Here is a 57,428-nt window from a genome sequence, read left to right on the forward strand (position 1 = left end):
TATGGATCGGCCTCAAGGCGCGTCGCCTCGAAGGCCTGCACTTTCGCAAGCGGCATCCCGTCGGACCCTACGTGCTCGATTTCTACTGCGACACGCTAAAGCTGGCGGTCGAGGTCGACGGCTGCGCCCACGACACCGAGGATCGGCCCTACCGCGACGCCAAACGAGACGCCTGGTTCTCGGCGCGCGGCATACGCACGCTTCGTATTCCCGCCATAGAGGTCCTGGCCTCGGTCGATGACGCCCTCGCCACGATCCTCGCCTGCGCAGACCCCCTCCGGCCCTCCGGGCCACCTCCCCCAAAGGGGGAGGATCTTGCGCGCCAAGAAGATGCTCCCCCTCTGGGGGAGCTGTCGCGGAGCGACTGAGGGGGTCGCCCGAAGGGCGCTCACACCACCCTAAGCCGCGGCGCCTTCCCCCCGCCCAGCATCAGCTCGCTCAGCGCCCAGACCAGCGCGTCCGCCCGGTCGGGACTGTGCCCAAGGTCCCCCTCGCCGAGGCCCATCAGCTCCTCCTCCAGCGCCGGAAACGCCCCGCAGTGCACAACCCGGCCCTGCTCGTACAAAGCCGCCACCGGCTCGGCCCGGGCCCGCTTGCCCACCGAGGCCCGCACCAGCTTGATCGGGCACGGCGGCGCGGCCTGGGCCAGGACGGTGCGCACCATGTCGCCGCCTTGGTTGGCCTCGGCCACCAGCGCGTCGGCGTCGAAATCCACGGCCGCGGCGACCGCCAGCCTGGCCCAGCCGTTGGGCGACAGGCCCCGCATGGTGCGGTCGGCCAGCACATAGGCGCGGCCGTCGCGGCGGCCGGCGACCACCACGCCGCAGGCGTCGCCGCGCGCCGTGGCCGGCGGATCGACCGCCACCACCACCCGGTCGAATTTCGCCGGCGGCGCGCCTCGACAGCGCGCCAGGTCTTCCGCCCGGAACAGGCCGCCGTCGGTCTCGACGACGATCCCCTCCAGCTCCTGCGCCGCCAGCCGGGTGCCGCCGTAAAGGGCCTCCAGCGTGGCCAGGAACCGTGGCGCGAGGTTCCCAGCGTTGGCCGCCGTCCCCGCCCGCGTAGTGGCCACGCCCGGCTCGGACATCAGCACCTTCAGCGCCCGGGTCGGCCGCGGCGTGGTCGTGACGACCAGCCTGGGATCCTCGCCCAGCCGCAAGCCGAACCGCAGCATGGCCAGGGTCTCGGCGGCCTTGGGCCAGGCGCAGAACTCGTCGGCCCAGGCGGCATGGAACTGAGGCCCGCGCAGGCTGTCGGGATCTTCCGCCGAGAAGGCGTAGGCCGCGGCCCCATTGGGCCAGACCAGCCGCCGGCGAGAGCTTTCCCACCGCGGCCGGAAGGCCGGTCCGCTGGTCGCCCGCAGCCCCGAGGCCCCCTCGACCATCACCTCGCGCACGTCGTGCAGGGTGGGCCCCACCAGCGCCATGCGCGGTACGGTCAGCGCCATCTGCGCCAGCCACCGCGCCCCGGCGAAGGTCTTGCCCGATCCCCGCCCGCCCAGCAGCAGGAAGGTCGACCAGTCCTCGCCGGCCTCCAGCTCCTGATGCAGCAGCGGCTCAGCCAGAGCGACGCTGAGAAACCTCCGCTGCTGCTCCAATGTCATCGCGTCGATCGCCGCCGCCGTCCCCGTCGCGCCGCTTGCGCTCAAGGAGCTCCGCAAGCTTGGCGACCTTGGACTCAACTGCGGCTCGAAGCTCTTCGGGATCGGTAGGGATCTCGCCATGCATGTCGGCCTCGTCCTCTTCGCCGTCGTCCGCGGCGGGCTGTCTCGAAGCCGAGATCTTTTGCGAACGCAGCCTGGCGGCGTGCAGCATCTCCACCGGCCGCCCGACCAGGGCCGCCAGCTTGCTCGCCTCCATCCGCGCCTTGGGCGCCTCACCCTGCGCCTGGGTCAGCAGCTCCTTGGCCGCACCGTGATAAGTCTCCACGACCAGGTCGCGGATCTCGGTCAGCAGCGCGTCGATCTGTTCGCTTTTCTCGGCCATGACAGAAGTGTACGGCGCCAGCGAGCGCGTCTGATCCAGCCCCATGAGAAAGTTGCAAGGGATTGATATAGCCGGATCTTTCTCCGCCTACGCCGAGGATAGACGCTGCTCTATCCCCGTCCGGGGCGTCCTTCTCCCCCTGCGGGAGAAGGTGGCGGCCGAAGGCCGCCGGATGAGGGGTCGAAAGGCCTCTCCGCAAAGTTCTGGGAGACCCCTCACCCGACCCGCTACGCGGGCCACCCCCTCCCGCAAGGGGAGAGGGAAATCTAGTAAGGCAGCTCGTCGGGCGGCGGGACCGGTCCGCGGCCGTCGTCGACCGGCGCGTCCGGGGCCGCCTCGCTCTCCAGCTCCGAGGCCGTGCGGGCGAACTCCGAGGCCAGGGTCTCGTAGAAGCCGTTGCGCGGGTCGGGCGAGGTGCGCGGGCCGGGGTCCGCCAGCAGCCACGGGAAGTCGCGGATCGCCAGGTTCTGGTGCGCGGCCAGCATGTAGCGCCGCCAGATGCTGGCCGGCATGTCGCCGCCGACCACCTTGTTCATCGGCTTGTCGTTGTCGTTGCCCACCCAGACGCCGGTGGCGAAGTCGGGGGTGAAGCCCACGAACCAGGCGTCGCGCCAGTTCTGGCTGGTGCCGGTCTTGCCCGCCGCCGGCCAGCCGAACGCCGCCCGCTTGGCCGTGCCCTGGTCGACCACCTTCTTCATCATCTTGACCATCATGCTGGCCTTGGCGATGTCGTATACCTGGGCCGGGGCCATCGGACCGCGGGCATAGATGGGCCGGCCGTCCTGGGCGGTGATGCTCTCGATGACGTAGGGCTCCACCCGCTGGCCGCCCAACTGGAAGACCTGGAAGCCCGAGGTCATCTGCAACAGGTTCACCTCATAGGCCCCCAGCGCCACCGACAGGTCGGGCCGCTCGGGCAGGCTGGTGATCCCGAACCGGCGAGCCAGGTTCCCCACCTGCGCGCCGCCGGCCTCCTGGGCCAGCTTGACGGCGATGGTGTTGGTGGAATTGACCAGGGCCTGCTCGACGGTCATCGGGCCGCGATAGTCGCCGCCGTAGTTCTCGGGCTTCCAGTCGCCGAACTGCACCGGCCCGTCGACGCGAATGTCGCTGGGCAGCACGCCCTTCTCCAGGGCCGCCGCATAGACGAACGGCTTGAAGGTCGAGCCCGGCTGGCGCCTAGCCTGCACCGCGCGGTTGAAGGGGCTGGCGATGTAGTCCGTACCGCCCACCATCGCCCGGATCGCCCCGTCGGCCGACAGCGACAGCAGCGCGGCCTGGCTGGCGCCGGCGTGCTGGCCGCCCAGCGCGATGGCCTGGCGCACGATGTCGGCCCCGGCCTTTTGCAGCCGGGTGTCGATGGTCAGGCGGACGACGAGATCCGGCGCGTTCTGGCCGGCGATGCGGATGGCCTCGGTGGTGGCGTAGTCCAGCACCCAGCCGTAGTCGCCCTCGTCGCTGACCGCGTCGGGCGACAGTTTCGGCGTGTCGTCCAGGGCCGCGGCGTGCTCGGCCGCGGTGATCCAGCCCTCTTTTTCCATATTGGCCAGCACCAGGCGCGAGCGGGCCAGCGCCCCCTCCATGTCGCGGGTCAGGGCCAGGCGCGACGGCGCCTTGGGCAGCGAGGCCAGGAGGGCGGCTTCCGACAGGGTCAGCCGGCTGGCGGGCTTGCCGAAATAGGTCTGGGCCGCGCCGTCGACGCCATAGGTGTTGGCCCCGAAGAACACCCGGTTGAGATAGAGCTCCAGCACCTCGTCCTTGGTCAGCACCTGCTCCAGGCGCCAGGCCATCAGCATTTCCTGGAGCTTGCGCTCGACCGTGCGGTCGGGGGTCAGGAACAGGCCCTTGGCCAGCTGCTGGGAGAGGGTCGAGGCGCCCTGCACCGTGCGGCCGGCGCGCCAGTTCACCCAGGCCGCCCGGGCGATGCCGTAGAGGTCGATCGGGCCGTGCTTGTAGAAGCGCTTGTCCTCGGCGGCCAGGAAGGCCAGCGGTACGTAGCCGGGCACGGTCTTGACCGTCACCCGCTGGCCGTAGCGCGGCCCGCGCGTGGCGATCACCTGGCCGCTGCGGTCCTCGAACCGCACGCCCGGCGCGCGGTTGACCGCGAACAGGGCCTCGCGCGACGGCAGGTCCGGCGTGTCCTTCAGGTACTTGAACCAGACATAGGCCCCCGCGCCGCCCACGGCGAGGAAGCCCAGGATCACGCCGACCAGCAGGGTCAGCCACACCCAGCCCCAGCCGCCCTTCTTGCGCGGCGTCTTCAGGTCGGCGCGGAACGGCTCTTCGGGCGGACGCTGCGGCGGCCCCTTCGGCGGCTCCGGAGGCGGCGGCGGAACAGGCGCGAAACCGCCGCCCGCCGGCGGCGTCGGGCGCGCGGGCGGGTCGTCGAACCTGTAGGGCGGCAGCGTCCAGTCGTTCACGTGCGGTGTTGCGTCCAGTTGGTCTTCGGGCCGATTGGGTTTAGGACGCCCCGATGATGGCGCGCAAACCTTTCTGGGAGACGAAATCCCTTCACCAGATGACCGTCCCCGAGTGGGAGAGTCTATGCGACGGCTGCGGCCTTTGCTGCCTGGTTCGCTTCGAAGACGAAGACACCGGCGAGGTGATCCCCACCCGCGTGCACTGCCAGCTGCTCGACGCCCATCTTTGCCGCTGCAGCGACTATGCCAACCGCCGCAAGACCGTGCCCGACTGCATCAAGCTGACGCCGCACAACATCGAGGACCTGGAGTGGATGCCCCCCTCCTGCGCCTATCGCCGCCTGCACGAGGGCAAGACCCTGCCCCAGTGGCACCCGCTGATCACCGGCGACCCCGACAGCCCCCACAAGGCCGGCGTCTCGGTCCGCGACCAGACCATCAGCGAAGCCAGCCTCGACGATCCCGAAGACGCCATGGACTTCGTCGCCACCGACCTGATGGTCGACAAGGGCGACTGGCCCTACGAGCCGGAAGAGGACTGAGGACAGACCCCCTCAGTCGGCTTCGCCGATAGCTCCCCCACAGGGGGAGCATCTTGGCGCCAATAGATCCTCCCCCTCTGGGGGAGGTGGCCCGAAGGGCCGGAGGGGGGCGTTCTCAGCCATCGAGACGCCCGAAGGTCTCCCCCCGCCGATCGCTGCGCGATCGCCTCCCCCACAGGGGGAGGTTCCCTAGAGGCGGCCGTCGCGCTACCCCTGCCCCATGCTCACCCGCCGGTCCCTCGCCCTGTCCGCCCTCGCCCTGCCGCTGGCCAACGCCGCCCGGGCGCAAGCTCCCGAGCCCTGGCGCAAGGCTGATCGTCTCTACACGGATGATTTTACCCGGGACCTCGCCGACTGGACCATCGAGGCCGAGCAGCCGGCCAAGGTCAGCGCCCGGAACGGGATCCTCGAGCTCGACGCCCCGGCCGGGATCACCGCCTGGTTCAAGCCGCGCCTGCAAGGGCCCGTGCTGATCGAGTACCAGGCCCTGGCCGTCTACGAGGGCGGCCGCAACGACCGGATCAGCGACCTCAACGCCTTCTGGATGGCGACCGACGTCCGCAGCCCGGGCGACCTCTTCGCCAGCCCCCGCAGCGGCGCCTTCGCCGGCTACGACCTCCTGAAGACCTACTATGTGGGCCAGGGCGGCAACTACAATTCCAGCACCCGCCTGCGCCGCTATGTCGGCCGTCCCGGCGACCGGCCGATGCTGCCCCAGCACGACCTCAAGGACGCCCGGGCCCTGCTCCAGCCCAACCGTTGGGTCCACGTCCAGCTCGTGGCCTATGGCGACTTGATCCAATACTGGGCCGACGGCCGCAAGCTGTTCGAACTGCGCGATCCTGACGCCTACACCGCCGGGTGGTTTGGCCTGCGCACCACGTGGAGCCGGCTGCGGTTCAAGGATTTCGCGGTGTGGAAACTGGCCGCCGCCTGAAGATCCTCCCCCTGAAGGGGGGGATTTATCGCCCTTGCCCCTCCCCCGCTTGCGGGGGAGGGGGACCACGAAGTGGTGAAGGGGGGCGAGACTGGGCTCGGCGCTCTGTCACTCGCCCCCTCCGTCACGCTGCGTATCCGCAGCTCCCTACACCTCCCCCGTTTCACGGGGGAGGTGTAGGGAGCTGTCGCGGAGCGACTGAGGGGGCCGGCGCGGCGGTCGAAATCTCCCGAAATCTCGCCCCATCCCCGTGACGACTCAAGGTTGATCGGCCACCATCCTCCCCGGCCGCCGCCATCGCCTTCCCGGCGGCCTTCAGGACAGTCATGAACGCCGTCTCCGGGGCCATCGCCGCCCTCTTCGGACCCTCGCGCGACGCCCCCGCCCGCGCCCATGCCCGCGCCTACGGCCCCGACCTGCTGCGCGCCGCCGCCATCCTGCTGGTCATGGCCTGGCACATGCCCGGTCCCGCCCGGCCCGAGCCGCTGGCGACGATCCGGCCGTTCGGCTGGCTGGGGGTCGACATCTTCTTCGTGCTCAGCGGCTACCTGATCGGCGCCCAGCTTCTGAAGGGGATCGCCGCGGGGAACGGCGTCGACTTCAGGCGCTTCTGGGCCAGCCGCGCCTTTCGCATCCTGCCGGCCTTCCTGGTGGTGCTGGCGCTCTATTTCGCCCTGCCCGGCTTCTCGGACGGCAAGGCGATCCAGCCGCTGTGGCGGTTCCTGACCTTCACCATGAACTTCGGCCTCGACTACCGCGTCACCGGCGCCTTCACCTCGGCCTGGTCATTGTGCGTGGAGGAGCATTTCTACTGGCTTCTCCCCCCGCTGGTCCTCGTCGTGGCGCGGGCGCGCGGGGCGGGACCGGCGATGGCCCTGGGCGCGGCCGTGATCCTGGGCGGCATGGCCCTGCGCTGGGGGATCTGGCACGGCCCCGCCGCCGATCCGGCCACGCGGCCCGCCGACTTCCTGCGGCTGGTCTACTACCCCACCTGGACGCGCCTGGACGGCCTGGCCATGGGCTTGCTGCTGGCCGCCGCCCGCGTCCTCCGCCCCGCCATGGTCGCCCGCCTCGCCCCGCCCTGGCTGACCGGCCCGCTGGGCCTCGTCGCCGCCGCCGCCACGGTCATCCTCTGCATCCGCCACGCCGACGGGGTGAGCCTGGACCTGACGGGCGCGGTCGTCGTCTATCCCCTGGCCTGCCTGGCCGGCACGCTTCTGCTGTGCGCGCTGCTCGACATCGAGCCGGCCCTCAAGCGCCTGCCGCTGGCCCCGGCGGCCTTCGTGGCGACGCTGGCCTACAGCCTCTACCTCGTCCACAAGCCGGTGCAGCACATGCTGCGCGAGCGGCTGGGCGACGGCGTGCTGCACGGCTGGACCGGCCTTGGCCTCTACCTCGCCGCCGACTTCGCCGCCGCCATCCTGCTGTGGCTGCTGGTCGAGCGCCCGTTCCTGCGCCTGCGGGAAAGGGTGCTGCGGCGGCCGGTTCCCGCGGTCGTGGAAGAGGAGATCAGGCGGGCGGCGTGATGAGACCCTCCCCCTGAAGGGGGATGATCTATTGGCGCGGCGCCTTGCGCAGGTAGCCGAAGACCACGCCCCAGGCGATCAGGATCGGCCCGAAAGCCAGGGCCGCGCTGGTCAGCCACGCGCCGTGCGCCCCGGCGACCCACAGCACCCAGGCGGTGAAGCCCAGCCAGGCCGCCGAGAACACGGTCAGATAGGCCGCGAGAGCAGCCTGGCCCTTCAGGTGACGCTCGATCAGCCCCAGCAGCGCCATCACCAGAAGGCCCGCGATCCCCCATCCGAGCACGCCGGCCAGGAAGCCCGCCTCCTCGCGACCGCCGCTGGCCACGAACCGCATGATCCGTTCGCCGAGCGCCGCCCACAGGGCGACCAGGCCCAGCAGGCCTTGCGCCAGCCGCCAGAGGCGCGTTCGCAGGGAAGGTTTGGCCGGCTCGCTCATGCGCGCCATGGTAGAGGTTGTGGGTACGGGCAGCAACCTCAGAGCCCCCTCCGGCCAGGAACCTCCCCTCTGGGGAGGCGGCCGAAGGCCGGTGGGGGGCTGTTCTCAGCTTGCGAGACGTCGGCCGACCTCAAACCGCCTCCCCCCGCCGATCGCTGCGCGATCGCCTCCCCCACGGGGGGAGGTTCCTAAACTTTCCGCCTTCCCCCTCCCCGCGCCCTGCTATAGGCCCCATCTCCTCGCCCTCACCGCCGTACCAGACGTAAAGACCGCTTCATGGCCGCCCCCGCCCGCGCCCCCGTGCTCGCCCTCAAGGACGTCCGTCTCGCCGACGGCGCCAAGCCGCTGTTCGACGGCGTTGACCTGGCCCTGGAGCCGCGCATCCGCGCCTGCCTGGTGGGCCGCAACGGCGCCGGCAAGTCGACCCTCTTGAAGGTGCTGGCCGCCCAGGGCGCCGAGCCCGACAGCGGCGAGCGCGCCGTCCAGCCGGGCGCCAAGGTGGTGTTCGTCAGCCAGGAGCCGGAGATCACCGGTGAGACCCTGCTCGACTACTGCACGGCCGGCGGCGCCCAGGACTACGAGGCCCACGCCACCCTGGCCGACTTCGGCCTGGACTACGCCCAGGGCACTCAAGGGCTGTCGGGCGGCGAGCGTCGCCGCGCGGCGCTGGCCCGGGCGTTCGCCGAGCAGCCCGACGTGCTGCTGCTGGACGAGCCGACCAACCACCTCGACATCTTCGCCATCCAGACGCTGGAAGAAGAGCTGGCCAATTCCAAGTGCGCGGCGCTGATCGTCAGCCACGACCGCGCCTTCCTCAACCGCGTCACCCAGCGCACCTTCTGGCTGGAGCACCGCAAGGTGCGCCGCCTCGACAAGGGCTTCGCCGAGTTCGAGCCGTGGAGCGAGCAGGTGCTGGCCGCCGAGGCGGAAGAGGAGCGCCGCCTCAACAAGAAGCTGGAAGTCGAGAACGCCTGGCTGGCGCGCGGCGTCCAGGGCCGCCGGGCCCGCAACGAGGGCCGCCGCCGCGCCCTGATGGACCTGCGCGCCGAGAAGAAGGACATCCAGTCCGAGAAGCGCGGCGCGATGTCGATGGCCGTCGAGAGCTCGGGAACCTCGGGCAAGCGCGTGGTCGAGGCCAAGGGCCTGACCAAGAAGTTCGGCGAGCGGACCATCGTCGAGGACTTCTCGACCCGCATCCTGCGCGGCGACCGCGTGGCCCTGGTCGGCCCCAACGGCGCGGGCAAGACCACCCTGGTGCGCATGCTGCTGGGCGAGATCGAGGCCGACGCCGGCACGGTGCAGCTGGGGACCAATCTCGAGATCGCCTATGTCGACCAGAACCGCCTGGCGCTGTCGGAAAAGATCACCGTCTGGGACTTCCTGACCCCGTCGGGCGGCGACTCCATCCTGGTGCGCGGCGTCTCCAAGCACGTGGCCGGCTACGCCAAGGAGTTCCTGTTCACCGAGGCCCAGCTGCGCCAGCCGGTCACCAGCCTGTCGGGCGGCGAGCGCAACCGCCTGCTCCTCGCCAGGGCCTTGGCCTCGCCGATGAACCTGATGGTGCTCGACGAACCGACCAACGACCTCGACATGGACACGCTGGACCTGCTGGAAGAGCTGCTGGCTGATTTCGAGGGAACCCTCATTCTGGTCAGCCACGACCGCGACTTCATCGACCGCCTGGCCACCTCGACCATCGCCATGAACGGCCATGGCGACGTGCTGGAGACCCCCGGCGGCTGGACCGACCTGATCGACCAGTCCCCGGACTTCTTCAAGGGCGCGCGCGGCGCGGCCGGCGACTTCGCCACCGGCGCGGGCTCGCACAAGGCCGTCGTCACCCCCGCGGCCGCCCCGCCCAAGAAGGCCACCAAGCTGTCCTACAAGGACCAGCGGCGCCTGGAGGAATGCGAGGCCCTGATCGCGGGTTCGCCGAAGATCCTCGGCGACCTGGAGAAGAAGCTGGACGATCCCAACCTCTACGCCCGCGACCCGGCCGGCTTCGACAAGATCATGAAGGCCCTCGACAAGGCCCGCGCCGATCTGGCCCAGGCCGAGGAGGACTGGCTGATGCTGGAGGAAAAGCGCGAGGCGATGGCGGGCTGAGGCGCCGCCGCCCTCTAGAGCACCAGCCGCCGCACGCGGAAGGCCTCGGCCGCCGCCAGCGACACCTCCGACCCCCGCAGCCGCGCCAGCCGCTCGACATTGGCGAGGCTGGCGTGATGCGGCTCCTGGCGGATCTGCGAGCGGTAGCAGCCATAGGCCGCCAGCTTGCGCTCCAGGGTCGCGCCGATGTCGACATGGAGGTTGGGGTGGAACGGCTCGGCGCCCCAGCCCAGCTGCGGCTGGTCGTATTCCATGACCAGCGAGGCGAAAGCCTTGTCGGCCGGCAGGTGCGGGCGGCAGGCCGCGATCACGGCCCGGAACACCGCGACATGGTCCTGGTTGTAGGACGGCGCCGGCATGCAGACGATGTCGGGCCGGAAGGCCTCGAAGGCGTAGCCGGCGCGCCGCTCGATCAGGCCGACCAGCTCGGCCTGGGGCATGGCGTCCAGGCGCATGTGGACCTCGTCGGAGGTGAACAGCACCTCGTGGTCGCGGACCCCCAGCACCTCCATCGCCGCCTCGAACTCGCTGCGCCGGCGATCGCCCCCGACCACCGCCTCGTCGGCCCCGAACTGCGGCAGCGCCTCGGGGGCCGAGATCACCATGACCGCCACCTCGCAGCCGGCGTCGACGGCGCGGGCCATCAGCCCGCCGCAGCCGAAGGTCTCGTCGTCGGGATGGGGGCTGATCACCAGCAGGCGACGCCCCTTGCTCAGCAGGCTTTCGCCCAGGCCGATCGCGCCCATGTCAGGCCTCTCCCCGTTCCAGCTCGCGTCTGGGCGAGGCCTCGTCCGCGCCGGCGATCGCGTCGTCGATGATCCGGTCCAGCCCCCGCCGGGGCGACCAGCCGACCGCCTGGCCGATCCGGCCGATGTCGGGCTGGCGATGGCGGGCCTCGGCGAAGTCGTCGCCGAAGGCCTGGACGAACGGCACGTGGCGGATCGGCGAGTCCGAGCCCAGGCGCTCGCGCACCTTGCGGGCCAGGTCGAGGATCGACACGCTCTCGACCCCGCCGACATTGTAGAGCCGCCCCCAGCTCGACGGCGTGCGGGCCAGGGCGACCAGGGCGTCGACCACGTCGGCGACATGGCAGAACACCCGGGTCTGCTCGCCGTCGCCATAGACGGTGATCGGCTCGCCGCGCCGGGCCTGGGCGACGAAGCGCGGCAGCACCATGCCGAAGGCGGCCGACTGGCCCGGCCCGACGGTGTTGAACAGCCGCACCACCACGAAGGGCAGGCCCCGTTCGCGGCCCAGGGCGAAGGCCAGCTGCTCGCCCGCCGCCTTGGTCAGGGCGTAGGTCCAGCGCCCCTGTTCGGGCGGGCCGAAGCTGCCCGCGTCGTCCTCGCGGAACGGAGCCGTCGCCAGCGGGCCATAGACCTCGCTCGACGAGGCCAGCAGGACGGGAACCCCGGCGCCGGCGGCGGCCTCCAGCACCGAAAGGGTGGTGGCCTGGTTGACCAGCGCCGTCCGCAGCGGCGACTCGACCACGCGCCGCACCCCGACCACGGCCGCCAGGTGGAAGACGAAGTCGCAGCCCTCGACCAGCCGCGCGACCAGCGCCGCGTCGGCGCAGTCGCCGCGCACGAAGGTCAGCCCCTCGGGCTCGCCGAGCGTGGGGTTGGGCCAGGTTCCGGTCGACAGGTCGTCCAGCGCCACGACCTCGACGCCCTGGTCGAGCAAGGCGCGGCCCAGCCAGGCGCCGATGAAGCCGGCGCCGCCGGTGATCAGAACTTTCTTCAAGGGCGAAATCCACTCCCGAAAGGCCTTGCCCCAGCGAGACCGCGCCGCGATACAACCTTCGTGCGTAGCTATATCGATCCGCCGACCCGCGCCAGACGATCGACGCCCTTGCGGCCCCGCGCCGTGGCGGGCGCCCGATGAGCACCTGGTCCTACGACCTCATCGCCGAGGTCTACGACACCGACATGGGCTCGAACCTGGCGGTCGACGACGTCGGCTACTACGCCGACCTGTGCCGCGCGGCGCCGGGCCCGGTGCTGGAGCTGGGCTGCGGCACCGGCCGGGTCACCCTGCCCCTGCTGGCGGCCGGGATCGACGTGACCGGCGTCGATCGCTCCTGGCCGATGCTGCGGCGCCTGGCGCGGGACGCCGCCGCGCGGGGCCTGGCCGCCCGCTGCGCCTGCATGGACGCCGCCGCTCTGTCCTTCACGCGAAGCTTCCAGACCGTCATCGCGCCGTTCTCGATGGTCACCTACCTGACCGACGACGCGGCGCTGGACGCCATGCTGGCCGGGGTCCGCGCGCTGCTGCGCCCCGGCGGCCGGCTGGCGGTGGACGCCTTCACGCCGCGCGACGTCTCGGCCTTCGCCGAATTCCGCCAGGACTACGACCGCCCCCATGGCGAGGGCCGCCTGGCGCGCTTCCGCCGGATCGCGCCGCTGGACGGCGGTCGCAACCGGATCGAGCGACTCTACCGCCTCACCGCACCGGGCCAGGCGGCGCAGGAATGGACGACGATCGACGTCATTCGTCCGTATACAGATAAAGAACTGGTCGCGGCCGGCGATCGCGCGGGCTTCGCCCTGGATCGGGTCGACCACGACTATGGCCGCCGGTCCTCGGACGACCCCGACTTCGCCACCGTGGTGCTGACCTCTCGCTAAAAACGGGCCGCTAGCGGCGGACGCGCCCCGGCGCCCTCAGACCTGCACCACCCGCGCGCCTGCGCCGGCGACGCCGGCCAGGACGTTGCGGGTGTCGAACACCAGCGGCGCGGCGCGCAGGAAGGCGGCGTGGTCGACCCGGTCGTGGTCGGTGACGATCACCACCGCGTCCCAGTCCCTCGCCAGGGCCTCGTCGACCGGCGCGGCGCTCAGCAGGCGCCCTCCCGCCTCCAGTTGCGGCACGAACGGATCGCAGTAGGCCGTCTCGCATCCGGCCCCGTCCAGGATCTCGATGATCTCGACCGCGGGGCTGTGGCGGGCGTCGCCGACATTGCGCTTGTAGGCCGCGCCGACCACCAGGACCCGTCCGCGATCGCCGTCCGCGCGGGGCGGCAGGGCGGCCAGCACCTCGGCGCAGACCTCGGCCGGACGGCGCCCGACGATGTCGCGGGCCGCATCGACCAGCGGCAGGCTCAGGCCCATGCCCTCGGCGCGCCAGGTCAGGTAGACCGGGTCGATCGGAATGCAGTGGCCGCCCACCCCGGGACCGGCCGCGAAGGGCATGAAGCCGAACGGCTTGGTCGCCGCCGCCCGGGCCACAGCCCAGGGATCCAGCCCCATCCCCCGGAAGGTGGCGGCCAGTTCGTTGGCCAGGGCGATGTTGACCAGCCGGAAGACGTTCTCGCTCAGCTTGGCCGCCTCGGCCGTGGCCAGGCTTTCGACCGCCGTCGGCTCGGCGAAGGTTCGATAGAGGCCGATCGCCATCTCGCGCTCAGCGTGGCTGTCGGCGCCCACCAGGCGTCGACGCGACTGCTCGCCGCCGTCCCCGCCGGGGTTCTGGCGCTCGGGCGCATGGGCCAGGGCGAAGTCGCGCCCGGCCCGCAGGCCGCTCAGCTGCTCCAGCCTGGGTCGCACGACCTCGGCGGTCGCTCCGGGATAGACGGTCGATTCCAGCGCCACCAGGGCGCCGCGGGTCAGCGACGGACCGATCAGTTCGGCCGCCTCGATCACCGCCCCCATGTCCGGCGCGCCGGACGGCGACAGCGGGGTCGGCACGCAGATCAGGTAGACGTCGGCCGCGGGGGCGCGCCCCGCCGCCGGGGCGACGGCGAAGAACCGCGGCCACAGCGCCTCCAGCGCCGCGTCGGCGATATGCGCCAGCGGACTGCGGCGCGCGGCCAGGCTGTCCAGGACCGCGGGGCTGGAATCACAGCCGACGACGGCGAAGCCGGCCCTCGCCAGGTCCAGCGCCAGGGGCAGGCCCACATAGCCCAGCCCCAGCACGCAGACCGTCAGGTTACGCCCTTCCACGCGCGCGATGAACCGCCCCGCCTCCAGGGCCAGGCCCTCCACCGTCGCTCCGCACTCGGCCATCTGTCCCCCAACTCCTCGACTTTTCACTCAGGACGCGCTCGCGCCGGTCAGAGACCGCGGACCGGCAGCGGCAGCAGCAGCCGCACGATCAGCACCAGCCGGTTCAGCACCCGCCTGGCCACGGAAGGCGGCGGAGGGGGCGGAGGAGGCGGCGGCGGCGGGGGCGGGGGCGGAGGCGGCGGGTCGCGCAGGGCGTCGTCCTGATAGTGGCCGCGCAGCAGGTCGACGGCGTCCTGCAAATGCTTGCTTGCGGCGGTTTTGAGCGCCTCCCCCTCCAGCCGCACGGCCAGCATGATGAAGCCTTCGAGCATGGCGTGCACGTGCTTCAGCGGCGAGGTCAGGTGCCGGGCGGTGTACGACTGGGGATGGATGCGATAGCGCGCCAGCCGCTGCGGCAGGTGCAGGAACCACCCGCGCGAGCTCAGCAGGGTGACGATCAGATAGTCCTCGTTCTGCCACAGCTGCTCGCCCGAGAACGGCGCGTGCTTCAAGGTCTCCGTGCGAATCAACGCGCTGGAGGTCAGCACGGTCATCCGGGTGTAGGGATTGGCCTCGGCCATGGGGTCGTAGAACGGCGCGCTGGGCACGTGGTTGAAATAGGCCTCGGCGTTGGCGGCCAGGGCCGGCTCGCCCTCGGACACCACGGTGCAGAGCGTGTGGCAGAGCACCGCCTCGGGATGCTTGCGGAAGGCCTCGAGCTGTAGCCGCAGCTTGTCGGGCTCGAAGGCGTCGTCAGAGTCGAGCAGGGCGATGAACGGCGCGCGGGCCGAGCGTACGCCCAGCTCGATGGTGCGGCTGACGCCGCGGTTGCGGCCGCCGCCGTGGCGGACCATGCGCACTCGCGAATCCTCGCGCGCCAACCGCCGGACGATATCGGGCGAGCCGTCGGTGCAGCCGTCGTCGACCACCACGACCTCGAGGTCGCCATGGGTCTGGCCGAGCGCCGAGCGGATCGTCTCCTCGATGAAGGGCGCGGCGTTGTACATCGGGATGACGACCGCCACCCTGTCGTCGGCGGGCTGCGGGCGCGCCGCCGTCATCGCGGCGATATCGTCGGCCGCGCGAGCGCCTACCCGCTCCCAGGACAGCACGGCCAGCAGGTCCTCGCGCGCGGCGCGGGCGCGGCCTTCGCGTTCGGCCGGGGCCCGCGCGGCCAGCGCGACCAGGGCCGATGCGAAATCTCCGACCTCGGCGAAATCCAGGTTGGCGCGAACCGACGCGGGCAGGCCGCGCGCCCCGAACGGCGTCGACAGCACCGGCAGGCCGGCGGCCACGTATTCGCGGATCTTGATGTTGCTGCCCGAGCCGCTGGTCACCGGGTTGAGCGCCAGGTCGGCGTCCGCCAGCTCGGCCTGCTTCTCCTCGTCGGACAGGCGCGGTGCCAGGCGGACGTTGGGCGGCGTCGGGACGGCGGCGACCTCGGGCGCGAGGGCGACGCTGCCGGCCAGCACGAAGTCGAGCTGCGGCGCCGCGGCGGCCATGTCCAGCACCAGCAGCGCCGCCTCGACATTGGGCGGCGACCAGCTGGCCAGGAACAGGCAGCGCGGCCGCGCGCCCGGCGCCTCGGCGCGTCGGTGGCGCGACGGATCGAAGGGCCAGGCCTCGACGCCGTTCTCGGCCACGCGCAGCTTGTCGCGCGCGACGCCGTAGTGCTCGACGAAGCGCTCCAGGTCGCCTTCGCTGCAGGCCAAGACCAGATCGGCCTCGGCCAGGCAGTGGGCCTCGGTCTGCTCGATGCGGACCAGCATCCGCTCGGTCTCGGCGGTGCGCGGCAGGTGGCTGCGGCGCAGGTCGATCTCGACGTCCGGCGCCTCGTAGACCACCGGCTTGTCGCTGACCTGGCGCAGCGCGTAGATCAGGTGGGGATGGCTGGCGACCAGCACGTCGGCCTCGTCGCAGGCGGCCTTCAGCGCCTCGACATAGGCCGGCGTCAGGCGGAACAGGTGCGAGACGGCGAAGTCGCCCACCGGATTGCCGTCGGCCTTCTCGCACAGCCGCAGCTCTTCCCACAGATGGTCGTCCGAGATCGGGATCCGGCGCTCGACCACCCCCGGGGCGATCTCGGCGTCCAACGCCCCGGCGTCCTGCTTGACCAGTGCCAGGATGGTCACGGGATGACGCCTGGCGATCTCTCGATAGAGGTGGAAGTTCCGCAGCGCGGCGCCGGAAGTCGGCGGGAACGTCGCATAGGTCGTCGCGACAACAATCTTCATGAACTCAATCCCCCCCGGGATAAGCTACGTCCGTCAATTGCAAATTTAGAGGGCGCCCCGCCGACGGCAAGCCATCGCGCGGAGGTGGACGCGTAAAAAGCCGAGATCGCCAGGATTGAACCTCCTGGCGATCGGTCCTGGCGCTCGTCACTCCACCTGCGTCGCCCGCGCCGGCCTGGCCTTGTCCGGCGTCGTCCCCTCGCCCGCGAAGGGCGACAGGCGGAAGCTGACGCGGGTGGGCTCAAGCCTCGTGCGGTACTTGCCGTGCGGCTGGCCGACATGGTTCCAGGTGGTGTCGCCGCCGACGCCCCATTGGGCGGCGTCGACGATCAGGGCCCCCTCGCCGTGCGGGACGATGTCGGACGACTTCCAGGTTCCGGCCGGGCGGCGGTAGAGGTCGGTGTAGGGGAAGGCCAGGGCCTGCATCATCAGCGGCTTGTCGGCCTCGACGCGAAGGCCCGGCCCGCCCGAGCCCAGCTCCATCCAGCGCACGTCCAGCTTGTTGCCGGTGTCCTGGGGCCGCATGTAGTCGTGGTTCTGGTCGGCCAGCGCCCCGCGCCACAGGCCGATCGGGGCCGAGGTGAAGCGGTCGACATAGCTCTCGTGCGGACCGCGGCCCAGCCACTCGACGGTCTTGGGCTGGCTGGGCAGGGTGAACCACAGGCCCACCCGCACCGGCGGCGGCAGGTCGTCCTTGAGCGGAACCAGCTCGCCGCTGACCGCCACCGAGCCGTCGCCGGCCATGGCGTAGGTGGTGGTGAAGGTCGCCGCCCCCGCGCCCAGGGCGTATTCCACCACCACGCGGGCCGTGCCGTCGTCGACCTTGTGGGCCGAAAAGCCGCGCAGCTGGCGCGCGTCGGTCATCACCCGCCAGGGCTTCTGCTGGGCGACCGTGCCGTTGAGGGTGTCGTTGTCGGTCTCGGCCCGGAAGAAGTTGGGCGCCCCGCCCTTGGCCAGCACCGTCCCGTCCTTGGCGTAGGACGCAACCAGGCCCGTGGCCCGGTCGATCGTCAGCCTGGCGCCGGCGGCCTCGAGCACCACCGCGTCCTTGCCGTCGGCCAGGGCCACCGCGCCGGGACGGGCCACGGCGGCCTTGGGCGTGGCGGAAACCGAAAACTGCTCCCAACCCACCACATAGCCGGCCGGGGTCAGAGGCACGGCGCCGGCCTTGGCCTTGGCGCGCACGGTGACGAAATACTCGACGCCGGGCTTGGTCGCGATCGCCGGCAGCGGCAGGGCCACGGTCTCGACGCCCCGGGCCCTGGTCGCCAGCGCCGGCAGGGCGCCCGAGGCGATCTCGACGCCGTCGCCCTCCAGCGCCCACTCGAAGTCGAAGCCGGAGAGATCGCGGAAGTCGTGGCGGTTGGTTATCGTCACCTTGCCCGTCGCCGGGCCGAAGGCGGAAAACTGGATCGGCGAGAGCACCTTGCGCACCTCGTAGAAGTGCGGATTGGGCGTGCGGTCGGGCTGGATCATGCCGTCGCCGAACTCGATGTCGCCGCCGGGGTTCTTGCCGTACTCGCCGCCGTCGCCCCAGTAGCGCTTGCCGTCCTTCGTGTAGCGATACATCGACTGGTCGACCCAGTCCCAGATGAAGCCGCCTTGCAGCTTGTCGTAGGCGTAGATGGTGTCCCAGTAGTCCTTGAAGTTGCCGCCGCCGTTGCCCTGCATGTGGGCGTATTCGCACTGGATCATCGGCTGGGTGCGGGTGGGGTCCTTGGCCCAGTCCACCATCTTCTCGATGTCGTCGTACATCGGGGCGTAGATGTCGACATAGGCGTTGGGCTGGTGCTCCCAATCCAGCGTGCCCCAGCCCAGATAGGAGATCAGGCGCGAGGGATCGCGCTTGCGGGCGGCCGCGGCGGCCTTCTCGAAATTGGGGCCGATGCCGGCCTCGTTGCCCAGCGACCAGAAGATCACCGACGGGTGGTTCTTGTCGCGCTCGACCATGTTCAGCACCCGGTCGCGGTGGGCGGCTTCCCAGGCCGGGTCGAAGCCCAGCTGCATCTGCTCGCGCAGGGCCGGGACCTTGTTGCCGTAGTCCATGTAGGCGTGGCTCTCGATATTGGCCTCGTCCATCACATAGAGGCCGTACTCGTCGGCCAGGGCGTAGAAGCGCTCGTCGTTGGGGTAGTGCGAGGTGCGCACGGCGTTGATGTTGGCCCGCTTCATCAGCTCGATGTCGCGGCGCATGCTCTCCTCGGAGATGACGTGGAAGGTCTCCGGGTCGTGCTCGTGGCGATTGACGCCGCGGATGACGATGGGACGGCCGTTGACGCTGACCCGGCCGTTCTTGATCTCGACGGTGCGGAAGCCGATGCGCTGGGGCGTGGCCTGGACGACATTACCCTGGGCGTCCACCAGTTCGACCAGCAGGGTGTAGAGGTTGGGGGTCTCGGCGGTCCACGGCTTGACGCCCGGGACGGTCGCGTCGAGCGAAACCGTACGCGCCGCGCCGGGGGCGACCTTGGTCTCCCTGGTCAGCACCGCCTGGTCGCCGTCCAGCAGGGTCATGCGCGCGGTCAGCGACGCCTTGCGGGCGGTCAGCGACAGCTCGGTCGACAGGGTCCCGTCGCGATAGGCCTTGTCGAGGCCGGCCTTGACGAAGAGGTCGCCGGCGCGGGCCTGGGGCACGGCCTTGAGGTAGACCGAGCGCTCGATGCCCGACACGCGCCAGAAGTCCTGGTCTTCCAGGTACGAGCCGTCGGCCCAGCGGTGCACCTGGATGGCGATCAGGTTCCGGCCCGGCCTGACATGCCTGGTGACGTCGAACTCGGCCGGCAGCTTGGAGTCCTCGTAGTAGCCGACCTCCTGGCCGTTGACCCAGACGCGGTAGGCCGCCCCGGCCGCGCCGACGTGCAGGATCACGTCCTGGCCGCTCCAGCCGGCGGGAACCTCGAAGGTGCGGCGGTAGGAGCCGACCGGGTTGGTCGCGTGCGGGATCAGCGGCCGGTTGGCCGGGAACGGATAGGTGATGTTGTTGTAGCGGGCCTGGTCGTAGCCCTCCGCCTGCCACATGGCCGGCACCTTGATGTCCTTCCAGCCCGAGGCGTCGTAGTCCGACTTTTCAAAGCCCGTGGGCGTATCGTCCGACGACGGCGAGAAGTGGAAGGCCCACTGGCCGTCGAGGGTCAGGTAGCGGGCCGACCTCGTCATGTCGCCGGCCAGCGCCAGCTCGCGGCTCTCGAACGGGAAGTGGGTGGCGACCGCCGGCAGCTTGCCGCGGGCGTTGACGGCGGGGTTTTCCCAGTCGGGACGGGCGGGATCCACCTGCACCGGATCGACCTTGGGCTGGGCGCTGACCGCCCCCGCCAGCACCATGACCGACATGGCCGCGCCGGCCGCCAGGATCTTCCGCATGCACGCCTCCCAGAACGCTCGCCCGTTGGATCGGGCGAGGCCTATGTAGCATGCGGGATTCATTTGTCAGACAAAAGAGGACCAATGGCGAGCGAGCCCGAGAACACGCCTAAAAGAAGTATTTCTGAACTTGCGCCACCATAACGGTAATGCTTGCTCAAGATGCCGGACGCGAATCCGGCGACAGGGGGATTGAAGACGATCATGAGCAAGCTTCGCTGGTGGCTCTCTCCGGAAGACTTCGTTCTGAAGCTGCAACAGCTCAGATCGTCCTGGAAGCGGCGCGGCGGCGGTCGACGGACGGCGCGTCGGCATGCTCAGGAACTGGCTCGCCGACGCCTGGCCTGGTATCGCCGGGTCACGGGCGTTTACCAGCTTCCCAAGATAGCGGTCGCCGCAGGTCACGATGAGGGGTGGAGCAGTCCGCCGCCGGAAGCTCTGCGTATCGTCATTGCCCAAGGCTCGCCGACGCTCGCTGGCGACACACGATCAAGATCCGAAGCCCGCCGCCAGTTGCGGCGTGGTCTGGCGACGAGAGGCGCCGGGGTGATGGAGCTGCTCGCCAGCCGCCGCGAAGACAAACCTCGGCGGCCGACGGTCGCGATCGGCCGTCGCGACGGCCACAAGGTTGTTCGCGGCGTCTTTCTAGAGGCGCTCGGCGCGGCGGTCGTTCCCGAACTCTCGCAAGCCCAGGAAAGCGCTCTCAAAGCCAGCGGCGCTGTGATCCTGAGCAATGACCAGGTCGGCCTGGTTCACCCCACCGGCGCGGCGGCCACCGCCACGCCCCTGCCCGACGCCTGGCACCTCGACAGCATCCGTATCGAAGCCGCCCGCGCCAAGAATCTTGCAGGCCGGGGCTGCCTGATCGGGGTGTTGGACACGGGCATCGACGCCCAGCATCCGGAGTTCAGGGGCAAGTCGATCGCTTTCCGCTCGTTCAAGCCAAACGGGTCGCCCAACAAGACCGTTCGCGCCAAGGACTACGACGCTCACGGCACCCACGTCTCGGCCTTGTGCGCAGGCGAAACAGTGGGCGTGGCCCCCAAGGCCGACCTGGCGGTCGCCGCCGTTCTCACCCGCCGCGACAGCCAGGGCAGGATGTGGGGCTTCCGCGCGCAGATCCTTGCCGGCCTCAACTGGCTGGCGAGCGGCGGCGACGGGCTGCCTCGCCGCGTCGACGTTCTCAACGCCTCGCTCGGTGGCGTGCCTGACCGCGACGACTATGACCTATACAGCGATTTCCGCGTGAGAGGGCTCACGGTCGTGGCGGCCATCGGCAACAATGGCCGCCACGGTGTCGACACCCATGGCGCACCGGGCATGTACGAATGCGCGCTGGCTGTGGGCGCCGTAGACCGGACCGACATTGTCACCGACTTCAGCGCCTGGGGCGCGATCTACGGCGCCCCGCCGCCGGGTCTCAAGCCGGACCTCGTCGCCCCGGGCCACGAGGTGATCAGCGCAGTACCTGGCGCGCGTTACGCGGCCATGACCGGCACCTCCATGGCCAGCCCGCTCGTAGCGGGGACGGTGGCCTTGTTGATTGAACAGAATCCCGGCCTGCGCTCCGATCCCGACTGGTTGATCGGCCGCATCCTTTCGTTAACCCGTCCATTACCGACTCAGCCAAACATGGTTAACATCGAGCGGAGCGGCAACGGCGTGCTTGACCTCGCCACAATCTAGCTGAGCCGCCGACGCCAACGTCCACAGGAGCATGGATCATCATGCTGAGTGAACAAGCTAGACAGGTCGTCGAGAAGACCAGGACGGGACGCAAGGTCGCCCTCGTGTTTCGCGTCCAGGCCGGCGTGGACCGCGTAGCCCTCAGGAACATCAAGGACGTCGTCCAGAGAAACCGTCAGCTGGACACGATCTACGAGATCGCCAAGCAACCGGTTCTCGAGGCGGTGTCGAAGTACGAGAGCGCGGGCTTTCAGATCGTCGACCACTTGGCGGGAACGCCTCGCCTGGTGGTTTCCGCACCTGCGCAGATGTGGCGCCAGATACTGCGTGACAATGTCGGTTTTGTTACCGACCCGACGATAGAAGTGATGCCCAACGAACCCTTCAGGTCAGCGCCGCTGTAGTTCCGGCGCGGACGCGGGGGCGTCTGCGGCCGGTAGAGCTGCGATGCTCGCAGCAAGGTGACCACGACCTGGAGGGCAAGCCCCGCCCCTACCGCAGCCCCCGCAGCGCCAGCCGGGCGGCCTGCCGCAGCTCGTCCCGCCCCGCCCCGCCGCGCGCGGCGACCTTGAGGCCCGAGCGCAGGGTCAGCAGCATGCGGCCGGCGGCCTCGGCGTCGAGGCCGGCGTCAAACGCGCCCGCTGCGATCCCGTCCTGCACCCGCGCGGCGAAGGCGGCGACCACCAGGGCGGCGGCGGCGTCGTTGAGGGTGTTGACCTCGGCGTCGGTGCGGCTGAACTCGACGATCGAGCCGACGCCCAGGCAGCCGGTCTCCAGGTCGTCGGCGTCGCCCAGGCCCACGAGCAGCGCGGCCTCGATGGCCTCGCGCGGCGAGCCGCCGGCCAGCGCCTCGTTCATCAGGGCCAGCGAGCCGTCCGAGTAGCGGCGCAGGGCCTCCAGGAACAGCCGGCGCTTGTCGCCGAACGCGCCGTAGAGGCTCTGGCGGCCGATGCCCATGCCCTCGATCAGGTCGCTGGTCGAGGCGGCCTCGTAGCCGTGGCGGGCGAACACCCGGATCGCGCTGGCGATCGCCTCGTCGCGATCGAATTCGGAAGGTCTGGCCATGGTCGCATCCTAGCGATCTTGATCGATCAGTCCAGAATTATTCTTGACCGATCGATCCGGAATGAGCAGGTTATGGACCGATCAGTCCATAACGAGGTTTCCGAGATGACCGACAGCAGCTTCACCGCCCAATCCCCTGCCCTGGTGCTGGGCGGCTCGCGCGGCATGGGGGCGGCGATCGTGCGCCGCCTGGCCGCCGAGGGCCGGCCCACGGCCTTCACCTACGCCGCCTCGCCCGGCCCCGCCGCCGCCCTGGCCGCCGAGGTCGAGGCGGCCGGCGGGACAGCTCTCGCCCTCCAGGCCGACAGCGCCGACGCCGGCGCCGTGCGCGCGGCGATCGAGGCCGCCGTGACGCGGTTCGGCAAGCTGGGGGTGCTGGTGGTCAACGCCGGGGTGCTGAAGGCCGGAACCATCGACCAGTTCGCCCTGGCCGACTTCGACCACATGCTGGCGGTCAATGTGCGCGGGGTGTTCGCGGCCATCCACTACGCCGCCCCGCATCTGACCGACGGCGGCCGCGTCATCGTCATCGGCAGCAACACGGCCGGCCACATCGGCACGCCCGGCTCCAGCGTCTACGCCATGACCAAGGCCGCCGTCGCCCAGCTCGCACGCGGCGCGGCCCTCGACCTCGCGCCCCGCAAGATCACCGTCAACACCATCCAGCCCGGCCCCATCGCCACCGACATGACCGCCGACCTGATGGACTACATCACCCCCCGCCTGCCCCTGGGCCGCATCGGTGAGGCGAGCGAGGTCGCGGGCCTGGCCGCCTGGCTGGCCGGACCGGACGCGGGCTACATGACGGGCGCGGCCCTGACGCTCGACGGCGGGTGGAGCGCGTAGGGGGAGTCAATGAAAACCAACGTTGCGCGAACACCGAGCGGCGAAATGACTTGACCAGCTTAACCATTGAGTCACTCTGAAATCACGCTTGGGTTGCAGGTATGCAATCCGACGCGAGTCGCCAGGGGGGCGGCGATCTCGGAGGATCGTATGGGGGCGTTTCTCGGCAATCGAACGGTCGCGACTGTTCTGACCTGGGTCGTGCTGCTGGTGTTCAGCATCCTGGTGTTCACAGGCTGGTACTATCTGTTCGCGACCATCCTGCAGAACAGCTTGGGAGCGGCGACGATTGCGCTGCTGATCACCCTGCTGGCGGCGGTATGCGCGCGACAGGTGGGCCAGTACCGGGCCGCGGCCCACGAGCAGGGCGAGCGCCCGGCCTGGCACCACGGCTGGAAGTTCTACATCTTCCTGGCCGTGATCAGCGCCCTGGGCACGCTGAACGCCGCTTTCATCCTGTTCGAGAGCCGGGCCATCCTGCGGACGGACATCGCGCAGGTGCGCGGCAGCTACAGCGCGCTGCGAGACGCCGCGCAGCTACAGCTGACCCCGCCGGGGTACAAGGAGAAAGTCGCCCGCATCGAAGCCACGCTCGTCAACCTGCACGAGGAGATCGTCAATCCCAACGGCGGCTCCTATTGCGGCGTGGGTCCGGAGGCGCTGAAGATCATCGCCAATCTGCGGGGCGAAATCCCGGGCTATCGCGTGCTCAACGGCTCGGGCGCCATCGTGCCTTGCGACCGCGACAAGGCCGAAGCCGTCTACCAGTCCTACGCCAAGATGGCCCAGCGCATGGTCAAGGGCGACATCACGTCGATCGGCGTGGGCGGCCCCGTGCGCCTGCAGTTCCTCGACGACCTCAACGCCCGCTACGGGCAGATGGACGCCGCTCTCGCCGGGGTCGAGACCGCCGCGGCGGGCTTCGGCGGCACCGAGTCGATCGACAAGCGGCCGTTGTACCGCGCCCGCGACGACTACAACGCCGATCGTGGCACCTTCATCAGCCTGGGCGGCAAGCCGTCCGGCGAGACCCCCGCGATCGAGAGCCTACAGACCGACGAGGTCAACTCCTACGCCTCGACGCTGAACCTGTTCCGCAAGCGGCTGCTGCACGCGACCACCTGGTTCTACCTGCTGATCGCCTTCGGCCTGGACCTGGCGCTGATCGCGCTGATCACCGAGCTGAACATCCGCTACGGCCAGGCGCACCGCGCCCAAGCCACGGCCATCGAACTTCGTTTCTACACCAACCCGCGCTTCCTCTGGGCGGGCCGCCCCAGCGACCGGACCTAACGCCATGGACGACGTCTCCGAGAGCCCCTTCACCAGCGCCACGCGCCGCCGCACGAGTCCCGGCATCAGCCTGGCCGAGAACCTGGACCGCACGGAACGCCATCCGGTGCTCATCTTCGGCTCGTCGGCCGCGGGAAAGTCCTCGCTCGTGCTGTCGCTCATCCTGGGACTGCAGACCATGCGCGACATCAACGTCTCGCTGGGCGACCCCATCCTGGATCCCGCCGACCCGCGCTCCAAGGTCATGCATCAAAGGGCCAAGGACACCTACGACCGCGCGGCCTACGAACTGGCGACCGGCAAGCCCGTGGGCATCACCATCGGCGAGCCCTTCTTCATCCCGGTCGACGTCAAGCCGACCAACAGCCTGCTCGAACCTGTCAAATTCGCCTTCCTCGACGGCCGGGGTGAGGACTACCAGCCCAACGAGGACATCAACGCCGACCTCTTCCGCACCTTCAAACCCGAGATCGTCGACGTGCTGCGCAGCTTCCCGCACGGCATCACCGTCATCTATGTCGCCCCCTATTCGGTCGGCGACGGCCACGACCGCGACACGCCGAGCAGCAATTTCGGCCTGCTGGGCGTGATGCGGGGCTATGAGGAGCTGCGCGAACTGCGCCGTCATGACTCCCACCTGTTCCTGCTGACCAAGTGGGATCAGTACGCCACCCCGATGGACGCCCGCCCGCTGTTCAGCGACGCCAGCGCGAACGACGTCGACCGGGTGTTGCGCGACCGCTATCCCAACTCCTGGGGCACGTTCCAGGCCCTCCCGCTCGAGGGCGAGGCCCACGAACGGCGCGCGTTCATGCAGTATTCGTCCGGCTACTTCAAGGACGGCGAATATCGCGAGCCGCCCCATTCCTTCCACGGCACCTTCAAGCGCTATCCGCGCACGGTGATGAACTGGTTGTACGGCAACGCCACGCAGTACCGCCCGGGACGCGACAATCGCACGACCTCGCCGCGCCGCTCGCTGTTCCCCGATGTGGACGTCCCGACCGCTCCGCCGCGTAGATCACTGATCGACCTGCTCAACCACGCGCTCACGGCGCGCTGATGAAGTGGCAGGCGAACGCGTGGCTCGACGTCGTCGTCGTCGCCCAGCCGGCCGAGCAGTCCGGCATCGCGGTCAAGCTGGTCAACGCCTCGCGCGGCGGCGACGCCTCGACGGCCGAAAGGGCGATGTTCAACAGCATCGAGAACTGGTGCGTGCTGGCGCCGTGGGCGCTTCCGCAAACCGCCCAAGAAGCCGTGTTCAAGCTGTCGCGCCACGTGGTGGAGGGGCGGACCTTCACCTGGTTGGGCCTCTATCGCCTGGCCCGTTACCCCCGTGATCCGCGCACCAACAACTATGTCGGCGTGGGTGTCCTGGTCTGCACCAACACCCCGCCGCCCCGCCAGGCGGTGGACTACATCACTGACTGCTTGCGCGAGATTCTGGGCCCCAGCAACGAGATCGATCGCCCGGCCGCGGAACTGGCGGACCTTCTTCGTGCGAACCCGCCCACCTTCGGCATGGAGGGGCGTCGCGGCGGAGGGCTCAACGCCGGCGGCTGGGAGAAGCGGTACGTCGACCTGAGCGGCGTGGACGCCAATCAGCAAGTCGGCGCCCTCGTCGAGCTTCTGGAGGTGGCGCTGGCTCACCAGTCCTTCAACGAGGTTTCGGAACTCCTGGTCGGCACGACCCCGCGCCTCAACCAGTCGGTCAGCGCTTCCCAGGCCTACACCATGGCCGACGTCCGTGGGCAACCGCACCGCCAACTCGTCCGCGCTCAGGAGCCCGGCGGCCACGATGAACCCGTTCGGGTCGAGACCGCCGCTCCCAAACGCCCCGCCGGCGAGCAGGAGGCCGCGGCACGGGACCGCCGGGACATCGCCGCGCTTCAAGCCCGGGTCAGTCAGGTCGAGCAATGGATACCCCGGATCGAGAAGCGCCTGAACCAGCGAGAAGCATCGCACTCGCGGGCTCCGTCGCCAGCGCGAGAGTCCACGGCGACGCCGGAAGAGGTCAGGCAGGGCCACATCGCGGCATTGTGGATGGTCGCGATCGGGGTCGTCAGCGCTGCGATCGGCGCGCTTCTCGTCATGCTCTACGACAGCTACCAGACGCCGCCAGACGGCGGCGGCGCATCGGACCTCGGCGCCTGCATACTGGCGGACGTCAACGACCGCTCGCCCAACGGACGCGTGCAAATACAGAAGGAACTCGTCTGCCGTGAAGGCGAGGCTGAGCGGATCAAGGTGCGGATCGACGAACTCAAAGCGATCGAACCGTTCCCGACCGAGTCTCAGACAGCCGCTCCGGATTGAAAGTCACGCGAGCCTGGCCGCCGCCGCCCGAGAGCGCGCCTTCTAACCCTACCCCTCCCCCGCCGGCGGCCAGACGCTGGCCGTCACCCCGCCGCCGTCGCGGTTGGCGATCTGGAGGCGGCCGCCGAAGCGCTTGAGGAGGCGGTCGGCGGTGGGGATGCCGAGGCCGAAGCCGCCGGTGTCGCGGGCGCGGGCGGCGTCGCCGCGGAAGAAGGGCTCGTAGATGCGGGCCAGCACCTCGTCGGTCAGGCCGGGCCCCTGGTCGAGCACCTCGATGCACGGGCCTTCTGGATCGTCAGCCACGAGCCGCACCTTGGCCTTGCCGCCGAAGCGCACGGCGTTGTCGACGAGGCGGATCAGGGCCTGTTCCAGCGGGTCGCGGTGGGTGCTGACGATCAAGGATTTCGGCCCCTCGTAGCGGGCCAGCTTGGGCCAGCGGGCGATCACCGCGCGGACCAGGGCCGGCAGGTCGACCGGTTCGGCGGTGCTGGCCGCGTGCTGGGCGCGCAGCCAGGCCGACAGCGAGCGCAGCATCTCCTCCAGCTCGTCGACATTGCCGCCGACCATGGCGCGGATGTCCTCGGGCTCGACATAGTCCGAGGCCAGCTTCAGGCGGGCCAGGGGCGTGCGCAGGTCGTGGCTGAGCGCCTCCATGGCCCGGGCCTGGTCCTCGATCAGGCCGGTGATGCGCTGCTGCATGTCGTTGAAGGCGCGGCCGAGCTCGGCCAGGTCCGTGGGCCCCTCGACGACGACCGGCTGGGGCGGGCCCTCGCCCACCCGGCCGGCGGCCTCGGCCAGGCGGCGCAGCGGCTCGCCCAGCTGGCGCAGGGCGTAGGCCCCCAGCGCCACGCAGGCCAGCGAGAAGGCCAGGGTCGTGGCCACCGCACGCAGGGCGATCGGCCAGGGGCGCGGGAAGTGGCGCGAGCGGAACGACAGCCACCGGCCGTCCGAAAGGCCCATGGCGCCAACGAGATCGCGGCCGCCGTCCGACTGGTCCTCCGACCACAGCCGCAGGGGACGCTTGGCCAGGGCCGGCTCCCACTGGCGGACATAGCCGGCGATGGCGTCGGCCTCGCCGGTCTGGGCGCGGGCCTGGGACGGGGCCTGCGGCGGGGCCGAAACCACCTCGGCCTCGAGGTAGCGGGAGGTCATCACCTGGTCGAGATCGGCCTGGGCCAGGCGGCTGACGCGGTCGCCCACCACCAGCAGTTCGGCGATGCGGCGGGCGTGGTCCTCGCGCAGGGTCTGGCGGTCGATCGCCTGGTAGAAGGCGACGCTGGCCGCCAGCTGGACGAACACGATCGCCGCCACCACCAGGATGGAGCGGCCGATCAGGCCCCGGGGCCGCCGCAGAATGTCTCGCACCTTCGAAGCCATGACCAAGGCTTACACAGGCCCGCGCCCCGGGGCCACTACAGGTTGACGTTGTCCGCTCCCGGATGGTCGCGCACGATCGAAATCCCGGCCGAACATGTCTTCGCTCTCCCATTTTGAGAATATTGGCGCGACATCTACGTATTGGTACGTAGTAACCACGGGCGTTGTTTCGCCGGTTTTGTCACGACCGATTAACGCTCATCCCGGATGCTTGCCGCGAAATACCGGAGGCGGGCGTGCGTTTGATCCAGTTCGACAGTATTGAGGCCCAGCGTCGGGTCGGCGGCCAGTTGGTGATCGGCTGCGTGGCGGCCAGCGCCGCGGTGGTTCCGATCGCCTGCCTGCTGGCCGGCGCGCCGCTGCTGGTTCCCGCCGCAGGCTCGGCGGCCCTGGCGGTGCTGGTGCTGGGCGCCTACGGCCTGTGGCGCGACCGCCTGGCCCAGCAGCTGTGCACGGCCCTGGCCCTGGTCGGCCAGGTCGCGCTGTTCGTGTTGGCCTTCCGGGGACACGGCCTGCAGGACGAGGCCCGCATGGCCTTCCTGGCGGCGCTGGCCCTGCTGGTGGCCTACGGCGACTGGCGGGTGGTGGCGGCCGGGGCGGCCGCCGTCATCGGCGTCGACCTCGCAGCCGCCGGCCTCTTCCCCCACCGGCTGGCCGCCGACGAAAGCCTGCTGGCGCTGGCCCTGCGCGCAGCCATGACGCTGACCACCGCCTGGTCGCTGGTCTGGCTGACGGCGGGGGTGTCGCGCCTGTTCGTCACCGTCAGCGCCCGCACGCAGGCCTCCGAGCGCGCCGCCCGCGCCGCCGACGAGGCCAACGCCGCGGCCCTGGCCGAACGCGCCGCCGCCGACCGCGCCAACGCCGAGCGCGCCCGCCTGAAGGCGGCGATGGAGGCCGAGCAGACGCAGGTGGTCGAGCACCTGGCCAGCGCCCTGCGCCAGCTGGCCGGCGGCGACCTGACCTCGCGGCTGGAGACCCGCTTTTCAGCCCAGTACGAGCCGCTGCGCCAGGACTTCAACGACGCCGTGGCCAAGCTGCGCGCGGCCCTGGGCGAGATCAGCGGCAACGCCGCCAGCATGAGCGCCGGCGTCGCCGAGATGAGCCGCGCCTCCGACGAAATGGCCAACCGCACCGAGGACCAGGCCGCCAGCCTGGTGGAGACCTCCACGGCGCTGGGCCAGATCACCGCCACCGTCAACGAGACCGCCGACAACGCCCGCAAGGCCAACGCCGCGGCCGCCCGCGCCCGCGAGGAGGCGCAGCGCTCCGACCCCGTGGTCACCGAGGCGGTCGAGGCCATGACCCTGATCGAGACCTCGTCGGGCCAGATCGGCCAGATCATCGGGGTGATCGACGAGATCGCCTTCCAGACCAACCTTCTGGCCCTCAACGCCGGCGTCGAGGCCGCCCGGGCCGGCGACGCCGGCAAGGGCTTCGCGGTCGTCGCGCAGGAGGTGCGGGCCCTGGCCCAGCGCAGCGCCGACGCCGCCCGCGAGATCAAGGCCCTGGTGGCCGTCTCGGGCGACCAGGTGGCCGCCGGCGTCGAGCGCGTGGGCAAGACCCGCGAGGCCTTGCAGCGCATCGTCGCCCGCGTGACCGAGATCGACGTCCAGATCGACGCCATCGCCCGCTCGGCCGCCGACCAGGCCTCGAACCTGGGCGAGGTCAACACCACCATGGGCGCGATGGACCGCGTGGTGCAGCAGAACGCGGCCATGGTCCAGGAGACCACGGCGGCCGCCCACGCCCTCAACGCCGAGGCCGCCGAACTGGCCGACCGCATCGGCCTGTTCCGCACGCGCGACGCGACCGCCCCCGCCGCTCCGTCCGGCCAGTGGGCCGCCTGATGACGGCCAAGGTCGCCGAGTTCACGCCCACCGACCTGATCAAGCTGTTCGCGGCGACGTACCTGCCGCTGTGCGAGCGTCTGGAGACGGCCGGCGTGCTCGACCGCGCGGCCCTGGCCGACGCCATGGGGCTGTACGTGGCGCCGGGCGAGGAGAGCCCCAGCGCGGCCATGGTCGAGGCCTTGCAGATCGTGCTGCGGCGGCCCAGGCGGGAGCCGGGACCGCGACGCGAGCCGGCGCTGCGAGTGATCGCGGGGGGACTGGGGTAGGCCTGAGGAAACCCTCTCCCAGAGGGAGAGGGCGGGGCCCAGGCGATAGCCTGGGAGGGTGAGGGGTTACGAGGTCTGACGGCGTGCCGGCGCTCCGTCGAACGCCGTAACCCCTCACCCCGACCCTCTCCCTATGGGAGAGAGAGCTTCCTCACCCCTTCGGCGGGGCCTCGACTTCGGAATAGGCCAGCACGGCCGGCGGCAGGCGCAGGCCCTGGACCTCGATGGCGGCGACGGCGGCGTTCAGTTCGGCGAGCTCGGTAGTCGTGAACACCACCCCGGCCGAGCCGACGTTCTGAAGCATGTGGGCCATCTGGGTGGTTCCCGGGATCGGCACGACCCACGGCCGCTGGGCCCGCAGCCAGGCCAGGGCGACCTGGCCGGGGGCGCAGCCCTTGCGACGGGCCCAGTCCTTGACCAGCGCCGCCAGGGCCAGGTTGGCCGGCAGGTTCTCGGCCGCGAACCGGCCTTCCAGCTTGCGGATGTCGCCGTCGGCGTAGCGGGTGCGCTCGTCGATCGCGCCATCGAGGAATCCGACACCCAGCGGGCTCCAGCACACCAGGCCGATCCCCAGCTCCTCGCAGGCCTTCAGCACCCAGGCCTCGGGTCCGCGCCACAGCATCGAATACTCGTTCTGGACGGCGGCCAGCGGCAGTTCGGCGTGGGCGCGGCGCAGGGTCTGGGGCCCCATCTCGCACAGGCCCCAGTGCAGCGCCTTGCCCTGCGCCACCAGGTCCTTGACCGCGCCGGCCACGTCCTCGATCGGCACGGCGGGATCGACGCGGTGCTGGTAGAGCAGGTCGATGCGGTCGGTGCGCAGGCGCTTGAGCTGGGCCTCGACCACCGCCTTGATGTGGTCGGGGCGGCTGTTGAGCCCGCCGCTGCGCACGCCGGTGTCCATGTCGATGTCGAAGCCGGACTTGGTGGCGATCACCACCTCGTGGCGGAAGGGCGCGACGGCGACGCCCAGCAGAGCCTCGTTGGCGAACGGGCCATAGGCCTCGGCGGTGTCGAACAGGGTCACGCCCGCGTCGAAGGCCGCCCGGATCACCGCCACGGCCTCGTCGCGCAGCGCAGCCGGGCCGTAGCCCGCGCTCAGGCCCATGCAGCCATAGCCGAGGGCCGAGACTTCCAGGCCCTGGCCGAGTTTGCGCTTCTGCATCTTGGATCTCCTTGCGGCGAACGCGGAGCCCCCGGCGCCTTCGCAGGCCGAGCAAGATAGGCCTGGCCCTTTCACGTCATTAGACGCGATAATCGGCATGTTGTTTTTAGCAGGACTTACAAATGATCCTGCGCCTCGACGACCTCGCCGCCTTCGCCCTGGTGGCCAAGGAGCGCAGCTTCACCCGGGCCGGGGCCAAGCTGGGCGTGTCGGCCTCGGCGCTGAGCCAGACGATCAAGGGCCTGGAGGCGCGGCTGGGCCTCAGACTGCTGGCGCGCACCACCCGCAGCGTGTCGCCCACGGAGGCCGGCGAGCGCCTGCTGACGACCCTGGCGCCGCGGCTGGAGGAGATCGAGGAGGCCGTCGCCGCGCTGAGCGAACTGCGCGAGCGGCCGGCCGGCACCATCCGCATCACCGCCGGCGAGCACGCAGCCCAGTCGGCCCTGCAACCGGGCCTGGGCGCCTGCTGCCCGACTACCCCGACATCCGCGTCGAGATCACCGTCGACTACGGCCTGGTCGACATCGTCGCCGAGGGCTTCGACGCCGGGGTGCGGCTGGGCGAGCAGGTGGCCAAGGACATGATCGCCCTGCGCATCGGCCCCGACCTGCGCATGGCCGTGGTCGGCTCGCCGGCCTATTTCGCCACCCTCCCGCGGCCCCTGACGCCGCAGGACCTGACCGAGCACAACTGCATCAACATGCGCCTGCCCACCTATGGCGGAATGTTTGCCTGGGAGTTCGAGAAGGACGGCCGCGAGGTGAAGGTGCGGGTCGACGGCCAGCTGGTGGTCAACACCATCCGCCAGCGGCTGGACGGCGCGCTGCAGGGACTGGGCCTGGCCTACATGCCCCAGGACGTGGCCGCGCCTTACCTGGCGAGCGGCGAGCTGGCGGCGGTGCTGGAGGACTGGTGCGAGCCGTTCTCCGGCTACCACCTCTATTATCCGAGCCGCCGGCACGCCTCGCCGGCCTTCTCGAAACTGGCCGAGGCCCTGCGCTGGCGGGGCGGCTGATACAGATCTAAGGCCGAAAAACCTGCGTTCAAGCATTGGCGGGCGGCGAAATATGCGCAGTCTGCGGGGTCTTCTCGACGCGGAGGCGACCATGACCACGACCTATTATCACGGCACGAAGGCGGATCTTGCGATCGGCGACCTGATCGAGGCCGGCCGGGTCTCGAACTACGGATCGCGCAGGGCGGCCGTCTTCGTCTACTTCGCCGCCACCTTGGACGCCGCGACCTGGGGCGCGGAGCTGGCGCAGGGCGAGGGGCGCGAGCGGATCTACGTCGTCGAGCCGACCGGCCCGTTCGAGGACGACCCCAACGTCACCGACAAGAAGTTCCCCGGCAATCCGACGCGGTCGTACCGCACCCGCGACCCGCTGCGCGTCGTCGGCGAGGTCGAGGGCTGGACCGGCCATGCGCCCGAGCAGCTGGCGGCCATGCGCCAGCACCTGGAGGCGCTGAAGCGGCAGGGGATCGAGGCGATCGAGGATTAGCCTTCCAAGGCGTGTCGGCATCCGAGGCTTGAGACGAAACCTCGTCCTTCGACAGGCTCAGGATGAGGTTTTCCGCCGCTCGGCCTTTGCATGATCCTCATCCTGAACTTGTCGAAGGACGAGGATCACGCACCGAGCACGAGCCCCTACCCCCGCCCCGTCTCGCCCAGCACCTTGCAGAGCGCCGCGGCCAGGATCTCCCAGGGCTCGCCGGGCTCGGGGTCGAGGCGGGCGCGGATGTCGCGGGCCAGGGCGGCGGGGTCGAGGGCGCCGGCCGCCTCGAGCGAGCGGCACAGCGGCAGGTAGGTGGCGGCGAACAGGCGCACGATGTCCTCGCCGGTGAAGGCCGGCACGTCTGGGCCTGGCAGGCCGGGAGGATCGGAAGGGCCGGCGGGCGGCATCGTTGAGGGAACTCCTGGTGCTGGGCGCGGCTCCTGCCCGAAGATCGCCGGTCGCGCCTTGATCCGGATCAAGGCCGCCCGCCGCGCGGCGTGGGACCTCGCCCCCCCAAAGAGGAAGAGCAGAGCCCCATGCCCAATGACGTCCGATCGACGCTCGCCCGCCATCACCTCGACATCGGCGCCGACTACGTGCTGCGCAGCGCGGGGCTGCTGTCGTCGGTGTTCGACGGCGACATCATGCGCGGCCTGGTGTTCCTGACCGCGCTGCGGCTTTCGGCCCACGCGCCTCAGGACGCCTCCGGAGAGCGGCCGGTGCGGCTGACGGCCATCGCCCGCTCGATGGGCCTGCCGATCGAGACCACCCGCCGCCACCTGCTGAAGCTGCAACGCGACGGCTTCACCCTGCGCGCCGCCGGCGGCGGGGTGATCGCGGTGATCCCCGAACGGCCCGACATCGCCGAGGCCATGGCCGCCAACAGCGCCAACCTGGCCAGCCTGGCCGCGACGCTGGAGACGTTCGCCGGCTGAGCCGGCCGGGCGGCGGCAACCTCGATCGCCCTCGACCGTTTCCGCCGGACCGACGGCGGCGGCGCGAGGCGTGGATGAAAGCCAGCAGAGAACCCAAACGCGGCGGGGCGCGGGCCCTGCTGCTGGCGCTGGCGCTGGTTCCGGCGGCCTGCGCGCCCAGCCCCGAGGAGCAGGCGCGCCGCTCTATCGACAGCGGCCAGGCCGTGGCCGAGATCCAGACCTTCTTCGACGCCCGCGCCCAGGGCCTGCCGCTGGGCCAGTGCGCCGCGGTGCTGACCGGCGTCTCGCCGATCCAGATCAGCGACCGCACGGCCCGGCTCGACACCGTCCGCGCCCTGGTCGAGGTCGGCCTGCTGGAAGAGGTCGCCGGCGCGCCGAGCGGCGAGGTGCGGCTGGCCCCCACCCGCAAGGCCGCCCACTGGTTCCGCGTGCGCACGCGGAACCCGTCCCTGCCTTCCAGCATCGAGCTCTGCTACGCCCGCCGCAGGATCACCCGCGCCTGGCTGGTGGGCGAGGACGGCAAGACCCTGAACTTCGCCTATCGCCTGGTGGACGCCCCGGCCTGGACCGGCGATCCTCGCATGCGGGCGGCCTTCCCGTTCCTGGCGCCGGCCCTGTCGCAGGAACTGGTCGCCACCGGCATCGCCCCGTTCCGCGACGGCCGCTGGTTCCTCGACCTGGCCGACGAGGGCGTCACCCTGCCCGGCCAGGACGAAGGCTTCTACGCCTGCCCGGACGGCCGCGAACGGCCGGATCCGGGGTGTGGGGGATAGGGGTCAGTCGGACAGCGCGCCGGTGTAGTCGTACACCCGGGCCGTTCCCCGGCGGCCAACGGCAGCCACAGGTACGCTCCAGTCGCGGCTGAGGTGTCCGGGCGCCTGCGAACTCAGCACCGCGACGTTAGCGACACCGAACATGTTGTCCTCGATGAGCCGTTTCCAGGAATAGACCCGAACGGCCAACTCATGGTCCGAATGCTCGACCTCTCCTCGAACGAAGGGTGCGGCGCTGACACTGACGAGATTCTCGAAGTGCAGGTCCTCGAGCACGGCCCTGCAATGGCTCACGACCTCGTCCGGTGATTGCTGCTCGTCACAGAGAATGACCGACTTCCCCAGGAACGCGCCGTCAGACGCGATATCGAGGAAAAAGCGCCTCATGCAGGTCGTCAGGGCCTCGGACCAGGCGCCCACGTCGGGCGCGATGTGTTCGCTGACCCTTTCGATCGGCGCCAGATAGCCGTCAGCGATGGCGTCGGCGACTTCATAACCGAAGACGATGCTGTCCACGAACGCCGGCTCCGGCGCCAGGTTGACCCACTTCACGACACTGGGGCTGTAGACGACGATCTGCTTGAGCGAGATGCCGGCCGTACCGTACCGATCGGGTTCCACGTCCATATACACGACATGGCTGAAGGCGCTCAGATCGTCGCCGGTCAGCTCCGCAAATTCGACGACGGAGCAGAAGATAGCCCGCTCGGTGGGATAGCCTAGCGAACTGAACCGTCTCATCAATTGACGCACGACGACCCGGTTTGGCGCGACGACGAGCACGCCGCGACAATCGGGCTCGGCCGCCAGTCGCTCCATCAACGCGACCACGACGCCGCTCTTGCCCGTGCCCAGAGGCATGGATACGGCCGCCCGGTCCCCGCCCTTCCGCAAGCGCTCGATAACGGCCTCGACGGCCTGTCGCTGATATGGACGAAGCTCGGCGGACACGTCTTCGTCCAGGCCCGCATCGCCGAACACCGCCCCCGCCGTGCGGGCCCGGCTAAGATCCGCGCCCGTCAGGTCGGCGCCGGTGAAGTCGAAGCCGGCCAGGTCGGCGGCCCCGAAATCCACGCCGCGCAGGTTGGCGTGGCGAAAGTCGCGGCGGGGGTCGAGGCCGGCCAGCGCCACGAGGGTCGCGAAGTCCGCGGCCGAAGCCTCGCGCAGCGCCCGCACGACGCCCTTCTGTTCGTCGGTCAGGATCATTGCGCCGCTCCGATCGCCAGGACCACACGGCTGAGGCTGACGTCGCCGGTGGCGTGGTTCGCCCGGCCGAGGCATTTGTCGAGGAAGATCCCCAGGATCCGCTCGCTGGTCACCGACAGGGCCTCGGCCTTCGCCGCCTCGAAGGTGTAGACGACGTCGGTCTTGGCGCAGCTCAGGTTCAGCTCGACATGGGCGACCTCGCCGTCGCAGCGGATCGCGCACAGCGCCTCGTCGCCCAGCGCCTTGCGCAGCAGGACGCCGCCCTCGATCGGACCGGTGATGGCCCAGTGATTGTCGCCGCCCGCGACGACGAAGGGCGAACCGACCTCCGTGTCGCCCAGGCGAGCGCCCGTCATGGCGCAGCCGGTCAGGGACAGCTGCAGGCTGGCTTCACGCAAGCCGTAGGTGACGCGCAGGTCGTCGACGTCGAAGCCCCATCGACCGAAGCGGAGCTCGGGCAGCAGGTCGAACACGGCCGGCGTGCTGCCCTGGGTCGTGTCGACGGTCAGTTCCGCGCAGCGAGGCACGCCGTTGGTCGGCTCATTGCGGGTGAAGGCTCGGCGCGGCGCGACGTTCTCCGAGCCTGTCCCGCTCCCTCCCGGCGGCGGAACGTCGACGCCCAGGCCCGCGAGGAACGTCGTCGCGGTGTCTTCCCAACGGCAGCCGAACTTCTCGATCAGGGTTCGCTTGAGCGTGCGCGCATCGGCCTTGGCGCCCTTCAGGTCGTTCCAGATATCGACGATCGACTTGGCGACCTCGTCGACGTCCTGCGCCCTGTACGAGGCGTCGCCGGTCTCGCCGGCGATGCCGACGTCGCGGACGCAGCCCTTGGCGGCGCCTCCGGCGGAGCAAATCAGGTCGTAGAGGCCGCTCTCGCGGCTGACGATCAGCGGCGTCTCGGCGGCGATCGCCTCCCAGCCCACCAGGCCGAAGCCCTCGTGCAGCGACAGCATCATCGACAGGTTGCAGCTCGACAGCGTTCCAAACAGCTTGTCGGCGTCTTCCTCGTAACTGAGCGTGAAAACGGTCAGCAGCTCGCCGGCCGCATGCTTGGCGATCTCGCGCGGGTCCTCCTCGGGCTTGAGGTCCTTGGCCGCGGCGCCGACGGCGTAGAGGCTGGCGTCCCGCACGCCCTTTCGTCCGCCGGCCTTGACCCGCTTGAAGGCCTCGCCGAAGGCGGCCGCGGCCAGCCGCCCCTGCTTGATGCGGTCGCTGTCGCGATCCAGCCGGCCGAAGGTGATCGCCCGCAGCACCTCGTCGGAGGACGTTTCCGAGGGCAGGCCCGCCGGAAAACCGGGAACCAGCTGCGTCACCTCCCGCCCCGAAAGCGCCCGGCAGCTGTTTTGCAGCTTGGGCCCGACGCCGAAGAGCACGGCGTCGCGCTTGAAGAGCGCCCGCTGGCGGTCGACCTTGAACATGACGGAGTCGGCGTCAGCCGACTTCAAGCCCTGATAGGCGTGGTAGTTCATGTGGTGGATCAGGGCGGGCCGGCCTTGAAAGCGGGCGCCGTAGAGGGCGGCCTCGCCCGAGACCACGTCGTGGCCGACCCACCAGTCGACCTCCTGGCCCGGACGCTCCGCCTTCATCCAGTCGAGCACATAGTGCGCCCAGGTCTCGTCGAACTCGGCCGCCTTGCTCTTGCTGATCGGGATCAGCGTGACCCCGCGGCTGGCGGCGCCCGCGATCTCCTGCCCGCTGGGCGCGACCACCGCGCAGTAGATGTTTCCGCTGCGGCCCAGCCGCGCGGCCAGGGCGACGCAGAGGTCCTCGTTGAAGGCGTTGACCCCGCCGTGCTTGCGCCCCCACGCCGTCGTCAGCAGAACGATGTTGGTCATCACCCGCGCCCCTTCCCCTGCCTGGCCGCCGGCGTCGGCGACGCGAGGCTCTGCGGGAGCGGGCAACGCGCGACGACGGCCAAACCTTGCTATGCGGGTCGGCCGGGCTTTGCAACCGAGGGGCGCGCGACTCAGGCCGCGCTCGCGCCACCTCCGGCCATCACCCGCAGCTCGTACACCACCACAGGCTTGCCGCCGTCCGCCTCGATGCGCACGCGGGCGGGCGCGGCGCCCGGCGGCAGCGGCAGGTCGACGGCGAAGAAGCCGTCGCGCTTGCCGGCCGGAGTCGTGAACACGCCGACCGGCGCGCCGTCGGCCAGCACCCGGGCCGACTGGCCCACGTCGGCGCCCCAATAGACCAGTTGCAGGGTCAGCGGGCCGGCGCGGCGAGCCAGGGTGGCCTCCAGCCAGCCGCCGCCGGGGTTCAGCTTGCGGCCGCTGCGGCCGTTCAGCTGGATGATCTCGCCGTTCGCGGCCGCGACCCTGTGGTCGACCTCGGGCTGCTGCTCGCCCAGATAGACGGTGTCGACGGTGCGGGCGACGGTGTCGATGCGCGCCTCCTCGGCCGCCAGGAAGGCCTTGCCCTCGGCCGCCCAGCGGGCCTTGGTGAAGGTGGGCAGGTAGACGGCGGTGCGATTGTCGTACTGGGCGTAGAACGGGGTGAAAACCACCGGCTCGCCCTGGACCGTGCGGCCGACATAGGTGTGCTCGTCCCGGCCGAGCTTGCGCAGCAGGCCCGCCGGCGGCCCCTCGCCGCGCAGGGCCGGCGCCGCCCGCTCGAACGGCCGGTCGGCCAGCCCCACGTCGGCGGCCAGCACCAGCGGCCCCGAGACGAAGGCGGTCAGGTTCGGATCGTCCGGCGTCGGCTCGGCCCGCAGGTGCGCCGGCAGGCTCAGCTCGATCCGGTCGCCGGCTCCCCAGCGGCGCCGGATGCGCAGATAGCCGTCCCCGCCGCCCGCCCCCAGCAGCCTGCCGTTCACGCGGACCTGCGGGTTGGCGCACCAGGCCGGCAGGCGCAGGGCGATCTCGCGCTCGCCATGCGGGGCGCGGGCGATGGTCAGGGCGATCTTGCTCCCGGCGGGATAGGCCGTGTCGAGGTCGATGGCGAAGTCGCCGTCCGGCAGGTCGAGCCGCGAGGGGATGAAGAGGTTCAGGTAGAGGGTCTCGCCGCCCGTCCACCAGATGCTGTCGGCGTGCTTGGCGTGGCTCTCCATGCCCGAGCCCACGCAGCACCAGAAGCTGTCCTCATAGGTGGAGTAGCTGCGCCGCCCGCCCGCCGCCATCGGCATGAAATAGACGAAGCGGCCGTCGCCGGGCCGCTGGTGGGCCATGATGTGGTTGAGTTGGGCGCGTTCGTAATAGTCGAACAGGGCGCCGTCCGGCTTCCAGCTCCACAGGTGGCGGGTCAGCTTCAGCATGTTGTAGCTGTTGCAGGCCTCGCAGGTGGTCTCGGCCATGTGGCGGGCGATCTGGCGCGGCTTGCCAAAGTGCTCGCGGTCGGAATTGCCGCCGATGACATAGCTGTGGTCGCGGGTCACGGCGCGGTGGAAGAACCGCGCGGCGATCGCCTCGCCGGGATCGTCGCCGGCCACCTCGTGCAGCCGCGCCAGACCGATGACCTTGGGGATCTGGGTGTTGGCGTGCAGGCCGGCCAGCGCGTCGCGCTCGGCGGCGATCGGGTCGAGCACGGCCTTGTGGCGCAGGCGCCGGGCGACCTTCAGCCAGCGCTTGTCGCCGGTCAGGGCGTAGGTCTGGGCGTAGGCCTCGTTGATCCCGCCGTGCTCGGTGACGAGGATCTTCTGCACCTGCTCGTCGGAGAGGCCGTCGATCACGCCCGCGAAATAGCCGGCGACCCCGACCGCCACGTCCAGCGCGCCGGGCGTTCCCGCCAGTTCATGGGCGTCCAGCAGGCCGGCATGCACCTTGTGCCAGGTGTAGACCGGCACCCAGCCGTCGTTGAGGCTGAAGCGCGAAGACCGGATGTCGCCCCGGCGCAGTTCCTCGAACACCTGCTTGCCGCCGACCGGATCGTCCTGGCCCCAGCGGGTGGTCCCGCCCACATAGCCGTCGCCGTGGGCGGCCTGCACGCGGGCCAGCTCGGCCACCGTATAGGCCAGCCGCTCGCGCAACACCGGGTCGCCGGTGTGGGCCACCTGCAGCGAACACGCCGTCAGCCAATGGCCCAGGGTGTGGCCGGCGATGCTCTGGGCCTCCCAGCCGCCATAGACCGGCGCCTTGACCGGCAGGCCCGCGCCCTTGTGGAAGTTGTGCAGCAGCCGGTCGGGCGACAGCGAGACCAGATAGGCGCGGTTGGCGTCCTGCGCCCGGCTGAAGATCGACGGCTTCAGGGCGATGTGACGCGCGGGCACGGGCCGGACGGCGATCCGGGCGGCGTCCACGGCGATCGGGGCGGCCCCCGCGGCCCCGCCGGCGAAGGCCAACGCGGTCGAGGCCAGCAGGAAGCCCCGGCGCGTCGCCGCCCCGCCGCCCAAGTCGTTCCCCGCCATGCTCCACCCCAAGGCTATTTGTCAGACAATTAGCCGGAAGAGAGCATGGCAGGCGGCGGGGCTCAAGGGGGCGGGTGGACGTCGAGGCGGGACGCCAGCACGCCGAACACCCCGGCCGTCCGCCAGCGCTCGTGCGAACCGACGACATAGAGCGCCTCCTTGGCTCGCGTGACAGCGACGTTGAGCAGATTGGGCTCGCCACCGGCCCAGCCCCGCGCCCCGGCCTGTTGGGACAGGGGCGCGCCGAGTACGAAGATCACGGCCTCGGCCTCGCGTCCCTGGACGGTATGCACCGTACCCACCCGCTCGCGGGTCCAGGCCCCGACGTCACGCGCGACGCCATCCAGAACGCCCGTCTCGATGATCAGCCGGCGCAGGCCTTCGGCCACCGCCACGAAAGGCGTCACGATGTAGAGATCGAGCGCAATCCCGGCCTCGACCAGCCTCCTCAGCAGGTCGATCACCACCGCCCCCTCCTCTGGCGACCACTTGTCCTGGGCCGAGCCTTGAACGTCGATCCAGCGGGAAGGGCCCAGAGCCTTGGCGATCGGCGACGCCTCGGGAACCTTGGCCTGCACCATCTTCCCCGAATAGGCCACCCGGTTGGAGATCCCGAACATGGGCTCGGCGCAGCGACGGTGCACCAGCAGCGGCACGCCGACCGTTCGACTGCCCACGCCGGCCTGAAACTCGGCCATGTAGGGCGTTGCGCTGTCGGCGAGGGTCTGGGTCGAGGCGCCTGGGGCGTTGAAGGGATCGGGATCGACGCCGAACCGCCGATGAATGGCGGCTGTCAGGCTTTCGGGCAGGGTGACGACGGGCGGAATCTGCACTGGATCGCCGACGATCACCGCCCGTTTGACCCGCATCAGCGCCCCGACGGCGGCCTGCGGAAGCGCCTGACCGGCCTCGTCGATCAGCAGCCAGCCCAGCGAACCGGGCGGCAATCGCCCGAGCATCTTGTCGACCGAGGCGAAGGTGGTCGAAAGCGCCGGCACGACGAGGAACAGCGACGACCAAAGGTCGGGGATCAGGGCGTCCTTCTCGGCGTCGCCCAGGCTCGCGCCGCCAAGCACGTTCATCATCGCCCCGAGATTGTGGCGCAGCGGCTTGGCGGCCGCGTCGATGAAGGCCTTGTGCAAGGCCATGGCGGCGATGAAGACATCGTCGCGCGCCCGCTGAGCGGCGACGTCCAGCCACGGTGCGGCCTTCTGCCAGGTCGCCTCGTCGCGCGCGAAGAACGCCGCGTCGACGAAGCGCTCGCCGATCTCCAGCCGGCGCCGGTCGGCCGCGTCCGCCGCGCGATCCAAGTCCGCCCGCGCCGGCGCCAACGATGGGGTCCTGGGCGCGAGTTCGACCATCGCGTCCTGCAAGGTCGCGGCCAGGGCCTTGTCGATAACCGGACCCGCCGCGGCCAGATCGCGACGCGCGACCTCCCTGGCGTCGAGCGCCGCCTTCCGCCAAGTGCGGAAGGTACGCGTAAAGAACAGGCGCGACCAGAACCCGGGGCGGCGCGACGCCAGATCGACCCAGGCGTTCACCGACCTGCGCAGAGCCGGCAGCCGCGCGGCCGCGATCCGGGCAAATTCCAGCTCGTTCAGCGTCGCGCGGCTGGCCGCGAGAGCGGTGTTGAACCGTCGACGCGCCTGTTCCCAACGCTCCAGGGCGTCGAACTGGTCGCGCGGCGGGTCCTCCTGCTTGACGATCCGCGGCTTGCGGGCCGGACCGTTCTCGTCGGCCTCGACAAGGCTTTCGTTTCCGGCCGCGGCGGACAGATAGGTCGACAGTCCAACCTCCTTGTCCCACCAGAAGGTCTGGCTGAAGCGGTAGCGGTTGCCCGCATTGCCCAGCACCGCCGCGCCCAGCCCCCAGGTCGGACGCTCCAGCAACTGGTCCGACAGGCTCCTGAAGTAGCGCAGGTTCGGCGCGTCCTCGGCCACGGCGCCAGCGCCGGGCAGCTCGGCGCTGACGTTCTCGACCGCGCCGTTGTTCGACGAGGCCACCAGCATCTCGAAGCCCTTCAGGCGCTCGTCCAGGCGGTAGAGGTGCAACCAACCGGCGCCGGCTTTGATCTTCTTGCCCGTCGTGTGGAAGGCGTCGGCCGGATTGGCGAAGGTCGCCATGGCTTGCGCCCGCTGGGTCACCAGCGCCGCGACCAGGTCGCGCAGCAGTGTGGTCTTTCCCGTTCCAGGCGGCCCGTTCACGGCCAGGACGCCGTCCGCCTTGGCCTCCTCCAGGGCCAGATTGACTGCCGCCTGCTGCAACAGAGCCAGCGGATGGCGGCCCTTGCCCGGCCAGCGCCCAGGCGAGTAGCGGGCTGGATCCAAGGCCCTGGCCAACGCCGCGCGATCGGTGAAAAGGTCTGGACGGTCCGCCGGCCGGAGCACGCCGAGATAGCGTTTGAGCAGATCCGGCGCCGCGTCGCGCGCGAACAACTCCCGCGCCCGGGCCAAGTCCTTCAGATAGAAGCTGTTGAGCAGCAGCGGCTCGGGCGGCTCGGCGCTCCTGAAGGGCACGAGGCTGCGGATAGCGAAGCTCGGCGGCTTGACCAGGTCGTCCGGCAGGCCGAGCACGCCGACCAGCCAGCGATAGGCGCCGTCGATCATCGCAAGGGTCAGCGGCTTGGCCTCGCCCTTGCGGTCGAGGATGCGGACACGCTCGGTCAGGCCGGCCTTCAGCCCCGCCTCGACAGCCGGCCACTGCGCCAGTCGATCAAGCCCCCCGGCCAGGGCCGTCGGCAGGCCCCAGCCGAAGCTGGCCACATGCGCGGGATCGTCCTCGACGGGGCGTCCCTCCTTGTCGACGATCACCACCGCCAGGATCGCCTGTCCGCTGACGCCGGGACGCTCCGCCCGCTTGTCGGCATAGAGGCCAAGCAGCCCCTTGACCGCTTCGGGCAGATCGATCGTCCCGAGAACGACCTGATAATAAAGGCGCGAGCCTGGCCTCCCCTTCAGCCCGCGCTCCCAGGGCAGGTCGCCGTCCAGCTTGGCCACGGCGGCGCGATCGCCCCCCGCCAGTTGCTCGACGCGCCGGAAGCTGGGCGGCGACAGCACCTCCAGGGCCGTCCACGCATCCAGCACGCCTACGGGGGTGTTTGACTGCGGAGGATAGGGCTTCGGGTCGGGCCGAGCGGGTGCCGCGCCTTCGGCATGATTGGATGGTTCCGGCCGACGCGGCGCGTCTTTGTCAGGCTGGGAGGCGGCGACGAAATGGGCAGGGGAGACTTTCGGCTTTCGAGGCGCTTTTGCATGGCCAGCGAGATCGGCCGCGACCTTCGTCGCGAGAGCCCGACCGCGGGGCCTCTTGAGGCGGTGAACAAGCTCTGCCTCCAGCACCTTCAGGCGCGCGATGTCACCCGATGCGTTCTTGTACTCTCGCTCCAGGTCCTCGATGGACGCGTTGAAGAACGGCCGATTCATGTACGCCCCCTGACTGAACTCCACGCTTAGACGAGCCCGAACGATCGATGCAACTTAACCCCTTCCCCCATCGTCAGCCCACTTAACCAAAAACCGACGTTTCGTGGTCATGGTGAAACCGGACAGCTTCCGGCCGCCTTCGGTGGGAAGCCTGGGGGTTTGAGGACTTGGGTTTCGGCCGCTTCGACATCGCGAGCGATCGCGCGGCGCTGTGGCGTCGCTGGCGGCGGCCGGCGGGGCTGACGCTCGCCTATGTGGCGTCGATGGCCTACAGCCTGTTCCTGACCGGGGCGGCGCAGGAGATCGCCACCATCTGGACGGCCAACGCCGTCATCATCGCCGGCCTGATGACCCTGGACCGCCGGCGCGGCGCGATGCTGCTGGCGGTGACCAGCGTGCTGCACCTGCTGCTCAGTCTCGCCACCAGCAACAGCAGCGCCTTCGCTCTGGCCGTGACCATCCTCGACGGCGTGCAGATCGCCGCCACGGCCTTCGCCCTGCGGCTGCTGCGGCTGCCGGGCAAGGTGCGCAGCATGCGCGGCCTCCTGGTGCTGACGGCGGTGTCGGCGGTGTTCACGGCGGCGACCTCGATCGCCGTCAACGGCGTGGCCTCGATGGCCGAGGGCGGCGGCTTCTGGACCGGCTGGAGCGGCTGGACCACCAGCAACGTGCTGGGCGTGGCCATCGCCCTGCCGACCATACTGATCCTGCTGGACCGCCGCCACGCCGAGGCCTTCCCGGTGCGCGGCTGGCTGGAGCCGGCCGCCGGCCTGGTGGTGATCGCCGCGGTGTCGTGGACGGTGTTCACCGGCCCGCCGCAGATGCGGGTGCTGGTGTTCGCCCCAGTGCTGCTGGCGGCGTTCCGCGGCGGCCCGCGGGCGGCGGCGCTGTCGGTGATGGCGGCCCTGGCCTTCGCCATTCCCGCCGTGCTGTCGATCGTCGGCCTGGACCCCAAGGCGGCGGCCGAGCCGATGCGCCACCTGCTGCTGTTCCACATCGTGCTCTATGCGGTGAGCATGGCCGCGGCCCTGGCGCTGAGCCGCCAGGCGCGGCTGTCGGCCCTCCTGGTGCGCCGCCAGGCGGCCGCCCGCGCCGCGCAATCCCGGGCGCAAGCCGCCAACGCCGCCAAGTCCGACTTCCTGGCGACGATCAGCCACGAGATCCGCACCCCGCTCAACAGCATTCTCGGCTTCGCCGCCCTGGTGGCCGAGGACGCCGAGCTTTCCCCCGAAAACCGCCGCCGGCTGGATCTGGTCGGCCGCGCCGGCCGCTCGCTGGCCGAGATCGTCAGCGACCTGCTCGACTTCGCCAAGGTCGAGGCCGGCCGCCTGGAGCTCGTATTGTCCCCCGCTTCCCCCGCCGCCCTGCTGCGCGACGCCGCCGCCATCATCGCCCCCGAAGCGGAGGCCAAGGGCCTGACCGTGACCGTCGAGGTCGAGGGCCGCGGGGAGCAGGACCCCGAAGCGCTGTTCTGCCTGGACGAGACGCGCCTGCGCCAGGTGCTGCTTAACCTGCTCAACAACGCCGTGAAGTTCACGACGGCCGGCGGGGTCACCGCGCGCCTGTCGATCGGGCCTGATCCGGGCCTGCTGCGCTTTTCGGTGGCCGACACCGGCATCGGCATCGCGCCCGAGGTGCAGGCGCGGCTCTTTCAAAGGTTCAGCCAGGCCGACAGCTCGATCAGCCGCGCCTATGGCGGCACGGGCCTTGGGCTGGCGATCAGCAAGGCGCTGGTCGGCCAGATGGGCGGGACGATCTGGGTCGAGAGCGCGCTGGGCCTGGGCGCGGTGTTCCACATCGCCTTGCAGGCGCAGCCCGCGCAGGCGCCCGCGCCCGTCGAGGTCGCCGGCCCCGAGCGCGCCGCCGCCCGCGTGCTGCTGGTCGACGACCACCCGATGAACCGCGAGCTGGGCGACGCCTTGCTGACCCTGGCCGGCTGCCAGGTGTTCACCGCCGAGGACGGCTTCCAGGCCGTGGAGGCCGCCCGCACCGGCGGCTTCGACCTGATCCTGATGGACGTGCACATGCCGGGCATGGACGGCCTGGCCGCCGCCCGCGCCATCCGCGCCCTCGACGGGTCGATGGCCGACACGCCGATCCTGGCGCTGAGCGCCGACGTGCTGCCCGAGCAGGTGGCCCGCTGCCGCGCCGCCGGCATGGACGGCCACGTGGCCAAGCCGATCCGCCGCGACGAACTCCTGGCGGCGGTGTCGCGGGCGTTGAGCGACCCGCCGCAGCGCGACCGAACGTCGCATGGCGGCGTCGCACACGGAAAAAGCGGCTCGCCTTAACCCTTTTTCGGTCCGGGCGTGATGGGTGGAGTTTCCGGCCGCGCGAGCCGCCGGAGGGGGGAAGAGGGGCCTTGAACGCACGAGTCGACAGACGGGACGGCCCCTCGGGCGCCCCCGGCGCCAGCCCCGATCTGGCCGGCGTCCGCTGGGGACTGCTGGCGGCGCTGGTCTGCGCCTATGTCGGCGCGTTCCTGTTCAGCGACCTCCTGACCCGCGACTCCAACGGCATGCCGTCGCTGTGGCCGATGAACGCCATACTGGCGGCCGGCCTGCTGCGCATGGACGCTCTGGGCCGGCGGCTGCTGCTGGGCGTGGCCCTGGCCACCAACCTGACCGTCCACGCCCTGGCCGGCGATCCGTGGATCGTCATCGCCATCTACACCGCCTGCGACATGACCGAGAGCCTGGTCGCCGCAGCCCTTACCCGCCGGCTGCGCGGCCCGCGGCCGTCGATCCGCAGCGTGCGCCACGCCCTGGTGCTGGTGGCCGCCATGCTGCCGATCACCGTCACCGTCGCGGCCATCGGCGCCAGCCTGACGGCCGGGCCGGCCGGCGCGGACCTGTGGCCGTTCTTCACCGCCTGGGCGGCCTGCAACAGCATGGGCATGGTGATCGCCCTGCCCGCCGCCCTGGTGATCCTGGACCCCGCCAACGAAACGCCCTTCCGGCGGCCGCTGCCGGTGCAGGCGGTGCTCTACGCCCTGGTGGCGGGGGCGACGGTCTTCGCCTTCCTCAAGCCCAGCATGCCGATGCCGTTCCTGATCTTCCCGGCGGCGATGCTGGCGGCCTTCCAGATGGGCCCGCGCGGCGCGGCCTGGAGCGCGGTGATCGTCATCGCCATCACCGCCCCGATGACGGTGGCCGGCGAGGGCGTGGCGCGGCTGGCCCCGCGCTGGGCCGAGATCGACCGCATCCGCCTGGTCCAGGCCTTCGTCACCACCATCTTCTTCACCTGCCTGGCCGCGGCCCTGTCGCTCTACAAGGAACAGCGGCTGAAGGGCCTGATGGCCCGCCGCAGCGCCGCCGCCCGCGCCGCCCGCGCCCGCGCCCAGGCCGCCGGCCGGGCCCGCACCGACTTCCTGGCGACGATGAGCCACGAGATCCGCACGCCGCTCAACAGCGTGCTGGGTTTCGCGAACCTGCTGGCCGAGACCGAGGACGGCCTCAGCCCCGCCGGCCGCCGTAAACTCGAGCTGATCGCCCAGGCCGGCGGCTCGCTGGCCACCATCGTCGACGACATTCTGGACTTCTCGCGGCTTGAGGCCGGGCGCGTGGAGCTGCACCCCGAGGCCGTCGATCCGGCCGCCCTGCTGGCCGACGCCGCCTCGATCATCGCGCTGGACGCCCAGGCCAAGGGCCTGTCGCTGGCGGTCGAGGCGCGCCTGCCGGACGGCTTCGACTACGCCCTGGACCCGGCCCGCCTGCGCCAGGTGCTGCTGAACCTGCTCAACAACGCCGTCAAGTTCACCTCCAGCGGAGCGGTGCGGGCCAGCGTGAGCCTGGAGACCACCCATCCCGGCGGGCCCGAGCGCCTGCGCTTCACCGTCGCCGACACCGGCATCGGCATCGCCCCCGAGGTGCAGGGACGGCTGTTCCAGCGCTTTTCCCAGGCCGACAACTCGATCAGCCGGGCGTTCGGCGGGGCGGGCCTGGGCCTGGCGATCAGCAAGACCCTGGTCACCCGCATGGGCGGCGAGATCGGGGTGGTCAGCGCGCCGGGCCAGGGCGCGACGTTCTGGTTCACCACGCCCGCCGAGCCGGTCTGCGCCGCCGACGGCCCCGCTCCCGAGCAGGAGGCCGCCGCCCGGGTGCTGCTGGTCGACGACCATCCGATGAACCGCGAGCTGGGCGCGGCGATGCTGACCCTGGCCGGCTGCGCGGTCGAGACCGCCGAGGACGGCGACGAGGCCGTGCGCGCCGCCGCCCACGGCCAGTTCGACATCATCCTGATGGACATCCACATGCCGCGCATGGACGGCCTGGCCGCCGCCCGCGCCATCAAGGCCCTGCCCGGCCCCGCCGGCCGCGCGCCGATCATCGCCCTGTCGGCCGACGTCATGCCCCAGCAGATCGAGCGCTGCCGCCAGGCCGGCATGGTCGACCACGTCGCCAAGCCCATCCAGCGCGACGTGCTGATCGCGGCGCTGAACCGCTGGATCGGGGTGGAGACCGAGGCGGCCTGACCGAGGCGCTCGCCCGACCGGCGATCGATGTTCGCCGGAATACCCGTGGCGAACGTACGTGCGAGCGCTATCGATCTTAAGCTGTAGCGTCGCGGCCCCGCACCCCTCGGTCGAGCCGAGGATGCATTTCCTTGGCCGAAAGTTCGACAATGCCCGTCCAGACCGCTACCAGCGCGCTGCACATCGATGTGCAGAACAAGATGCTCTACGACCAGCGCGCCGTCTCGACGGCGCCGGCGCCCGACAAGCTGCACGTCATGCAGCTGAAGGGCGGCGGGCAGAACATCCTGACCAACGGCGACTTCGACAACGGCTTCCGGCGCTACTATCCCGATCCCGCCAGCCTGTCGGGCTGGTCGGTGCAGACTGTGGGCCTGCCCGGGCTGGTCGTCGCCTCGATGACGATCGGCTATCGCGCCGACGGAAGCCCGCGCCTGTTCGTCTCGACCCCGGACGTCGGCGGCCCGACGGGAACCATCTACGAGCTGGCCGTGGCGGCCGACGGCGAGCTGGGCGCGCCCGTGCCGATCCAGAGCTGCGCGTCGGCGGCGTCGTCGATGCTGTTTCTGCCGCAGACCCCGGTGCTGCTGTGGTCTCAGGTCGAAGCCGGCATGCATGTCGTCAAGGGGGCCCACGGCGACAAGCTGGACCAGACCTTCTATCCGCACACGGGCTCATCTTCGGTGATCGGCGGCGACATGGTCGCCATCCCCAACCCGCCGTCGGTCTGGCCGAACCTCGGCTTCGTCGTCAACACCAGCCAGCCGGAACCTTGGGCGGTGTCGGTCCAGTCGACGACCGGCGACGCCGCGGTGATCGCCCTGCCTGCGCTGACCAACGCCAGCGGCGCCCAGACCATCCCCACCTCGACGGCGACGATCGCCTATCCCGACGGAACCGTGCGGCTGTTCGCAACCGCCGGCGACGGCGTCGTGCAGTTCGTGGACGCCAGCCAGCCGTCCACGCCGGGCTCGCTGTCCTGGGGAACGGCCTGGACACGCCTCGACCTCGGAACCACGCTGACCGGCGGCGCCCAGGTGCGCGCCGCCAGCCGGGCCGACGGCGGCGTGACCCTGTCGCTGCTGGATCTCACCACCGGCCTGTGGATCTCCGAACAGAAGAGCAAGGACGGCCCCTGGGCCAAGGCCGAACTCATCGCCCCCGGTATCGGCCTGGTGGGCGAGGCCTTCGCCGACGACCAGGGCGACTTCGGCTACGCCTATGCCGACGCCTCGGGCTACCTGCACGTGCTGACGCGCGACGCGCCGACCCCCGCTCCGAATCCCAATGACCCGCCGATCCCCGGCGACTGGGACATCCAGGACGTCCGCATCGAGAACGGCACCAAGCTGGTCCCGGTCAGCGTCTATCGCCTGGGCGTCATCGTCACCGACGCGAGCGACGGCGGCGCGCCGGTGGGCGGCGCGGCGATCTCGCTGTCCGCCGACGACGAGATCGCGGCCATGGTCAACGGCCAGAACCTGTATTTCAGCCGCGACGACGCCCACGTCGTGCAGACCGACGGCGACGGCTGCATCTGGCTGATGGCCGACATCGAAAACAGCCTGGCCACCCCGACCTTCACCGTCACCTCGGGCGACGCCCGCTTCGACGAGGCGATCACCATAAGGCCGGAGGCCGACGCCCAGACCTACGCCACCGGCGCCAGCGCCGAGGTCCTGCAGAACGCCACCGACGACACGGGCGCCCCTCTGCTCGCGGCCGGCTCGCCCTATGACAAGATCGCGGCCAACCTGGCCAAGCTGGGCGCCAGCGTCGCCCACATCTACGCCGGCCAGGACCACGCCTCGCCCCGACTGATCGTTCCGGCCCGCGCCGGCGTCAGGGTGCTGGCGAGCGGCCAGCGGACGCTCGAGCAGCCCGTCTCCGCCGGCTACTGGTCGATGCGGCGCGAGAACGGCCAGCTGACCTTCGACGACCACACCCCCGAGAGCGCGGCCCAGAAGCGCCAGGCGATGATCGCCCGCGTCGCGGCCTCGCGCGGGATCGACACGACGGCCGCCGACTTCGCGCCCGACAGCATCTTCGACGACTGGGAGGACGCCTTCGACTCGATCGTCGACGCCGTGTGCGACCTGGGCGACATCCTCATCGAAGGCCTGACCGCGACCGTCAATTTCGTCGTCGACGGCATCGAGCGGATCGTCTTCGCCGCGCTCGACGCGGTCTCGGTCGTGGTCGACGCGGTCAAGGCCGTGCTCAACTTCGCCGGCGCGGTGCTGGGCCGGGTGGTCGGCTGGCTGGTGCGGGCCATCGGCTGGCTGCTGGGCCTGCCCGACCTGGTCGGCATCAAGAACGACATCAAGGCGCGCATCGTCACCGCCGTGACGGGACTGACCCAGGCCCTGCCCGATCCCGCGACCTATGTCGCGCCCGCCACGGCGCAGATCCAGACCTGGAAGGGCGACATCGACCAGCTGATCGACCAGTACCGGTCGACCCCCGCCGGGACCCAGAGCAACAGCGAGTTCTTCGGCGGCGTCAGGACGGTGGTCTCGGCCCTGACCATGGGCGCAACCTCGATCATGCCCGAGATCAGCTGGGCGATCGAGAAGCTGCGCTCGGTGCTGCCGGACCTCGCCGACGACCTTCCCGCCGTTCCGGACTTCGGGGTGACGACGCCGCTGACGGATCTGCTGAGCCAGGCCGCCAAGGCCGAGGTCAGCATCGGCAGCTTCCTGGCCGACGTCGTCACCGCCGCGCTGGAAAGCTGGATCGGGTCGCTGGACGCGATGAACGGGGCCAACATCGATCCGGTCCTGGACGTGATCAAGACCCACTCCGACGACCTGCTCGACGCGCTCGCGGCCATGGTCCAGGACCTGGGCGACGTGTTCCACGCCCTCTGGGTCGCCCCCGCCCCCCAGACGCTGATCGACTGGCTGGACAGCTCGATCGACATCACCTTCTTCTCGGACTTCTACGAGGGGCTGGTGGGCAATGACTTCTCGGCCCTGGACTTCATCGCCCTGGCCGCGGCCATTCCCTATTCGATCATCGCGCCGTCGACCTCGACCCGGCTCGGCGAGGACTCCGAAGCCGACCTGTTCACCGCCATCCTGTCGCTGCGGATGGTGCGCACCGTCTTCGCCACCCTACAGGCCGCGGCCCAGGAACCGGCCAGCTCCACCGCCCCGCCCTCGGGCGCGGCCAAGCTGGTGGACCTGGCGAGCATCGTGCTCGACATCTGCATCGGCGGCCTGACCGTGGCCTACGCCGCCAAGGACAAGGCGCATTGGTACGCCCCGGCGGTCGGCGACCTGATGTTCGGCGTGCTGAAGGCGATATCGATGTGGGCCGCCGACGTGGCCAGGCCGAATGCGTCCAAGGGCGCGATGGCCACCGATATCGTCAGCATCTTCACGACCGGGGTGTCGGGGCTGCTGGGCATGCTGACCACCGGGCTCCGGGCCGACATGGCGGGCGTAGCGGTGGCCTCGATGGTCAGCGACCTGACGCACCTGGCCGTCGACCAGGGCAAGATCGACATCAGCAATCCCGACACCCGGACGGCCTACATCGCCTTCCAGTCGCTGCTCGCCGCCACGCCGGCGGTGATCTTCCAACTGGACGGAAGCCCCGATGCGAAGGCCGCGACGCGTTCGCCTACCCCCTCCCCGGCGTTGGCGCTCGCCTGACGAAGCCGTGTGCGACGCCCGGATCGGCCCGGGCGTCGCACGCTGCAAGTCCCTTTCCCACAAGGCCGGCGCTCGCCCGGACAGCCCTTCGTCGGATAGTCGACACTATCAAAAACCCATTGCGGCAAAGCGTCACAGAAGGCATTGGTCCCGAAACTGAAACCGTTGTTCGGCGTAGAAACCGGGGGAAACGGGGTCAAGAATGACGCGAAGCGCCGCCCTACAGGAGACCGGTCGCCAGACGGCGCTGCTGCTCGTGGTGGCGGCCGCCTTCGCGCTCACCCAGCTGTTCAGCGACGGCCTGACGCGCGGCCCGACCGGGGTGGCGTCGCTGTGGCCCGGCACGGCCCTGCTGGCGGTGGGGCTGATGGCGCTGGGCCCGCCGCGCCGACTGATCCTGACCATCGTCGTCGGCGTCATCCATTTTTCCCTGTGCCTGGCCTTCGGCGACAGCCTTGAACGGGCCCTGGTGTTCACCGCCGTTGGACTGATCGAGGCCTGGGGCGCGCGCGAGGCTGTGCGGCGGGCCTTCGGCGGGGCGGCCAAGGTGCGGACCATGCGCCACCTGGCCCTGCTGATGACGGTGATCGCGCCGGTGGTGGCCGTGACCGCCGCCATCGCCGCCGCCCTGCTGGCCCTGCTGGACGGCGCGCCGTTCATGGCCCTGTGGCGTGACTGGTTCGTCAGCGGGGCGCTGGGCATGGCGCTGATCGTGCCGGCGGTGCTGGTGCTGATCGACGCCGAGCACAAGCGCACCTTCCACCGCTCGCTGGGCGAGCGGCTGGGCCTGTTCGTGCTGATGGCGGTGCTGACGGCGGCGGTGTTCCACGACACCCGCGCGCCCCTGCCCTTCGTGCTGTTCCCCGCCGCCATCCTCTGCGCCTTCCGCCTGGGCCCGCGCGGGGCGGCCGAAGCCGCCCTGACCATCGCCGTGGTGTCGCTGCCGCTGGGGGTGTGGAACATCTGGCTGGGCCAGCTGCTGGCGCCGTGGAACCCGGCCCAGATGACGCGGCTGATCCAGTGCTTCGTCACCGTGGTGTTCGTCACCGCCCTGGCCGCGGGCCTGGCGCTGGCCCAGCAGGAGCGGCTGCGGCGCCTGCTGGTGAGGCGCGAGCAGCTGACCCGCTCGGCCCGCGCCCGCGCCCTGGCCGCCGCCGAGGCCAAGACCGAGTTCCTGGCCACCATGAGCCACGAGATCCGCACGCCGCTGAACAGCATCCTCGGCTTCGCCCAGCTTCTGGCCAGCCGGGGCGACCTGCCGGCCGACGCCCACCGGCAGGTGGGCATGATCGACACCGCCGGCGCGGCCCTGCTGACCGTGGTCAGCGACATCCTCGACGTCTCGCGGGTGGATTCCGGCCAGGTCGAACTGCTGATGCAGCCGGCCTCTGCCGAGGCGGTGCTGCACGACGCGGTCGGCATCGTCCGCCCGGAAGCCGAGGCCAAGCACCTGGCGATCGAGATCGACGTCATCGACCCGGTCGGCGGCCTGCACGACCTGGACGCCCTGCGCCTGCGCCAGGTGCTGCTGAACCTGCTCAACAACGCCGTGAAGTTCACCGAGCGCGGCAAGATCGTCGCCCGGCTGATCGTCGAGCCCGGCGAGGTCGAGGACCGCCTGCGCTTCGAGATCGCCGACACCGGGGTGGGCGTGCCGATCGAGGACCAGGCCCGGCTCTTCCAGCGCTTCGTGCAGCTCGACAGCGGCGCCACCCGGGCCTATGGCGGCGCGGGCTTAGGGTTGGCGATCAGCAAGTCGCTGGTCGAGCTGATGGGCGGCCGGATCGGGGCCGACAGCGCCCCCGGACACGGCTCGTGCTTCTGGTTCGAGGTCCCCGCCGCCGAGGCCGAGCCCCTGGCCGCGCCGGTGCGCGAAGTCGCCCGCGACCCCAAGGCCGCCCGCATCCTGCTGGTCGACGACCACCCGATGAACCGCGAGATCGGGGTCGGCTTGCTGCGCCTGGCCGGCTGCCACGTCGAGACCGCCGAGAACGGCCGCCAGGCCCTGGCGGCAGCCGCGCGCGGCCATTTCGACATCATCCTGATGGACATCCACATGCCCGAGATGGACGGCCTGGCCGCCACCCGGGCCATCCGCGGCCTGGAAGGCGCGGCCGGCCGCGTGCCGATCATCGCCATGAGCGCCGACGCCCTGCCCCAGCAGGTGGAACGCTGCTTCGCCGCCGGCATGGTCGACCACATCGCCAAGCCCGTGCAGCGCGAGGTGCTGTACGCCAAGGTCGGGCGCTGGCTGGAGGCGGGGTAAGGCGGGACCCCCTCTGTCAGCCGCAAGGGCGGATGGGGCGGATCGCCAGCGATCCGCTGGCGTCTCACGTGCGGGCGGAACCAGGGGTTCCCGCCACAAGGGCGGGAATGACGGGAGATTATGGGCAAAGGCTTTGCCTGCGCGACCGCCCCCGCTAACCTCCGCGCCGCATCGTACCGGGGGATCCGCCATGACCTTTTCGCGCCGCGCCGTGACCGCATCGGGCCTGGCCCTGCTGGCGGCCGCCTGTTCGCCGGCGAAAAAGGACGCCGCGCCGGGCCTGACCAAGCTGAAGCTGGCCACCGACTGGCGGGCCCAGGCGGAGCTCGGCGGCTATTACCAGGCCGTGGCGACCGGCGAGTTCACCAGGCGGGGGCTGGACGTCTCGATCGTCCAGGGCGGGCCGGGCGTGAACGTGCCCCAGCTCTTGGCCACCGGCGCGGTCGACATCGGCGTCGGCTCCAACAGCTTCATCGTGCTGAACCTGGCCAAGGAGGGCGTGCCGGTCAAAGCCGTCGCCGCCTACATGGACAAGGACCCGCAGGTGCTGATCGCCCACCCGGGAACCGGGGTGGACAGCATCGCCGACATGAAGGGCAAGCCGATCCTGCTGTCGGACGCCTCGGTGACGGCCTTCTGGGTGTGGCTGAAGGCCAAGCACGGCTTCACCGACGCCCAGGTGCGCAAGTACAACTACTCGGTCGCCCCGTTCCTGGCCGACAAGAGCCTGATCCAGCAAGGCTATGCGACGTCCGAGCCCTACCTGATCGAGAAGGCGGGCGGGGAGAAGCCGGCGGTGTTCCTGCTGGCCGACGACGGCTATCCGGCCTATGCCAGCTTCGCCCTGGTCACCGACCAGATGATCGCGCAGAAGCCCGCCCAGGTGCAGGCGATCAGCGACGCCATCGCCGCCGGCTGGAAGAGCTATCTCTACGGCGATGCGAAACCCGGCGACGCCCTGATCCTCAAGGACAACCCCGAAATGACCCAGGACCTGCTCGACCAGGCCCGGGACAAGATGCGCAGCTACGGCATCGTGCCCAAGGACGGCATCGGCGCCATGACCGACCAGCGCTGGGCGCAGTTCTTCGAGGTGGCGGCCGACCAGGGCGTCTATCCCAAGACCATGGACTACAAGCAGGCCTACAGCCTGACCTTCCTGCCGAAGTGATGCGGAGCCCGCAAGCGAGCTCCCTTCCCCCTGGATGGGGGAAGGGTCGGGGATGGGGGTGGCGCGGCGGCCAGACCGGACGCGGCGTCGAACGCCTCCAACTCAGCAGTCACCCCCACCCCTGCCCCTCCCCCATCGAGGGGGAGGGGTCATGAGCGTGATCGCCTCCCTCTCCGCCGTCGAGGTCGACTACCCGCGCGGCCGGGCGCTCGGCCCCGTCGACCTGGCGCTGGCCGCCGGCGAGGTGGTGGCGCTGGTCGGGCCGTCGGGGTGCGGCAAGTCGACGGCGCTGCGGCTGCTGGCCGGGCTGGAGCAGCCGACGCGCGGGACCGTGACCCGGGCGGCCGGCAAGGGCGAGACCTCGGTGGTGTTCCAGGCTCCCACCCTGGCGCCTTGGATGAGTACGGCGGCCAATGTCGCCCTGCCGCTGGAGCTGGCCGGCGTCCCCGCCAAGGAGGCGCGGGCCAGGGCGCGCGAGGCGCTGGCCAGGGTCCGGCTCGATGGGGCGCAGGACGCCCGGCCGGCCCAGCTGTCGGGCGGCATGGCCATGCGGGCCTCGCTGGCCCGGGCCCTGGTCACGGCTCCGCGCCTGCTGCTGCTGGACGAGCCCTTCGCGGCGCTGGACGAGATCACCCGCCGCGCCCTGGCCGACGACGTGCTGGCCCTGTGCGCGGCGCTGTCGCCGGCCGTGGTGTTCGTCACCCACAATGTCGAGGAAGCCGTCTACATGGCCGGCCGCGTGGTGGTGCTGACGCCGGGACCGGGCGTCGTGGCCGGCGAGGTGATGGTCGAGGGCCCGCTGGTGCGGCCGGCGGGGTTTCGCACGACGGCGGCGTTCCGCGAGACCGTGGAGGCGGTTTCCACGCTGCTGGAGGCCGGCCGATGACCCGCCGCCTCGCTCCCATCCTGTTCGTGGCCTTCCTGCTGGCCGCCTGGGAAGGCGCGTGCCGGGCGCTGCACGTGCCGGCCTACCTGCTGCCGGCCCCGTCGCAGGTGGCCAGGGCGCTGGTCGAGGCCGGGCCGCTGCTGGCGCTCAGCGCCTGGGGCACGCTATCGACGGCGCTGGCGGGGCTGGTGCTGGCGGCGCTGGTCGCCCTGGCCCTGGCGTTCTGCGCCGCCCTGAAGCCGATCGTCGAGGACGCCTTCGCCCCCGTCGCGGCGATCCTGCAGGTGACGCCGGTGATCGCCATCGCGCCGCTGGTGACCATCTGGGCCGGCATCGACCATCCGGGCCGGGCGGTCACCGCACTGGCGGCCGTCATCGCCTTCTTCCCGATCTATTCGGGCGCGATCGCCGGACTGAAGGCGGCCGATCCGGACCTGTCGCGCCTCTTCGACCTCTACGGCGCCACGCCCTGGCAGCGGCTGTGGCGCCTGCGCCTGCCCTCGGCCCTGCCGGCGATCCTGGAAGGCCTGAAGGTCGCCGCCGGCCTGGCCCTGGTCGGCGCGGTGGCGGCCGAGTTCGTGGCCGGCTCGGGCTCGAGCCAGGGCCTGGCCTGGCGGATGTTGGAAAGCTTCAACCGCCTGCAGACCGCCCGCGGCTTCGCGGCGCTGGCCGTGCTGGCCGCCATGGGCGTGGCGCTGCACGCGGCCCTGGCCGCGGCCGAGGCCCGGCTGCTGGCCTGGTGGCGGGGGCGGTAGGGAAACAGCTCCCTTCCCCCTTGATGGGGGAAGGCCCGGGGATGGGGGTGATGCGGCGGTTCCGCCGCCGACGCCGTGACCACCCCCACCCAACCCTCCCCCATCAAGGGGGAGGGCTTTGTCTTGAATCCGACCCTCCGCACGGCGCCGTTAGGCGGCGATTAAGCGGCGTCGGCTAGGGTTCGCAGACTGACAAGACTCCGTCCGGACCGGCATGCGCCTCGTTCTGCCCCTGCTGCTGCTCGCCAGCGTCGCCGTTCCGGCGCACGCCGACGACGTGCGCGAGAGCCGTTACGGCCCGCGCAGCCCGCGCGCCCAGGCCGCCGCCTCGGCCTATCGCGGGCCCATGCTGGGCTGGGCCGGCAAGGTGGAAGCGCCCACGGCGCCCGCCGCCGCCGAGACCAACGACCGCGCCGTGGAGCGCCCCGCGCCGATGGCCGCCTGGGCCGGCTACGCCAACGCCCCGGCCCCGCCGCCGCCCCAGCAGGTCCAGCCGCAGCCGCGCTACGCCCCCCCACCGACGACGCAGGCTCCGGGCTCGCAAGGCGCCCTGCCGACCAGCCTCTACAGCCCGCCCGTAGCCGCCGCCCAAATCGCTCCCGCCCAGATAGCTCCCGCCAAGCCGGCCGCGCCGCGCGTCTATCCGTCGAGCGAGC

The 57,428-nt window shown here is 70.8% G+C and carries 44 protein-coding genes (2 of these 44 only partly in view); 27 read left to right on the forward strand and 17 right to left on the reverse strand.

What is annotated here, in order from left to right:
• A protein-coding gene (locus SGCZBJ_RS13120) for an endonuclease domain-containing protein (protein WP_101718492.1) crosses the window boundary here: on the forward strand, positions 1-368 show its 3' portion. Its footprint begins 73 nt before the window's first position; only the last 368 of its 441 coding nucleotides appear in the window; its start codon lies beyond the left edge, outside the window; it ends in the stop codon at positions 366-368.
• A gap of 20 nt (positions 369-388) precedes the next feature.
• Here SGCZBJ_RS13120 and SGCZBJ_RS13125 read toward each other — a convergent pair whose 3' ends face one another.
• The 3 genes from SGCZBJ_RS13125 to pbpC all read right to left on the reverse strand — a co-directional run bounded on the left by SGCZBJ_RS13125 (position 389) and on the right by pbpC (position 4,405).
• Positions 389-1,603, reverse strand: a complete 1,215-nt coding sequence (locus tag SGCZBJ_RS13125; RefSeq protein ID WP_101718439.1) for a DNA-packaging protein — start codon at positions 1,601-1,603, stop codon at positions 389-391.
• Entirely contained in the window at positions 1,557-1,985 is a 429-nt protein-coding gene (locus tag SGCZBJ_RS13130; protein ID WP_133149255.1) for a hypothetical protein, read from the reverse strand. The genes SGCZBJ_RS13125 and SGCZBJ_RS13130 overlap by 47 nt, the downstream gene beginning before the upstream one ends.
• A 266-nt stretch (positions 1,986-2,251) precedes the next feature.
• On the reverse strand, positions 2,252-4,405 hold the full coding sequence (gene pbpC / locus SGCZBJ_RS13135; RefSeq protein ID WP_240621496.1) for a multimodular transpeptidase-transglycosylase PbpC: 2,154 nt from the start codon (positions 4,403-4,405) through the stop codon (positions 2,252-2,254).
• 53 nt (positions 4,406-4,458) lie between these two features.
• On the opposite strand from pbpC, the gene SGCZBJ_RS13140 reads away from it, so the two are divergent.
• The 3 genes from SGCZBJ_RS13140 (at position 4,459) to SGCZBJ_RS13150 (ending at position 7,410) form a co-directional block, all read left to right on the forward strand.
• Positions 4,459-4,947, forward strand: coding sequence for a YcgN family cysteine cluster protein (locus SGCZBJ_RS13140; protein ID WP_101718442.1), 489 nt, complete (start codon positions 4,459-4,461; stop codon positions 4,945-4,947).
• Positions 4,948-5,167: 220 nt separating this feature from the next.
• Complete coding sequence (locus SGCZBJ_RS13145; RefSeq protein ID WP_101718443.1) at positions 5,168-5,884, forward strand: DUF6250 domain-containing protein; 717 nt, start codon at positions 5,168-5,170, stop codon at positions 5,882-5,884.
• Positions 5,885-6,210: 326 nt separating this feature from the next.
• Positions 6,211-7,410, forward strand: a complete 1,200-nt coding sequence (locus SGCZBJ_RS13150) for an acyltransferase family protein (RefSeq protein WP_205685382.1) — start codon at positions 6,211-6,213, stop codon at positions 7,408-7,410.
• Positions 7,411-7,438: 28 nt separating this feature from the next.
• Here the strand turns inward: SGCZBJ_RS13150 and SGCZBJ_RS13155 are convergent, their stop codons facing one another.
• On the reverse strand, positions 7,439-7,846 hold the full coding sequence (locus tag SGCZBJ_RS13155; RefSeq protein ID WP_133149256.1) for a hypothetical protein: 408 nt from the start codon (positions 7,844-7,846) through the stop codon (positions 7,439-7,441).
• A 276-nt stretch (positions 7,847-8,122) separates the two neighbouring features.
• On the opposite strand from SGCZBJ_RS13155, the gene SGCZBJ_RS13160 reads away from it, so the two are divergent.
• Entirely contained in the window at positions 8,123-9,952 is a 1,830-nt protein-coding gene (locus tag SGCZBJ_RS13160; RefSeq protein ID WP_101718445.1) for an ABC-F family ATP-binding cassette domain-containing protein, read from the forward strand.
• A gap of 14 nt (positions 9,953-9,966) precedes the next feature.
• Here SGCZBJ_RS13160 and SGCZBJ_RS13165 read toward each other — a convergent pair whose 3' ends face one another.
• Together SGCZBJ_RS13165 and SGCZBJ_RS13170 are read right to left on the reverse strand one after the other, a co-directional pair.
• Positions 9,967-10,698 (reverse strand): PIG-L deacetylase family protein, encoded by a 732-nt coding sequence (locus tag SGCZBJ_RS13165; protein WP_101718446.1) that lies wholly within the window; start codon positions 10,696-10,698, stop codon positions 9,967-9,969.
• A 1-nt stretch (position 10,699) separates the two neighbouring features.
• A complete protein-coding gene (locus tag SGCZBJ_RS13170; RefSeq protein ID WP_165799318.1) occupies positions 10,700-11,695 on the reverse strand; it encodes an NAD-dependent epimerase/dehydratase family protein in 996 nt (331 codons plus the stop codon).
• Positions 11,696-11,832: 137 nt separating this feature from the next.
• Here SGCZBJ_RS13170 and SGCZBJ_RS25885 point away from each other — a divergent pair, with 137 nt between their 5' ends.
• Positions 11,833-12,579, forward strand: a complete 747-nt coding sequence (locus SGCZBJ_RS25885; RefSeq protein WP_117590380.1) for a class I SAM-dependent methyltransferase — start codon at positions 11,833-11,835, stop codon at positions 12,577-12,579.
• Positions 12,580-12,615: 36 nt separating this feature from the next.
• Here SGCZBJ_RS25885 and SGCZBJ_RS13180 read toward each other — a convergent pair whose 3' ends face one another.
• From SGCZBJ_RS13180 to SGCZBJ_RS13190, 3 genes are all read right to left on the reverse strand, one after another.
• Positions 12,616-13,953, reverse strand: a complete 1,338-nt coding sequence (locus SGCZBJ_RS13180; protein ID WP_101718448.1) for a nucleotide sugar dehydrogenase — start codon at positions 13,951-13,953, stop codon at positions 12,616-12,618.
• A 47-nt stretch (positions 13,954-14,000) separates the two neighbouring features.
• Complete coding sequence (locus SGCZBJ_RS13185) at positions 14,001-16,166, reverse strand: glycosyltransferase (protein WP_101718449.1); 2,166 nt, start codon at positions 16,164-16,166, stop codon at positions 14,001-14,003.
• A 147-nt stretch (positions 16,167-16,313) separates the two neighbouring features.
• Positions 16,314-19,526, reverse strand: a complete 3,213-nt coding sequence (locus tag SGCZBJ_RS13190; protein ID WP_101718450.1) for a glycoside hydrolase family 2 TIM barrel-domain containing protein — start codon at positions 19,524-19,526, stop codon at positions 16,314-16,316.
• Between the two features lie 204 nt (positions 19,527-19,730).
• Here SGCZBJ_RS13190 and SGCZBJ_RS13195 point away from each other — a divergent pair, with 204 nt between their 5' ends.
• The gene (locus SGCZBJ_RS13195; protein WP_133149257.1) at positions 19,731-21,212 is read left to right on the forward strand and encodes a S8 family peptidase; all 1,482 of its coding nucleotides are present in this window, start codon (positions 19,731-19,733) and stop codon (positions 21,210-21,212) included.
• Between the two features lie 41 nt (positions 21,213-21,253).
• A complete protein-coding gene (locus tag SGCZBJ_RS13200) occupies positions 21,254-21,616 on the forward strand; it encodes a hypothetical protein (protein WP_101718452.1) in 363 nt (120 codons plus the stop codon).
• An 88-nt stretch (positions 21,617-21,704) separates the two neighbouring features.
• On the opposite strand, the gene SGCZBJ_RS13205 is transcribed toward SGCZBJ_RS13200, so the two are convergent.
• Positions 21,705-22,277: a TetR/AcrR family transcriptional regulator gene (locus tag SGCZBJ_RS13205; protein ID WP_101718453.1), complete on the reverse strand. Its 573-nt coding sequence runs from the start codon at positions 22,275-22,277 to the stop codon at positions 21,705-21,707.
• A gap of 105 nt (positions 22,278-22,382) precedes the next feature.
• Here SGCZBJ_RS13205 and SGCZBJ_RS13210 point away from each other — a divergent pair, with 105 nt between their 5' ends.
• The 4 genes from SGCZBJ_RS13210 to SGCZBJ_RS13225 all read left to right on the forward strand — a co-directional run bounded on the left by SGCZBJ_RS13210 (position 22,383) and on the right by SGCZBJ_RS13225 (position 26,732).
• The gene (locus SGCZBJ_RS13210; protein ID WP_205685383.1) at positions 22,383-23,123 is read left to right on the forward strand and encodes an SDR family oxidoreductase; all 741 of its coding nucleotides are present in this window, start codon (positions 22,383-22,385) and stop codon (positions 23,121-23,123) included.
• 150 nt (positions 23,124-23,273) lie between these two features.
• The gene (locus SGCZBJ_RS13215; RefSeq protein ID WP_101718454.1) at positions 23,274-24,416 is read left to right on the forward strand and encodes a hypothetical protein; all 1,143 of its coding nucleotides are present in this window, start codon (positions 23,274-23,276) and stop codon (positions 24,414-24,416) included.
• Between the two features lie 4 nt (positions 24,417-24,420).
• Entirely contained in the window at positions 24,421-25,479 is a 1,059-nt protein-coding gene (locus SGCZBJ_RS13220; RefSeq protein ID WP_101718455.1) for a hypothetical protein, read from the forward strand.
• Complete coding sequence (locus SGCZBJ_RS13225; RefSeq protein ID WP_101718456.1) at positions 25,479-26,732, forward strand: hypothetical protein; 1,254 nt, start codon at positions 25,479-25,481, stop codon at positions 26,730-26,732. The genes SGCZBJ_RS13220 and SGCZBJ_RS13225 overlap by 1 nt, the downstream gene beginning before the upstream one ends.
• Positions 26,733-26,780: 48 nt before the next feature.
• Here the strand turns inward: SGCZBJ_RS13225 and SGCZBJ_RS13230 are convergent, their stop codons facing one another.
• The gene (locus SGCZBJ_RS13230; RefSeq protein ID WP_101718457.1) at positions 26,781-28,109 is read right to left on the reverse strand and encodes a sensor histidine kinase; all 1,329 of its coding nucleotides are present in this window, start codon (positions 28,107-28,109) and stop codon (positions 26,781-26,783) included.
• 242 nt (positions 28,110-28,351) lie between these two features.
• On the opposite strand from SGCZBJ_RS13230, the gene SGCZBJ_RS13235 reads away from it, so the two are divergent.
• Positions 28,352-29,956 (forward strand): methyl-accepting chemotaxis protein, encoded by a 1,605-nt coding sequence (locus SGCZBJ_RS13235; protein WP_101718458.1) that lies wholly within the window; start codon positions 28,352-28,354, stop codon positions 29,954-29,956.
• On the forward strand, positions 29,956-30,225 hold the full coding sequence (locus tag SGCZBJ_RS25410; protein WP_133149258.1) for a hypothetical protein: 270 nt from the start codon (positions 29,956-29,958) through the stop codon (positions 30,223-30,225). The genes SGCZBJ_RS13235 and SGCZBJ_RS25410 overlap by 1 nt, the downstream gene beginning before the upstream one ends.
• Positions 30,226-30,376: 151 nt before the next feature.
• On the opposite strand, the gene SGCZBJ_RS13245 is transcribed toward SGCZBJ_RS25410, so the two are convergent.
• A complete protein-coding gene (locus SGCZBJ_RS13245; RefSeq protein WP_205685384.1) occupies positions 30,377-31,387 on the reverse strand; it encodes an aldo/keto reductase in 1,011 nt (336 codons plus the stop codon).
• A 122-nt stretch (positions 31,388-31,509) separates the two neighbouring features.
• Here SGCZBJ_RS13245 and SGCZBJ_RS26105 point away from each other — a divergent pair, with 122 nt between their 5' ends.
• Genes SGCZBJ_RS26105 through arr form a run of 3 tightly spaced genes read left to right on the forward strand, consistent with a single transcriptional unit; the run spans position 31,510 to position 32,889 of the window.
• Positions 31,510-31,971, forward strand: a complete 462-nt coding sequence (locus SGCZBJ_RS26105) for a LysR family transcriptional regulator (protein WP_240621502.1) — start codon at positions 31,510-31,512, stop codon at positions 31,969-31,971.
• On the forward strand, positions 31,902-32,402 hold the full coding sequence (locus SGCZBJ_RS26110; protein WP_240621503.1) for a LysR substrate-binding domain-containing protein: 501 nt from the start codon (positions 31,902-31,904) through the stop codon (positions 32,400-32,402). Before SGCZBJ_RS26105 ends, SGCZBJ_RS26110 begins: the two co-directional genes overlap by 70 nt.
• 52 nt (positions 32,403-32,454) lie before the next feature.
• Entirely contained in the window at positions 32,455-32,889 is a 435-nt protein-coding gene (gene arr / locus SGCZBJ_RS13255; protein WP_101718461.1) for an NAD(+)--rifampin ADP-ribosyltransferase, read from the forward strand.
• 146 nt (positions 32,890-33,035) lie between these two features.
• On the opposite strand, the gene SGCZBJ_RS13260 is transcribed toward arr, so the two are convergent.
• Positions 33,036-33,290 (reverse strand): hypothetical protein, encoded by a 255-nt coding sequence (locus tag SGCZBJ_RS13260; RefSeq protein ID WP_101718462.1) that lies wholly within the window; start codon positions 33,288-33,290, stop codon positions 33,036-33,038.
• A 129-nt stretch (positions 33,291-33,419) separates the two neighbouring features.
• On the opposite strand from SGCZBJ_RS13260, the gene SGCZBJ_RS13265 reads away from it, so the two are divergent.
• Entirely contained in the window at positions 33,420-33,818 is a 399-nt protein-coding gene (locus SGCZBJ_RS13265) for a hypothetical protein (protein ID WP_101718463.1), read from the forward strand.
• Positions 33,819-33,892: 74 nt separating this feature from the next.
• Positions 33,893-34,591 (forward strand): hypothetical protein, encoded by a 699-nt coding sequence (locus SGCZBJ_RS13270; RefSeq protein ID WP_101718464.1) that lies wholly within the window; start codon positions 33,893-33,895, stop codon positions 34,589-34,591.
• Between the two features lie 3 nt (positions 34,592-34,594).
• Here the strand turns inward: SGCZBJ_RS13270 and SGCZBJ_RS13275 are convergent, their stop codons facing one another.
• The 4 genes from SGCZBJ_RS13275 to SGCZBJ_RS13290 all read right to left on the reverse strand — a co-directional run bounded on the left by SGCZBJ_RS13275 (position 34,595) and on the right by SGCZBJ_RS13290 (position 43,222).
• Positions 34,595-35,797 (reverse strand): DEAD/DEAH box helicase family protein, encoded by a 1,203-nt coding sequence (locus SGCZBJ_RS13275; RefSeq protein WP_205685385.1) that lies wholly within the window; start codon positions 35,795-35,797, stop codon positions 34,595-34,597.
• Complete coding sequence (locus SGCZBJ_RS13280; RefSeq protein ID WP_101718466.1) at positions 35,794-37,632, reverse strand: glycosyltransferase; 1,839 nt, start codon at positions 37,630-37,632, stop codon at positions 35,794-35,796. Before SGCZBJ_RS13280 ends, SGCZBJ_RS13275 begins: the two co-directional genes overlap by 4 nt.
• Before the next feature lie 131 nt (positions 37,633-37,763).
• Entirely contained in the window at positions 37,764-40,139 is a 2,376-nt protein-coding gene (locus tag SGCZBJ_RS13285) for a beta-L-arabinofuranosidase domain-containing protein (RefSeq protein WP_101718467.1), read from the reverse strand.
• Between the two features lie 62 nt (positions 40,140-40,201).
• Complete coding sequence (locus SGCZBJ_RS13290) at positions 40,202-43,222, reverse strand: DEAD/DEAH box helicase (RefSeq protein WP_101718468.1); 3,021 nt, start codon at positions 43,220-43,222, stop codon at positions 40,202-40,204.
• A gap of 506 nt (positions 43,223-43,728) precedes the next feature.
• Between SGCZBJ_RS13290 and SGCZBJ_RS13295 the strand changes: the two genes are divergently transcribed.
• The 8 genes from SGCZBJ_RS13295 to SGCZBJ_RS13330 all read left to right on the forward strand — a co-directional run.
• The gene (locus SGCZBJ_RS13295; RefSeq protein ID WP_101718469.1) at positions 43,729-45,852 is read left to right on the forward strand and encodes an ATP-binding protein; all 2,124 of its coding nucleotides are present in this window, start codon (positions 43,729-43,731) and stop codon (positions 45,850-45,852) included.
• Positions 45,853-45,923: 71 nt separating this feature from the next.
• Positions 45,924-48,035 carry an ATP-binding protein gene (locus SGCZBJ_RS13300; protein ID WP_240621498.1) on the forward strand — a complete coding sequence of 704 codons (2,112 nt, stop codon included), beginning with the start codon at positions 45,924-45,926 and terminating at the stop codon, positions 48,033-48,035.
• Between the two features lie 149 nt (positions 48,036-48,184).
• Positions 48,185-51,694, forward strand: a complete 3,510-nt coding sequence (locus SGCZBJ_RS13305) for a hypothetical protein (RefSeq protein ID WP_101718470.1) — start codon at positions 48,185-48,187, stop codon at positions 51,692-51,694.
• Positions 51,695-51,896: 202 nt separating this feature from the next.
• A complete protein-coding gene (locus tag SGCZBJ_RS13310) occupies positions 51,897-53,960 on the forward strand; it encodes an ATP-binding protein (RefSeq protein ID WP_101718471.1) in 2,064 nt (687 codons plus the stop codon).
• A 190-nt stretch (positions 53,961-54,150) separates the two neighbouring features.
• On the forward strand, positions 54,151-55,131 hold the full coding sequence (locus tag SGCZBJ_RS13315; protein ID WP_101718472.1) for an ABC transporter substrate-binding protein: 981 nt from the start codon (positions 54,151-54,153) through the stop codon (positions 55,129-55,131).
• Between the two features lie 151 nt (positions 55,132-55,282).
• Positions 55,283-56,017 (forward strand): ABC transporter ATP-binding protein, encoded by a 735-nt coding sequence (locus SGCZBJ_RS13320; protein WP_101718473.1) that lies wholly within the window; start codon positions 55,283-55,285, stop codon positions 56,015-56,017.
• On the forward strand, positions 56,014-56,772 hold the full coding sequence (locus SGCZBJ_RS13325; protein ID WP_101718474.1) for an ABC transporter permease: 759 nt from the start codon (positions 56,014-56,016) through the stop codon (positions 56,770-56,772). Before SGCZBJ_RS13320 ends, SGCZBJ_RS13325 begins: the two co-directional genes overlap by 4 nt.
• Positions 56,773-56,986: 214 nt before the next feature.
• A protein-coding gene (locus SGCZBJ_RS13330) for a hypothetical protein (RefSeq protein WP_101718475.1) crosses the window boundary here: on the forward strand, positions 56,987-57,428 show its 5' portion. 377 nt of this gene lie beyond the right edge of the window; only the first 442 of its 819 coding nucleotides appear in the window; it begins with the start codon at positions 56,987-56,989; its stop codon lies beyond the right edge, outside the window.

Origin of the sequence: Caulobacter zeae (assembly GCF_002858925.1) — a bacterium.
Lineage (GTDB): Bacteria > Pseudomonadota > Alphaproteobacteria > Caulobacterales > Caulobacteraceae > Caulobacter > Caulobacter zeae.

Excerpts from the sequence above, each read along its gene's own strand:
- SGCZBJ_RS13260 (WP_101718462.1), bottom strand. The coding sequence starts at position 33,290 with ATGCCGCCCGCCGGCCCTTCCGATCCTCCCGGCCTGCCAGGCCCAGAC.
- SGCZBJ_RS13265 (WP_101718463.1), top strand. The coding sequence starts at position 33,420 with ATGCCCAATGACGTCCGATCGACGCTCGCCCGCCATCACCTCGACATC.
- SGCZBJ_RS13230 (WP_101718457.1), bottom strand. The coding sequence starts at position 28,109 with ATGGCTTCGAAGGTGCGAGACATTCTGCGGCGGCCCCGGGGCCTGATC.
- SGCZBJ_RS13280 (WP_101718466.1), bottom strand. The coding sequence starts at position 37,632 with ATGACCAACATCGTTCTGCTGACGACGGCGTGGGGGCGCAAGCACGGC.
- SGCZBJ_RS13215 (WP_101718454.1), top strand. The coding sequence starts at position 23,274 with ATGGGGGCGTTTCTCGGCAATCGAACGGTCGCGACTGTTCTGACCTGG.
- SGCZBJ_RS13160 (WP_101718445.1), top strand. The coding sequence starts at position 8,123 with ATGGCCGCCCCCGCCCGCGCCCCCGTGCTCGCCCTCAAGGACGTCCGT.
- SGCZBJ_RS13220 (WP_101718455.1), top strand. The coding sequence starts at position 24,421 with ATGGACGACGTCTCCGAGAGCCCCTTCACCAGCGCCACGCGCCGCCGC.
- SGCZBJ_RS13320 (WP_101718473.1), top strand. The coding sequence starts at position 55,283 with ATGAGCGTGATCGCCTCCCTCTCCGCCGTCGAGGTCGACTACCCGCGC.
- SGCZBJ_RS13195 (WP_133149257.1), top strand. The coding sequence starts at position 19,731 with ATGAGCAAGCTTCGCTGGTGGCTCTCTCCGGAAGACTTCGTTCTGAAG.
- SGCZBJ_RS13140 (WP_101718442.1), top strand. The coding sequence starts at position 4,459 with ATGATGGCGCGCAAACCTTTCTGGGAGACGAAATCCCTTCACCAGATG.
- SGCZBJ_RS13190 (WP_101718450.1), bottom strand. The coding sequence starts at position 19,526 with ATGCGGAAGATCCTGGCGGCCGGCGCGGCCATGTCGGTCATGGTGCTG.
- SGCZBJ_RS13180 (WP_101718448.1), bottom strand. The coding sequence starts at position 13,953 with ATGGCCGAGTGCGGAGCGACGGTGGAGGGCCTGGCCCTGGAGGCGGGG.
- SGCZBJ_RS13125 (WP_101718439.1), bottom strand. The coding sequence starts at position 1,603 with ATGACATTGGAGCAGCAGCGGAGGTTTCTCAGCGTCGCTCTGGCTGAG.
- SGCZBJ_RS13275 (WP_205685385.1), bottom strand. The coding sequence starts at position 35,797 with ATGATCCTGACCGACGAACAGAAGGGCGTCGTGCGGGCGCTGCGCGAG.
- SGCZBJ_RS13285 (WP_101718467.1), bottom strand. The coding sequence starts at position 40,139 with ATGGCGGGGAACGACTTGGGCGGCGGGGCGGCGACGCGCCGGGGCTTC.
- SGCZBJ_RS13155 (WP_133149256.1), bottom strand. The coding sequence starts at position 7,846 with ATGAGCGAGCCGGCCAAACCTTCCCTGCGAACGCGCCTCTGGCGGCTG.
- SGCZBJ_RS13145 (WP_101718443.1), top strand. The coding sequence starts at position 5,168 with ATGCTCACCCGCCGGTCCCTCGCCCTGTCCGCCCTCGCCCTGCCGCTG.
- SGCZBJ_RS13165 (WP_101718446.1), bottom strand. The coding sequence starts at position 10,698 with ATGGGCGCGATCGGCCTGGGCGAAAGCCTGCTGAGCAAGGGGCGTCGC.
- SGCZBJ_RS13150 (WP_205685382.1), top strand. The coding sequence starts at position 6,211 with ATGAACGCCGTCTCCGGGGCCATCGCCGCCCTCTTCGGACCCTCGCGC.
- arr (WP_101718461.1), top strand. The coding sequence starts at position 32,455 with ATGCGCAGTCTGCGGGGTCTTCTCGACGCGGAGGCGACCATGACCACG.
- SGCZBJ_RS26105 (WP_240621502.1), top strand. The coding sequence starts at position 31,510 with ATGATCCTGCGCCTCGACGACCTCGCCGCCTTCGCCCTGGTGGCCAAG.
- SGCZBJ_RS13225 (WP_101718456.1), top strand. The coding sequence starts at position 25,479 with ATGAAGTGGCAGGCGAACGCGTGGCTCGACGTCGTCGTCGTCGCCCAG.
- SGCZBJ_RS13305 (WP_101718470.1), top strand. The coding sequence starts at position 48,185 with ATGCCCGTCCAGACCGCTACCAGCGCGCTGCACATCGATGTGCAGAAC.
- SGCZBJ_RS13310 (WP_101718471.1), top strand. The coding sequence starts at position 51,897 with ATGACGCGAAGCGCCGCCCTACAGGAGACCGGTCGCCAGACGGCGCTG.
- SGCZBJ_RS13200 (WP_101718452.1), top strand. The coding sequence starts at position 21,254 with ATGCTGAGTGAACAAGCTAGACAGGTCGTCGAGAAGACCAGGACGGGA.
- SGCZBJ_RS13325 (WP_101718474.1), top strand. The coding sequence starts at position 56,014 with ATGACCCGCCGCCTCGCTCCCATCCTGTTCGTGGCCTTCCTGCTGGCC.
- SGCZBJ_RS13130 (WP_133149255.1), bottom strand. The coding sequence starts at position 1,985 with ATGGCCGAGAAAAGCGAACAGATCGACGCGCTGCTGACCGAGATCCGC.
- SGCZBJ_RS25410 (WP_133149258.1), top strand. The coding sequence starts at position 29,956 with ATGACGGCCAAGGTCGCCGAGTTCACGCCCACCGACCTGATCAAGCTG.
- SGCZBJ_RS13270 (WP_101718464.1), top strand. The coding sequence starts at position 33,893 with ATGAAAGCCAGCAGAGAACCCAAACGCGGCGGGGCGCGGGCCCTGCTG.
- SGCZBJ_RS13205 (WP_101718453.1), bottom strand. The coding sequence starts at position 22,277 with ATGGCCAGACCTTCCGAATTCGATCGCGACGAGGCGATCGCCAGCGCG.
- SGCZBJ_RS13210 (WP_205685383.1), top strand. The coding sequence starts at position 22,383 with ATGACCGACAGCAGCTTCACCGCCCAATCCCCTGCCCTGGTGCTGGGC.
- SGCZBJ_RS13185 (WP_101718449.1), bottom strand. The coding sequence starts at position 16,166 with ATGAAGATTGTTGTCGCGACGACCTATGCGACGTTCCCGCCGACTTCC.
- SGCZBJ_RS25885 (WP_117590380.1), top strand. The coding sequence starts at position 11,833 with ATGAGCACCTGGTCCTACGACCTCATCGCCGAGGTCTACGACACCGAC.
- SGCZBJ_RS13315 (WP_101718472.1), top strand. The coding sequence starts at position 54,151 with ATGACCTTTTCGCGCCGCGCCGTGACCGCATCGGGCCTGGCCCTGCTG.
- SGCZBJ_RS13245 (WP_205685384.1), bottom strand. The coding sequence starts at position 31,387 with ATGCAGAAGCGCAAACTCGGCCAGGGCCTGGAAGTCTCGGCCCTCGGC.